This is a genomic window from Niabella digestorum (genome assembly GCF_036409055.1).
Classification (GTDB): Bacteria; Bacteroidota; Bacteroidia; order Chitinophagales; family Chitinophagaceae; genus Niabella; species Niabella composti.
The window spans coordinates 57672-115342 of sequence record NZ_JAZGLY010000009.1 but is presented as its reverse complement, the minus strand read 5'-3'; the positions used below and the strand labels follow the sequence as shown (position 1 = coordinate 115342).

The 57671-nt window shown below is 40.8% G+C and carries 35 protein-coding genes and 1 pseudogene (2 of these 36 cut by a window edge); 18 read left to right on the top strand and 18 right to left on the bottom strand.

Annotated features, from left to right (window positions below; translation table 11 throughout):
• A protein-coding gene (locus V2H41_RS13285) for a M3 family oligoendopeptidase (protein ID WP_330975653.1) crosses the window boundary here: on the bottom strand, nucleotides 1–108 show its 5' end (the start). Its footprint begins 1605 nt before the window's first position; the window shows 108 of its 1713 coding nt (coding positions 1–108); its start codon is at nucleotides 106–108; its stop codon lies beyond the left edge, outside the window.
• A 97-nt stretch (nucleotides 109–205) separates the two neighbouring features.
• Nucleotides 206–808, bottom strand: a complete 603-nt coding sequence (locus tag V2H41_RS13280) for a DUF5606 family protein (protein WP_330975652.1) — start codon at nucleotides 806–808, stop codon at nucleotides 206–208.
• 212 nt (nucleotides 809–1020) lie between these two features.
• On the opposite strand from V2H41_RS13280, the gene V2H41_RS13275 reads away from it, so the two are divergent.
• The 5 genes from V2H41_RS13275 (at nucleotide 1021) to V2H41_RS13255 (ending at nucleotide 5874) form a co-directional block, all read left to right on the top strand.
• Nucleotides 1021–3924 carry a TonB-dependent receptor gene (locus V2H41_RS13275; protein ID WP_330975651.1) on the top strand — a complete coding sequence of 968 codons (2904 nt, stop codon included), beginning with the start codon at nucleotides 1021–1023 and terminating at the stop codon, nucleotides 3922–3924.
• A gap of 62 nt (nucleotides 3925–3986) precedes the next feature.
• Nucleotides 3987–4550 (top strand): RNA polymerase sigma factor, encoded by a 564-nt coding sequence (locus V2H41_RS13270; protein ID WP_330975650.1) that lies wholly within the window; start codon nucleotides 3987–3989, stop codon nucleotides 4548–4550.
• 39 nt (nucleotides 4551–4589) lie between these two features.
• Nucleotides 4590–4919, top strand: coding sequence for a hypothetical protein (locus V2H41_RS13265; RefSeq protein ID WP_330975649.1), 330 nt, complete (start codon nucleotides 4590–4592; stop codon nucleotides 4917–4919).
• Entirely contained in the window at nucleotides 4919–5419 is a 501-nt protein-coding gene (locus V2H41_RS13260; RefSeq protein ID WP_330975648.1) for a hypothetical protein, read from the top strand. Before V2H41_RS13265 ends, V2H41_RS13260 begins: the two co-directional genes overlap by 1 nt.
• Nucleotides 5420–5466: 47 nt before the next feature.
• Nucleotides 5467–5874, top strand: coding sequence for a hypothetical protein (locus tag V2H41_RS13255; RefSeq protein ID WP_330975647.1), 408 nt, complete (start codon nucleotides 5467–5469; stop codon nucleotides 5872–5874).
• A 2-nt stretch (nucleotides 5875–5876) separates the two neighbouring features.
• Here V2H41_RS13255 and V2H41_RS13250 read toward each other — a convergent pair whose 3' ends face one another.
• The 14 genes from V2H41_RS13250 to V2H41_RS13185 all read right to left on the bottom strand — a co-directional run bounded on the left by V2H41_RS13250 (nucleotide 5877) and on the right by V2H41_RS13185 (nucleotide 34217).
• Nucleotides 5877–7040 (bottom strand): hypothetical protein, encoded by a 1164-nt coding sequence (locus V2H41_RS13250; protein WP_330975646.1) that lies wholly within the window; start codon nucleotides 7038–7040, stop codon nucleotides 5877–5879.
• A 234-nt stretch (nucleotides 7041–7274) separates the two neighbouring features.
• Entirely contained in the window at nucleotides 7275–9215 is a 1941-nt protein-coding gene (locus V2H41_RS13245) for a glycoside hydrolase family 97 protein (RefSeq protein WP_330975645.1), read from the bottom strand.
• Nucleotides 9216–9254: 39 nt separating this feature from the next.
• Nucleotides 9255–10622, bottom strand: a complete 1368-nt coding sequence (locus tag V2H41_RS13240; protein ID WP_330975644.1) for a glycoside hydrolase family 43 protein — start codon at nucleotides 10620–10622, stop codon at nucleotides 9255–9257.
• A gap of 169 nt (nucleotides 10623–10791) precedes the next feature.
• Nucleotides 10792–12552 carry a glycoside hydrolase family 43 protein gene (locus tag V2H41_RS13235; RefSeq protein ID WP_330975643.1) on the bottom strand — a complete coding sequence of 587 codons (1761 nt, stop codon included), beginning with the start codon at nucleotides 12550–12552 and terminating at the stop codon, nucleotides 10792–10794.
• Nucleotides 12553–12590: 38 nt separating this feature from the next.
• The gene (locus V2H41_RS13230; protein ID WP_330975642.1) at nucleotides 12591–14975 is read right to left on the bottom strand and encodes a glycoside hydrolase family 127 protein; all 2385 of its coding nucleotides are present in this window, start codon (nucleotides 14973–14975) and stop codon (nucleotides 12591–12593) included.
• A 16-nt stretch (nucleotides 14976–14991) separates the two neighbouring features.
• The gene (locus V2H41_RS13225; protein WP_330975641.1) at nucleotides 14992–16638 is read right to left on the bottom strand and encodes a glycoside hydrolase; all 1647 of its coding nucleotides are present in this window, start codon (nucleotides 16636–16638) and stop codon (nucleotides 14992–14994) included.
• A gap of 29 nt (nucleotides 16639–16667) precedes the next feature.
• Nucleotides 16668–18647 (bottom strand): alpha/beta hydrolase-fold protein, encoded by a 1980-nt coding sequence (locus V2H41_RS13220; protein ID WP_330975640.1) that lies wholly within the window; start codon nucleotides 18645–18647, stop codon nucleotides 16668–16670.
• Nucleotides 18648–18835: 188 nt separating this feature from the next.
• Entirely contained in the window at nucleotides 18836–20554 is a 1719-nt protein-coding gene (locus tag V2H41_RS13215) for an endo-1,4-beta-xylanase (protein ID WP_330975639.1), read from the bottom strand.
• A 23-nt stretch (nucleotides 20555–20577) separates the two neighbouring features.
• Nucleotides 20578–21555 (bottom strand): DUF5627 domain-containing protein, encoded by a 978-nt coding sequence (locus V2H41_RS13210; protein ID WP_330975638.1) that lies wholly within the window; start codon nucleotides 21553–21555, stop codon nucleotides 20578–20580.
• Nucleotides 21556–21587: 32 nt separating this feature from the next.
• Nucleotides 21588–23357 (bottom strand): RagB/SusD family nutrient uptake outer membrane protein, encoded by a 1770-nt coding sequence (locus tag V2H41_RS13205; protein WP_330975637.1) that lies wholly within the window; start codon nucleotides 23355–23357, stop codon nucleotides 21588–21590.
• A 26-nt stretch (nucleotides 23358–23383) separates the two neighbouring features.
• Nucleotides 23384–26215, bottom strand: coding sequence for a SusC/RagA family TonB-linked outer membrane protein (locus tag V2H41_RS13200; RefSeq protein ID WP_330975636.1), 2832 nt, complete (start codon nucleotides 26213–26215; stop codon nucleotides 23384–23386).
• 21 nt (nucleotides 26216–26236) lie between these two features.
• Entirely contained in the window at nucleotides 26237–28120 is a 1884-nt protein-coding gene (locus V2H41_RS13195; protein ID WP_330975635.1) for a RagB/SusD family nutrient uptake outer membrane protein, read from the bottom strand.
• Nucleotides 28121–28132: 12 nt separating this feature from the next.
• Nucleotides 28133–31291 (bottom strand): SusC/RagA family TonB-linked outer membrane protein, encoded by a 3159-nt coding sequence (locus V2H41_RS13190; protein WP_330975634.1) that lies wholly within the window; start codon nucleotides 31289–31291, stop codon nucleotides 28133–28135.
• 457 nt (nucleotides 31292–31748) lie between these two features.
• Nucleotides 31749–34217, bottom strand: coding sequence for a glycoside hydrolase family 95 protein (locus tag V2H41_RS13185; RefSeq protein ID WP_330975633.1), 2469 nt, complete (start codon nucleotides 34215–34217; stop codon nucleotides 31749–31751).
• Nucleotides 34218–34449: 232 nt separating this feature from the next.
• Here V2H41_RS13185 and xylA point away from each other — a divergent pair, with 232 nt between their 5' ends.
• The 6 genes and pseudogenes from xylA to V2H41_RS13155 all read left to right on the top strand — a co-directional run bounded on the left by xylA (nucleotide 34450) and on the right by V2H41_RS13155 (nucleotide 40824).
• On the top strand, nucleotides 34450–35778 hold the full coding sequence (gene xylA / locus V2H41_RS13180; protein WP_330975632.1) for a xylose isomerase: 1329 nt from the start codon (nucleotides 34450–34452) through the stop codon (nucleotides 35776–35778).
• Nucleotides 35779–35921: 143 nt separating this feature from the next.
• On the top strand, nucleotides 35922–37412 hold the full coding sequence (locus V2H41_RS13175) for a xylulokinase (RefSeq protein ID WP_330975631.1): 1491 nt from the start codon (nucleotides 35922–35924) through the stop codon (nucleotides 37410–37412).
• Between the two features lie 517 nt (nucleotides 37413–37929).
• On the top strand, nucleotides 37930–38172 hold the full coding sequence (locus V2H41_RS13170) for a hypothetical protein (RefSeq protein ID WP_330975630.1): 243 nt from the start codon (nucleotides 37930–37932) through the stop codon (nucleotides 38170–38172).
• A 51-nt stretch (nucleotides 38173–38223) separates the two neighbouring features.
• Nucleotides 38224–39282, top strand: a complete 1059-nt coding sequence (locus tag V2H41_RS13165; RefSeq protein ID WP_419784744.1) for a sodium:solute symporter family transporter — start codon at nucleotides 38224–38226, stop codon at nucleotides 39280–39282.
• The gene (locus V2H41_RS13160; protein ID WP_330975628.1) at nucleotides 39269–39820 is read left to right on the top strand and encodes a hypothetical protein; all 552 of its coding nucleotides are present in this window, start codon (nucleotides 39269–39271) and stop codon (nucleotides 39818–39820) included. The genes V2H41_RS13165 and V2H41_RS13160 overlap by 14 nt, the downstream gene beginning before the upstream one ends.
• Before the next feature lie 69 nt (nucleotides 39821–39889).
• Nucleotides 39890–40824: pseudogene (locus V2H41_RS13155) on the top strand (DUF4434 domain-containing protein).
• A 112-nt stretch (nucleotides 40825–40936) separates the two neighbouring features.
• Here V2H41_RS13155 and V2H41_RS13150 read toward each other — a convergent pair.
• Nucleotides 40937–42898 (bottom strand): RagB/SusD family nutrient uptake outer membrane protein, encoded by a 1962-nt coding sequence (locus V2H41_RS13150; RefSeq protein ID WP_330975627.1) that lies wholly within the window; start codon nucleotides 42896–42898, stop codon nucleotides 40937–40939.
• 12 nt (nucleotides 42899–42910) lie between these two features.
• Nucleotides 42911–46015 carry a SusC/RagA family TonB-linked outer membrane protein gene (locus V2H41_RS13145; protein ID WP_330975626.1) on the bottom strand — a complete coding sequence of 1035 codons (3105 nt, stop codon included), beginning with the start codon at nucleotides 46013–46015 and terminating at the stop codon, nucleotides 42911–42913.
• A gap of 319 nt (nucleotides 46016–46334) precedes the next feature.
• On the opposite strand from V2H41_RS13145, the gene V2H41_RS13140 reads away from it, so the two are divergent.
• The 7 genes in view from V2H41_RS13140 to V2H41_RS13110 are tightly spaced (at most 41 nt apart) and all read left to right on the top strand, a layout consistent with a single transcriptional unit that may run on beyond the window.
• The gene (locus V2H41_RS13140; RefSeq protein WP_330975625.1) at nucleotides 46335–47381 is read left to right on the top strand and encodes a LacI family DNA-binding transcriptional regulator; all 1047 of its coding nucleotides are present in this window, start codon (nucleotides 46335–46337) and stop codon (nucleotides 47379–47381) included.
• Between the two features lie 41 nt (nucleotides 47382–47422).
• The gene (locus tag V2H41_RS13135) at nucleotides 47423–49645 is read left to right on the top strand and encodes an alpha-glucuronidase family glycosyl hydrolase (protein WP_330975624.1); all 2223 of its coding nucleotides are present in this window, start codon (nucleotides 47423–47425) and stop codon (nucleotides 49643–49645) included.
• Between the two features lie 9 nt (nucleotides 49646–49654).
• The gene (locus V2H41_RS13130; protein WP_330975623.1) at nucleotides 49655–52249 is read left to right on the top strand and encodes a glycosyl hydrolase 115 family protein; all 2595 of its coding nucleotides are present in this window, start codon (nucleotides 49655–49657) and stop codon (nucleotides 52247–52249) included.
• Between the two features lie 4 nt (nucleotides 52250–52253).
• Nucleotides 52254–53378 (top strand): endo-1,4-beta-xylanase, encoded by a 1125-nt coding sequence (locus tag V2H41_RS13125; RefSeq protein ID WP_330975622.1) that lies wholly within the window; start codon nucleotides 52254–52256, stop codon nucleotides 53376–53378.
• 22 nt (nucleotides 53379–53400) lie between these two features.
• Nucleotides 53401–54816: an MFS transporter gene (locus V2H41_RS13120; protein ID WP_330975621.1), complete on the top strand. Its 1416-nt coding sequence runs from the start codon at nucleotides 53401–53403 to the stop codon at nucleotides 54814–54816.
• 17 nt (nucleotides 54817–54833) lie between these two features.
• Nucleotides 54834–55880 carry a glycoside hydrolase family 43 protein gene (locus tag V2H41_RS13115; protein WP_330975620.1) on the top strand — a complete coding sequence of 349 codons (1047 nt, stop codon included), beginning with the start codon at nucleotides 54834–54836 and terminating at the stop codon, nucleotides 55878–55880.
• A 37-nt stretch (nucleotides 55881–55917) separates the two neighbouring features.
• Nucleotides 55918–57671 carry the 5' portion of a glycoside hydrolase family 3 C-terminal domain-containing protein gene (locus V2H41_RS13110; protein ID WP_330975619.1) on the top strand. 862 nt of this gene lie beyond the right edge of the window, so only the first 1754 of its 2616 coding nucleotides appear in the window; it begins with the start codon at nucleotides 55918–55920; its stop codon lies off the right edge, out of view.

The following is a 57671-nucleotide window of genomic DNA, read 5'->3' as shown; positions in this document are numbered from 1 at the left end:
AGGCCGCTCCAGAAGTTCTTTAAAATAGGGTTCAAGCGCATTCCAGTCAGTAATGCTGAAATCCGCTGGTAAAAAATGTCTTGGAATAGGCTGTATATCTGCTGTCATAATTTAATTAGAGTTTCTTTACAAAGAAAGTCTGTAATCGGAAAGATGAAGCTCGTTCCTCACTACAGACTTTCGACTTATCGCACTATAAAAAATACTATTCAGATTTTTTCTTAGCTGCTGCTTTCTTCTTAGCAGGTGCTTTTTTAGGAGCCGCGCTTTTTTCATCTGCATCGGAAGCTTCTGCCGCTTTTTTTGCAGCCGCTTTTTTGGGTGCTGCTTTTTTCTTTTCTTTTACCGGTTCTTCAGCCGCTTTTGTTTCGGCAGCTGCCGCCTGAGATGCCTCTTCTTGGGGTTCCTCAGCTGATTCATCCAACTGGGTGAGTTTTATTTCTACATTATTGCTTTTCAAGATATCGAACCACTTTACAATTTTCTTCATGTCGCTGTTGTAAACGCGGTCGAAATCCATATCGGGATACACTTTTTCAAAGTAAGCACGGAGTGCTTTGGCATCTTTTACATCAGGCAAGGGACTTCCGTCCTTTTCCATTGCGTTAAACACTTCTACCAAATTCACATTCTCCCCTTTAGTATAGATTTCAATACTCTCCAAGTGTGAAAACTGGTGAATACGGGCAGATGCAAACTTGGTAGTCTTGTCCTGTAAAGAGCGTACAATAGCTCCGTCCTGTTTACTACTTATCAACTCATACAGGCCTGGTAACCCTGTAACCGCAACTAACTTGTTATACTCCATAATTAAAATAAAACGTTGAATGGCGCAAGATAAATATTTATTGCATTATGGCCGATATTTTAATTTTTATCTTCTACCTTGAGCCAGAATATATTAAAATCTTACATAATAATTAAAAATTGTATTTTAACAGTTTATATTGCATTTTATGACAGAAAAACGAAAGTTTACGTGGATTTCATCGTCCAACTGAGCTAATAATAATTTTTTTTATGAGGATTCTTGGACTTATATCTTCTTTATTGTTTTTTGTAACGATTTGCCAGGCACAGACCATTAAAGGAACACTTATGGACCCGGTAGAAGGGGTCGTTGTAAGAAATGCAACCGTAAAACTGCTTAACCCATTGGATAGCAATACTATAAAAAGTACGCTTTCCGACACTTCCGGAACTTTTATTTTCAACAATATTGAAAAAGGAAATTATTTACTGCACGCTACATCGGTAGGTTTTGAACCGCTTTTTATGTCGCTGGCATTAACGGACGAAAAACCGGCTCTCGATTTAGACGACGTATATATACCCAAGAAAACTACCACCTTAGAAGGTGTTGTAGTGGTAGCTTCGGCACCCGCCGTATCTCAGAAAGGAGATACTACACAATTCAGCGCCAGTCATTTTAAGGTAAACCCCGATGCGACAGTAGAAGACCTGATTAAAAAAATGCCGGGAATTACCGTAGACCGAAGCGGGAATGTAACAGCACAAGGAGAACAGGTAAGAAAAGTAACTGTAGACGGAAAGGAATTCTTCGGTGACGATGCCACAATGGCTCTAAGAAATCTTCCTGCAGAAGTGATTGACAAAATTCAGGTGTTTGACAGACTGAGCGACCAAGCCCAGCTTACCGGCTTTGATGACGGTAACTCAATGAGAGCCATTAACATAGTTACCAAAGGTGGCGTCAGCAACAATGGGCAGTTTGGTCGTATTTATGCCGGTTATGGTACCGACCAACGTTACCAGGCAGGAGGTAATGTAAGCTTCTTTAACGGAGATCGCCGTATCTCTCTGGTAGGTAATTTCAACAATGTGAACCAACAAAACTTTGCCACACAGGATTTGCTGGGCGTTACGAGTAGTGGGCGTGGTGGAGGCTTTGGAGGCGGTCGAGGAGGTGGAGGCTTTGGAGGTGGCTTCGGTGGATTTGGTAGCGCCGGCAATTTTATGGTAGGCGTACAACCAGGCATCAATAAAACCAACGCCTTTGGTATTAACTATGGCGATAAATGGGGCAAAAAAATTGATGTGTCTGCCAGCTATTTCTTCAACAATAGTAATACCCTGAATGAATCTTCTACATTTGGACAAACTACTATCAGCCCCGACTCTGTACTATATACCGGTAACAAATATATTAGTAATGCCAATAATAATAACCACCGGTTTAACATGCGATTGGAATATAAAATAGACTCCAACAATACTATTTTTATTATTCCGTCTCTCAACTTTCAAAACAACAACTCGGCTTCTGAAAACTCTAGCTACTCTTATTATGATCAGACCGACTCTATTAATAACGCGGCCGGAAGAAACAGCTCTCACCGCAACGGGTACAATATCAATAATAATATTATGTACCGAAGAGCGTTTGCTAAAAGAGGCCGTACTTTGGCTGTAAGCTTACAAACTTCTTGGAACAAAAACGATGGGTACTCATACAACTATAACCAACTAAGATATTATCAGCCTGTATTAACTGACTCGCTACTGGACCAATATCGCTACAATAATACAAATGGTTCGAGAATTTCAGGGAGAATCTCCTATACCGAACCCGTAGGTAAAGAAGGACAGTTTGAGTTTCAGGTAGAACGTCAGGTACAGAAAAATAATGCAGATCAGCGTACTTATGATTTCGATGGTACTGCATACACCATTTTCCAGCCAGAATTTTCCAACGAGTTTGACAATACCATTTCCACCAACAGAGGAGAACTCAACTATCGTTTAGGACGTAGTAGAGATAATCAAATATCTGTGGGAGTTGAATTCCAAAATTCGAAACTGGAGAGCGATCGCATATTTCCTACAGCCACCTCTGTAAATCAAGAATTTAATGCAATATTGCCCAATATGCGGCTGATGAAAAAGGTAGGAGCCAACAGTAATATTAGAATTTTCTATCGAGCTAGAACCGACTTCCCATCCATTTCACAATTACAGGATGTAGTAACCATTTCCAGCTCCAACCTGAATGTAAGTACTGGAAACCCCGCCTTGAAACAATCGTATACACATTTCGGTTCTTTCAGGTATTCCTATACAAACAGAAGAACCAATAATAGCTTCTTCGCCAATATATTCGGGCAAATTACCAATAACTACATCACTACCGCTACTTATATTCCTAGAGCAGACTCTGTAATTCAGGATGGAATTGTAGTGAAACGAGGATCGCAGTTCTCAAAACCAATAAACCTTAACGGTTATAAGCAGATAAGCTCCTATTTTGTATATAGTTTCCCTATATCTGCTTTAAAATCCAATATCAATCTTAATGCAGGCGTTAATTATACTGACCGTCCGGGACTGATTAACTATTTGGAAACTAAAACCACCACTACCGCTATAAATGGAGGGGCTGTGTGGAGCAGTAATATCAGTGAGTACATAGACTTTAATCTTTCGTACAATGCCAATTTCAATAACACTAAAAGTACTGCCAATAATACCAACAACCGTTATGTGAATCAGCAGGGTGGTGTATTCGTAAACCTACTGAGCAAAAACGGCTGGTTTATTCAAAATGATGTAAACTATCAAAGTTATACCGGTCTTTCTCAAGGCTTGAATCAGTCGTTTTGGCTGTGGAATGCAGCAGTGGGTAAGAAATTCCTGAAAAATAACGCCGCAGAGTTGAAACTTTCAGTATTCGATCTTCTCAAACAAAATCAGAGCATATCAAGAACCATCAATGCTAACTATATCGAGGATGCCCAAAGCAGGGTACTGCAACAGTATTTTATGCTTACCTTTACGTATAGTTTAAGAAATTTTGGAAAAGGAAGATCTTCTTCCAACAATACTATGGGAGACAGATCGGACTGGAGACAAGGACCTCCGCCCGGAATGATGCCCGGAGGGATGAGACATGGACCAATGTTTTAAGGGTTAACTGATTAAAAGGTTAAAAAAATGTAGTAATATCGCTGCCAAATAATCAAAACTTGGTGAGCGAACAAATACTAGTTGAGGAGCTTAAGCGAGGAAGCAATGAGGCTTTTAAGACTATTGTAGACACTTACCAAGATATGATCTACAATACCTGCCTTAGCATCGTGAAAAATGAAGAAGATGCCGAAGATTTAGCTCAGGAGGTATTTGTACAGGTATACCAATCCATACATACCTTCAAGGGAGAGTCGAAGCTCTCCACCTGGTTATATAGGATTGCTACCACAAAATCGCTGGATCACGAACGTAAGAAAAAGAGAAAAAAACGGTTTGGATTTATAAAAAGTATTTTCGGAGAAGATGCACAAGTAGAGGTAAACCCTCCGGATTTCAATCATCCGGGCATATTGCTTGACAAAAAAGAAAAGGCCACAGCATTGTTCAAAGCCGTAGATAAATTGCCTGAAAATCAGCGAATTGCGTTTATACTAAGTAAAATTGAAGGATTAAGTTATCAGGAAATCAGTGAAGTAATGGAAACAACCGTTTCGGCAGTAGAATCGCTGCTTCACCGTGCCAAAAACAATCTAAGAAAGATATTAGAAAACAGTAACCAGTGATAACAGACAGAAAATATTAAAAACGACGTCAAATATCGTATGAAAACATCAGAAATAGAAGAAATATTAAACAGCTTTGACGGCATTACGCGTGCAAAAGCCAAACCCTTTATGTATACAAGGGTTATGGCTCGGCTTCAGGAGGAAAACAGTTTCTGGAGCAGGACAACACGTATTTTAAGTAGGCCGGCCATCGCATTTATTAGTTTAGTTATTATTGTTCTGATTAATGTTTTTTCTATTATCAAAGCCAACAGTATTGTAAACGAGCAGGAGGAGATAACATCATTTGTACATAATACTTCCGCCGTCGAGGTACTACAAAATGATAATTTTATATTAGCAGTAAACGACGTTAATACGTATTAATGAATAACAATCGTTCAAAAAATAAGGTACTTGTTTTTATCATCTTACTGCTCCTGATTACCAATTTTGCAGTACTAGGGTACTTTTTATTCTTCAGAACTGGCAAAGCCCCTGAAAAGAATAAGTTCAGAGACTTTACCGCAGTCCTGCAAAAAGAAGTAGGTTTTAATGATCAGCAAGTGGCTCAGTTTAATGAATTAAAGAAGGGAAACTGGCAGCAAGCTTTGGATAAAATGCAGGAAATCATACAAATTAAGAACACCATTTTTGAACTTTCCAAGCAGGACAATACTCCCGACTCGATAATTGAAAGGCTGGCCGATTCCATCGGCACACTACAAAGAGAAGTGGAAATCAATGTCTACAAACATGTAGTTGCCACCCGAAAAATTTGTACTGCTGACCAAGTACCTGCTTATGACTCATTAATTAAAAGGATTATAAACAGAGGCCGCATGGGAAGACCCAGTGAAGCACCACATCGGAAATCAGAAAAATAACAATGCAACCTTTGGGAGATTTTTTCTTCTTACAATAAAGGCTTAAGATGAAAAGCAAAGCATTTATTCCGGTATTGGTTCTGATATTCACTATTTGGGGAACAACTGCATTTGCTCAGAAAAATAATGATAGCAAGAAAATCAAAGAGAAGGTAGATAAAACCCTCACTCAATTGGACGAACACCTGAAGCTAGAAAAGTCTAAGCGTAATGCAGTAGAGGGTATTTTTACAGAATTTTACACCAAACAGCAGCAACTCAAGAATAATATACAGGGACCGGCATCCGGATTAGGACAGGGTTTAACCAGCCAAAATTTTCAAAGCATTCGTAAACAAAACGAAACCCTAGTGAATCAAAGAGATGCACAATTGAAAAAAGAGCTCTCCGAAGGTCAATATAAAAAATGGAAGACCGAAGTAGAGCCTACTTTACGTTTTGGCCGGAAAAAATAAATCTAACGTATTTGCAGCAAATGCAGGATATCAGTTCCAACTAAACTTTCGTGCTCTTGTACAATCGCAAGGCGCTGGCTATCTTTTGCCCATACTATTGTATAAATTTCTCTCTCCGGGATATTAATTTTTGCTCGTCGCATCGTTATGAGGTTCAACAAAAAAGCCTCTTTCCCTTCTGTTATATACACCATATATGTTCCATTGGGACTTAAATAACTTTTTACATAATTATGCTGTAATAGAGTGCGGCGTATTAGTCGATTATCTTTATAAGTCTGTACATACACGGTGTCTTCGGGCAGTAGGAGCTCGTCATCAAGAAATATAATTTCATTTTTATCGTTAAACCCAATTTTATTATCCAAAAGCGTGAACCTCCGAATACCAAAGTCTTGCAAAGTATCCTTCTCTGTCAATAGCAGATGTAAATACTCGTTGGCCATGCCTCTCCCTGTATCTGTAGGGCTGTACAAAGTATAAGCGAGTTGATTGTTGATAAGATAAGCTTCACCCATTAACTCATATAACCGATATTTAATACCGGGCAGACGAATAATGGATGTTTTTTTAGTTTGTAGATCTACCTGGTTGAAAGAAATGCCCGCTCCATAAGGACCATTGACTTTTGTGCCTATTTTATAAACCACTTTCATTGAATCGAGGAAGAAAGGGTCCATTAAGTAATTATTGCTCAACGGCTTGGCTACTGCTTCTGCATGCTGTGCGGATTTATCAAAGACTTTAATTTCATTGCCCTGGTATGCTTCGGCATATAAAGGGTCGCCTTTCTTCAAAGTTTTTACCTGATAAGCATAGGCAATTTTTTTATCATCCTTTGAATATGCAGGATCCCATCCGTAATCTATTAATGTTAGTTTTTTGTTTTTATCCAGAATGCAGATCACGGGGTCGTAGAACCGATCGGACGTGCCGGCAGATAGATAATTCTTGAACACCCCTCTAAAAAATGAAGATGCTTGCACAGTACTATCTTTTCCACTTAACCGGCGTACAAAAGCCACTTCAGCATTGGAATGCGCAATTGTCGGATTCAAAATATAATAGCCTTGCTGATACCATTGCCACAGGATTTCGACTCTTGGTGTTTGCGCCTGCACAGATACCGACCACAACAACGCCAACACATAAACGTAAAATTTCATCGTAAATATTTGCAATTCAGTATTAAAAACGAAAAAACAGGGAAAATATTATCCTCCTTTTATTATAAAGACGTTTTTATGCCATTCAACGTTTAATATGAATTGACTTTTAACATTTAAGGCACTTATAAGATATAATAAACATAAAAAGCCGCCCCTTATGGGGCGACTTAAACGTAGCATCAAACATTTGCTACCAATAGCTATGCATCACAAAAAATCCTAAAGCGTTATTTATCGGATCACAAAGCCACCCTTAGGTTGTATTTCTATTTTCACCTGACCGTTTTTTCCTACAGTAAGTGGTTTTATGAATGTGTTGCCATCCCTGTCGTCATTTATAATAGTGTATTTACCATTAGGTGTTAATGGCAACTGCAGCGTGAGGGTTTTAGTTTGCTCCTCGGCATTTACACCGGCTATATACCATTTGTTTTTATGACGACGAGCAATTACCACATATTTTCCGGGATAACCATCTAGATATAACGTTTCATCCCAAGTAGTAGGCACTTCCTTCATAAAATCGATTTCGAAGGACGGTACATCGGTAAGATTATTAGGTGTAAGTCCAAAATTTTGTACAGGATTCTGAAACAACACTGCAGTTGCAAGTTGAAAGCCATCGGTGGTAAGACGTTTGTTGCGATTTTTATTTTCTCTTACTAAATATTTGTTCAGCAACACTCCGCCATACTCCATGCTACCCACCGTATTTCTGATAAACGGATGCAGCGTAGCAAAGAAAGCTTCAGCTTCTCTCACCCCTTGTGAGAAGATGAGCATTTCAGAAGCGATTACGGCTTCGCTGCCCACATAGTTGGGAAACATTCTCTCCCATCCGCGAGGCAGTGTACATCCGTGGAAAATAATCATCAGCCCATAATCATTAGCATCGGAAAGAATATCTTCATAAAGCCGCATGGTTTCCTGCTTATCGCCTCCGAAGAAGTCAACCTTCAACCCTTTCACACCTACCTCACGAAGCCATTGCATTTCTTGCTTTCTTTCTATAGATGTATTCATTCTGTTTCTTGGTCCTTGTGGAGCGTCATTAAAAGCACCGTTAGAATTATACCAGAGAAATACACCTACATTTTTAGAACGAGCATAATTGATCAACTCTTTCATTTTTTCCTTGCCCAAATTCGTATCCCATAAAGCATCAATCAATATATACTCATAGCCCAGTGCTGCGGCAAGGTCGATATATTTTACCTGGTCCTCATAATTCATACTGTTATCCTGCCATACGATCCAGCTCCAGGTAGAGCGGCCATACTCGTATTTACGTGATGGTTCATAAAGTGGATCTACTACATCAAAAGGAATAGTGGTTTCTACAATAGGCTTCAGATTGGCTCCTACCGTAATGGTACGCCAAGGTGTAACACCGGGTAGCCCTACTGCAGCTCCTGTGGATCCGAATCCGTTGTTCTGACGCATATCAGGGAAAGCGACGGTATATACGGTATCCTCTGTAGGATCGCTAAGATGAGAGGCACAATACAAGCTGCGTACTCCGGTTTCAGAAACCAGCACCCAGCCATCGTTTCCTATCTTAAATAAGGCAGGAAAAACATACCCCTGATTATTGCGTGTCTTTTTACCTAATGGAGCATCCGCTTCATAACCGCTTTCGTAGCTAGGTGCTGTTCTTGCAAATCCCGTCATAGGAGACATCATGGATGAAAGAAAACTTGTTGCATAAGAAGGGAATTTAAAGCCTGTAGCTTCTTTTTCTACCACACAGCTCCTGCGTTCACCCCATGTAGGCAGTTCATAACGGAAAGCAATATCATTATTGCTCACTTGAAATCTTACAGAAATTTGATGGCCTTTAGCATTTTCGAAAGTACATGTGAGTACATTGGCCTGATAATCTATCTCAGATTTTTTGATTTTATCCTGATGATATTTTTTCGATACAACATCCTCCTTCTGGCTTACCCATTTCATATTGGTTGAAAAATCTCCTTCATTGGTAATTAAACCCAGAGGAGATGGCTGCAGCATCTGCTTATCATTATAAAAAACACTATACACAGGCTTTCCCTCTACTACAGCTACTTCAACCTTTAGCCGTTTATCGGGACTGAGCACTGCAGATGATTGTGCAATGCAAGTAGTTAGAAACAATAAAAAAGATGTAGAGAATACTATTTTTTTAAACATGGGTGCTTTGTTATTTTATCAGTAAACACTAAATATTTTTTATTCAGATACCATCCACCAATCAAAATAGGCAATACGACCTCTTTTATTTTCACCACGGAATACAAAATAAACATCGTGTATGCCACTTACTTTATCTAGATTGGTCGAAAGTACCCGCCAACGATCATCACCTCCTGTGTAAGGAATATCGAGACTCGCAAGCAATGTTCCATCCACACTTCCCAGTCGTACCTCCATTTTAACACCTCCATTATGAGTGCTACCTACTCTTGCAGTAAACTTTGACGCTCCTTTTCTGAAATCCACTTCGCGCACTTTGATATATGCCCCATCTCTCATAGCGTTGACAAAAACACCTACTACATCGTTTTGAGTGGCCTTGATGCCTTCAGAGAAAGCGATGGTTTCTGCTTCTGTTTTCTGGAAAGGATTTAGCGGCTTTAAAGCCTTTTTAATACCTTCTGTCATGCGCATGGGCTTAATGGTGCCGTCTTTGTTGAACGCTACTTCTTCCACAGCTACGGAACGATTGAAACCTCCACCACCCGGCAATGCTCCATTATGATAGAAAAAGTAGGTTTTGCCCTTATAGTCTACAATGCCTGGATGATTGGTAAAACTTCTTCCTTCGGTAGGCATTAAGGTCCCTTGATACTTCCAAGGGCCTATAGGAGTATTACTCGTAGAATAGCCGATATGTTCCGGAATAGGACCGCCGGCCCAAAGGAGATAGTATAAATCGTTTCGTTTGTACAGCCACGGACCTTCTTCGTATAGAGTCGGACGATCTTTTACATTTCCGTCGCGTTTACCGAAAGCTGCTTCCACCATAGGAACTTTCACAATCTCTCCCGAGTAAGAGATCATATCCTCATTGAGCTTTACATAATAGCAAAACGGATTGCCCCAATAGAGGTAAGCTTGTCCATCATCATCAATAAAAACAGTAGGATCGATATCGCCCCATTCGCTCTGTACTAAAGGCTTTCCTAACGGATCATAGAATGGTCCATAAGGACTATCGGATACTGCTACCCCTATTGCAGAACGATTGCTTCTGCGATCTTTAACCGGAGCATAGAGATAAAACTTTCCATTGCGTTGTACAACCTGTATAGCCCAGGCGTCTCCAATTCCCCATTCAAATGTTTTATAACTAGCAATAACACCATGATCCGTCCAGTTCACCATATCCTCTGTAGTATATAGCTTCCAGTTATCCATCACAAACCAACTGGAGCTGTCTTCATCATGACTGGTATAGAGGTATAATTTATCCTGATATACCAGAGGTGCCGGATCGGCTGTATAGTTAGTTTGCACAATAGGGTTCTGCGCAAAAGACAGCTTTATCGAAAAGAATGCCAGAGCACACAGCGTCTTTTTAAAAAAACGATACTTCATACTGCAAATAAGTTTTCCGTCAGAGATTTCTTAACAAAAGATTTTTCATCCAATAAAACGGGGCTATCGCTGCGTCTAACTATAAGGGAGTTACATATCAGACGGCACCTAATAGCCCCGAATTATGATAATGTATTTATAAACTCAAGCTTAACCGTATTCCAATAAACTATGGAAGTATATCGTTGCCGCTTGTTGCGTATAAGCCAATCAGGTTTCCAGTAAAGCCTCCGGCGACATTAGTGGAAAGAATATCTCCTGATACGGTTCCTCCCAAATTCTGGAATGCGCCACCATTAACTGAATAATTGAATTTATAATCATCATGATCTGCTACAATCTGCAATTGCACCGGGTTTTTAACATCAATAGGTGCACTTGCAATAATGGTAGTTTGCGGAGCGTTGCCCGGACGTGGAGGTCCTTTTCTTTCTGTTCTTGCCAAAACAATATAATTTTCATTTCCTTTCTTAGTTATACCAAATACATAGTTGAAAGCTTCACTCTGGTAACATACCAAACCTGCCAGATCTTTTTCTGACTGTGGAGCGTACTTCAGTGTAGTGGTAACTTCAAAGCTGTTGTGTTGCTGTCTGTGGAATAATGCAGAAACAGGTTTTTGTGCTTTGATATTATTTTCAAAAGGATTAATTACCAATCCTCCCTGAGGGGCAATAGAGATAAAATTCTCACGCGGACCCCTCATGGCAATCCATCTATAGTCAAGATTAATATTTTTGAAGTGCTCCTCGATAGTAAAGTTGCCGTTGGGGAAATAACCGTCTTTACCGTTCAGATTCTTTACGCCGGCAGGAGTGGGCAATTTAGGTTTCAATGGAATTAAACCGTTTTCAAACACTGGAAATGTTCCACTCCAATCTACTGGTAAAACAAAAGTTTCTCTACCTGTATTTACACGTCCTTTATTGTTAGGACGGATCGCCAAGAATACACCATAATATTTTCCATCAGGACCTTCTACCAAATCAGCATGACCGGCCCATTCTACGCGATTCTTACGATCTTTACCCAGATAGCGTTGTGTGAGAATAGGATTATTAGGCGCCGGTTTATAGGGTCCTTTAGGATGATCGCTGATAAATATCACTTCACTGTGCCAATCAGCAGTACCACCTTCAGCACACATCAGATAATATTTTCCATTTTTCTTATAAATGTGCGGTGCTTCGATCCAAATAGGTTTCTGACTAAGATCCACTCCACCGTCCACAATAATTTTATCTGTACCTGGAATCACATCATCTTTTTCTACATCATACTCCCAAATTTTAATCACACGGTGACCGTTATACAACTCTTTCCCGGGATCAGGTGCATCATTATGTACTACGTAAGCTTTTCCATCATCATCAAAAAACAGAGAAGGGTCGATACCATTAAAGTTCAGTTTAATAACGTCGCCCCATCCCTTAAAGGGATCTTTTGTTTTTACTACCATATTGCCGATACCTCCGGCGATCTGAGTAGTAATCATATAAAAAGTTTCGTTATGCGGATTATAGGTGATCGCTGGTGCATAAATACCGGAAGACACCCCTGCGGTTTCAACCTTCAGTTGAGAAGGTCTATCCAACACATGACCAATTTGTTTCCAGTTAACCAGATCTTTTGAATGGAAAATAGGCACCCCTGGAAACATAGAGAAAGATGAAACAACTAGGAAATAGTCATCGCCTCTTCTCACGATGCTTGGGTCGGGATAGCATCCTTGTAAGATAGGGGTATAAAACTCATCCTCTTTCAAAGGATTTTCATTATAAACAGCATCGTTGCCCTTATAGACAAACTGTGTAAACACAGGAACATTGCCGGGTGTTGTTGCCTTCTTTTTAGACTTCTGCGCAACCACATTCAGGCACGCGGCAAACATCATCAACATCCAGAAGGTAAATTGTTTTGTGTATTTCATCGTTAATTATCAGTTTTTGTATTTTATTATAATGAGGTTTATTGATTTTTTAATAATCGTATGTAATATACAGGGCTTACTGCACCTCCTTGTGTAGCCTGAAACTTCACCCTTATTTGCTCTTTGCCTTGAAGTATTCTTTCAGGAATTTTGTATTCTATATCAAAGAAGCGCGATTGATTCCAGCGGCCTGTATTATTCTCGCTTATCAGTTTTTCATCATCGATGTAGATATCGAACTTTTTAGTTCCCCACTCAGCTCCCCAGTAACGAACCTGAAGACTCAGAGACGTATTTTTATTGGTGCGTAACAGATAGCTAAAATATCCTCCCTCTGCAGCTTCTCGGAAAGACTTATCCTGATTATGCCCTCTTCTGGATCTTTCAGATTGCATAAAGTGATCGGCCTCAGGTTGCTGTTCGCCGGGTATTACAAAATCTACCGTACGTTTTTCTAGCTCGAGCATGGCTTTCTCCGCCGCAGCTAGTGAATCGAGATATCCGCGATACGCTTTTTCACTCAACGTCATCCAGTACATTATATATCGTGCATCATGCACTTCAAAAAACGGCTGCAGTTCCAACGAAGCTGCATTGATTATTTTTATTCCGTTCAATGTAAAATGAAGGGGTTTATCCTTTACTGGTTTTAAAGCCCTAATTAGCTCCGATTCCGACTCTGCAATAAGAATGGGCGCCTCATCTATAGGCAATTTTTTTCCGTGTGCGATATGCCCCCATCTACTGTCATCTGCTATAAGTCCGGCCAGATCTTCAGTTCCTGTTTTTGCAGCTAAAACAATCGGCCCATGCATAAGGGCTACATATTGTTTTACATTAGGGAGATACTCTACCCTTGTTTGCATAGGGAGACTGATTTCAATCACATCGCCTTTCTTCCATTTTCTATTAATCATTGCATACGATGATGGCAATAATGTGTGGGAGATGCTTTTACCATTCACTTTTATTTTAAAACCACCCTTCTTAATCCACGAAGGGTAGCGAATTAATAAAGGAAATGTAGCATCTCCCTTCATAACAGTTAGTATTGATCGCTCTTCATAAGGAAACTTTGTCGTCTGCTGTAGTACAACACCTTTCTGTTTCCAGCTCAAAGTTGAAGATGTAAAGAGATTGACATATAATGAATCCCCATGATGCGCATATATAAACTGTGCATATTTACCGTGGTTTTCCATGCCTGTGCCCACACAACACCACATTGCTGCATTAGGTGCTGAATACACTCGGTAACTTCTAGGACGTACCGGAGTGAAATAAACATACCCTCCATGTTGCGGATGCTGGGTAGACAAAATATGATTATATAATGCACGCTCGTAATAATCCATATAGTTGGCTTGAGGATGCACGCGGAACAGCGTCTCTGTAAGTTTTAGCATGTTGTGCGTATTACAGGACTCTGGCCCTTCTACATCCGTAATAAAATCATAGCAAGCCTGAACACTGGGGAAAAACTCTCTACGGCTATTGCCTCCAAACGCTAGCGTACGGTTTCCTGTAACGGTTTCCCAGAAGAACTTACCGGCAGTAAAGTATGTAGCATCTTTATCTAGCTCGCCAATTCGTGCAAAGCCTACAGCTTTGGGAACCTGAGTATTGGCATGTTTATTATCCAGATTATCGATTTGCTTGGACAAAGGATTAAGCAATTCTTTATGAGAAAATCTTTTTGCCGCTATCAGATATTTCTTATCACCACTGATTTGATAAGCATCTGCAAAGGTTTCATTGATACCTCCATGCTCATTGCCCAACATGTTTTCCATCTGCTCATCGGATAATTTTTCAGTGAGACTTATTGCCCAGTCGCAAAATCGCAGAAACATGTTTTTAGCTTTTTCGTTGCCGGTGTACAACCAGGCATCACGTAAGCCGGCATACATTTTATGCACATTATACCAAGGTACCCACCATTTCCAGATGACGCTGATATCACCTTTTTTAATTTTAGGCCATAAATCATTACCGTTAGGTACGCCTCCTACATAATCTACAGCCCAATCGGGATGTAATTTTCCATTAGCCTCCTGGCACTCCTGCAGCTCAGATAACATATAATCCATTCTTTCCTTCAATGTCACATTTCCTGTTGCTGCATAATGAATGGCCAACGCAGAGAGATAATGTCCACCCACATGCCCATCCAGTCCGTCCCAGTTTTTATAGCTCTCAGCTTTGGGGGTTAAGCCGGCTTCTTTTCTGTATGGTGCCAGAAGACGATCTACATCATACTGTAATAAAGTAGATACATTAAGGTCCTGAGCATGTTTGAACGGACCATCCAAAAGCTTCACATCGGTTAAAGGGAAGGCATTAGGATACAAGCCCGTTTGCCCATACCCGCATAATACACTTAAAGAACACCAAATACCCAATATATATCTTATAATACGCATATTCATTAAACAAAATTTATTTTAAAATTACTTTAACTGATAGGATGCTCAAAGGTTCTGCTGTAATACGAACAGCTCTCCTGTCATTACTCAATACACAATCTATAGGCTGCATACTCACGGAATTCGTTGTAATGACGCTCGATGCAGAATCAATATCTGAAGGGATGCCCAATTCCAGAATTCTCGAACTATTGGAACGGTTAATTAAAACGATGGTAATATCCTTATTTCCAGCATAAGCCGTAACCAGAAAATCATCAGAAGACAAATTATTTCCCAAAGTAGCTTCAATACGAGTGCGTCCTGTAGCATATTTAGCATAATGCGAAACGATATAACCGCGCTTTGTAATTTCACCGTTGGCTACAGTATACCATTGTGCCGGGTTATTAGGATCGCGGTTTTCACCAATCAGGGAATAGTAACGCTTCAGATACCAGTATATGTAAGCATTCATATTTGCCTTCATGCAGTTATGAATTTCAACTGCCAAATTAGATTTGAGAGAAGGCTCCCAAGCCCAATCTATTCCATTAGTCGTTTCATTAAAGAGATGCTCCGTCATCCACACTTCTTTATTGTGCTGACGAGCTAGCGGATAATCAGCGCTTGTTGTGGAAAAATTAAAACCATAAAGGTGGGTACCTACTATATCAAACTGATTCACCGCAACTGGATCGTTCAAGATAGGGTCGGTGTATGCTTTGTTGAATTGTACCGTTTCGCCTACAATCAACTTTGCCCCCACCGATCGACCATGACCTTTTACAAAATCCAGCATTTGTTGAGGAGTGTAGGAACAACCATCATAGCTTACTTTCCAGTCGGGCTCATTTTGCACTGAAACCGCATAAATATCTACACCCTGACTCTTATAATAGTCTACATAGCTTTTCAGATGATTTGCAAACGCTGCATAGTTTTCTGGCAATAAATATTCTCCATTCTCATTACTATTCGTGTTCACTGATTTTAATGCAGGTGGTGGCGTCCAAGGTGTTCCGAAAAGAATAGCCCCATGCTCTTGGGCGCGCTTTGCAACTTCTACCTCGTATGACCAAGAAGATGAGTTAGGATAAATCATTAATCGGCCGATATTCAGCCCTAAACCTTCACTACCGTATAGTTTATCAATATCCTCAACGGTGAGTTTGGTGCTTCCTGTCCAAGTACAGTTTATCATACCTCCGAAGCCCGTTACTTTCTGATAACGCATGGAAGGATCGATAGCGATACGGTCACTACCGGAGAGCGGTTTTTGAGTTATTGTCATTCGATGCTCTTGTCCGGTAGTAAGGCTTTTGATGATAATCTCTTCCTCTCTGGTGTTATCACTGAGATTGGGTTTCAATAACACTCTTACATCACTTACCACTCTTTCGTTTTGTTCATCACCTCCTTGTTCCGGGGTAAAACCAGTTACAAATCCATCCTGCTTATGAATCAGCGTCCATTTACTTTTGGACCATTTTACTTTTATGCTTACGCTAACATCATTAGCTTCTGCAATAGCTGAGCTCTTCTCAAACTCCGCATAAATTTCATTATTGATACCCACATCACTACTTTTCTTACATCCTGTAAGAATAAAGGCCCAACAGATAATGGCAAGTATCATTTGGGGAAAGTGACATGGATTGGTATGTAGAAGTTTCTGCATACGGCTAATGAATATTTGGGGTTATTAAATTATTTTTTGAATAACAATGGGGCCAGCTGATATAAGCTTCTTCTCCAAGTCAAGAATTCATGTGCTGTATTAGGAGAAACATAGTCTACGGCATTAAAACCGGCTTTCCTCAATGCCTCGGCAGCATTTTTTACTCCATCAGGATTTTCTTTACTACCGCAGCTTAGAAATATCAGCTTCACCTTTGATTTGTCCTTAATATCTTCTGGAGCATATGTACCACCACTTAATAAACCATAGTAAGCAAATACATCTGGATTGCGTAGTGTAATTTGTTTTGTTTCCATACCTCCCATTGAAAGTCCGGCCATTGCTCGATTTTCACGATTAGGAATGGTGCGGAAATGTTTATCTACGTAGGGAATGAGTTCTTTAATCAACACGGTTTCGAATGAATCAATCTTAAAGTCGCGAATGCGTCCCCATCTTATTTCATTTGTCATTCCGTAAGTCATTACGATAATGAATGGATTGATTTTTCCTTCGGCAATGAGGTTGTCCATAATTAGATTAGCTCTTCCCTGATTGCTCCAAGCGGTTTCGTCTTCACCCCATCCATGTTGCAAGTATAATACGGGATAACGCTTCTGAGGATTCTGTGTATAATCAGGTGGCAGATAAACAAAAGCTCTACGTGATGTACCTGTACTGGGCGAAGGGAACAGCACTTGTGTTACCATACCATGAGGCACATCTTTCAATGCATAAAAATCTTGGTCGGGTGCAGGAATTTCTATACCGCTCTCCCAACGTGTAGAACCATAAAAGTTTAATGCACCCGGATCGTTAAAGATGCCGCCATCAACAGTTAAATGATAATAGTGAAATCCTTCATCCAAGGGTCCTTCAGTAGTTCCTTCCCAATATCCGTCTTCGGTCTTTTTAAGTTGTGTGCCGCCTCTGCCACCCAGTCCCAAACTCACACTTACACTTTGCGCCTCAGGTGCATGAATTCTGAAACGGGCATAACCTTGAGAATTTACCTGAGGATATAATTGCCCGGGCTGATTTAATACAGAGGGTTTAAAGTCATCCTTTATGGCCGGAGCGGCAGAGCGTCTTGGAGGTCTGTTGGTAACATCAGTAGACACTTTGGGAGGAACAGACATTTTCAGATATTCTCCGAAAGTAGATGTATCAACAGGCTTGAAAATAAGCTGTGAGAACATATATAAGCCGTTCTTCCACACTTTAAAATCATGACCTCCCGGTTCAATAAAGTAGATATGAGGAACTTGATTCTCGGTGAGATAATCGTGCGTACGTTTGCTAAAGCCTATCAAACCATCATTATCACCACAAGAGATAAACAACAGCTTCAAGGTTTTTTTAAGTGCACTGGGGTCAGGGACTAACTCCTTAGGAGCTTTTGTATTGGGAGCTGCAGAGAAAGCACCTACCCATGCAAATACATCCTGATTGCCTAACCCAAAATTCAGCGACTGACCTCCACCCATGGAAAGTCCAGCAATAGCGCGATGCTCGCGATCTTGATATACAGGAAAGTTTTTTTGTATGTAGGGGATTAGATCGTTTAATAAATCTTTTTCAAATGTGGCAAAAGCAGCCACTTTTTCGGGCTCCATTACATTGCCACCGGCCCGGTCGTCTTTCATGGCTCGGCCATTGGGCATTACCACAATCATCGGTGCAATCTTACCATCAGCATATAAGTTATCTAAAATCACCTGGGGTTTTGCACCATTCAACCATTCGCGCTCATCGCCACCAATACCATGCAGAAGATATAAAACTGGGTATTTTTTATTTTTAGAAAAATCCGGCGGGGTATAAATTACCGCTTTTCGATTGACACCAACGGTGCGGGAAAAATATGTTATAGTATCAATCTTCCCTTTTTTGATGCCTTCTCTTGTTTCATCAAATCCTTGTGGTGCAGGTTGCACAACCTGCTGAGCTCCTACTTTACCGTATTGTAAGAGCAGGACGATAAACAGGAATTGCAATAGTTTTTTCATATAGTATATTTTTAAGAAATTTTCCATTCATCGAAATACCGGAAACCGATCTTTCAATACCCTTACAACAAGTTGTGTCCAAGGCTGCATGGTTATGGCGATTCCCATTGAAGTACCCGTGTTTTTATAATAAGATGCGTTATCCCCGAAATAATAAAACCTCATACGAGGCTTTATTATTTTCTGTATCACTTTCCTTTGTTGGCTTCAAGGGCTTCAACAACTCCGGCATATGCTTTTTTACGTAGATACTGTGTCGTCCACAACCCTACCGGCTCTCCAGGCCTCCAGTTTGAAGATGTGGCTCGGTCCATCGGGCTTTTGAAAATAATACCTGCCCGCTGTGCTGGAGGAATGAGGCGGTAGTAGGCATCTACAAACCATTTATACATCTCGGCCTGACTCTCGTAAAGATCATTGTTAGCAAGGCTTACCGTTACACCCACACCAATATCCAGAGCCGAAATCTTTATAAGTTTTCCGGTTCCAGCTAAAGCAGACAGCATCGCCTCTACCTGTGATTTATTAGTATTAAGATCTAATGCCAATTCCGTTGCAATACCATCAACCTGAGCGCCTTTGCTTTCGGTATAGGTAATAAAATCTTTCAGTCCTTGAATTTTTGCAGTATTGCCTATCAAATTTGTTTCTGTTATAAATAGCTTTACATTGTTGCCATAATATTGTCTGAACAGATTGATAGCAATAGCTGCATAGTCTTTTCCAAGATAATCCTGCCAGTAGAAAGTATTAGCCGGTACGGTAGTACCTACACCTGTACGAATTTCTGACGGATTATTATCATCCATGGGCTGATATACTACACTCCAAGAAGATGCACCTCCATTAGCAGCTTCTGCAACAGCCTTAAGCCATTTATCCAATTCGCCACGAATAATGGCAGCTTTTTCTTCCGGAGTTTTCACAATAGTTTCACCGGGTATATTCCAGTTCATGGTAATGTTATCCAGCAAATAATCTGCCGCACCTGTTCCGGAACCTAATGTCAATACAAACGTATTTGCTTCTTTTAAAGATTCTGGCAAATTCAAATTAGCCAGTGATAATGTAATTAAACCACGTCCCCATACATCAGCAGGAAAGCCAAATGATGATGGGCTTGCATACCCTACAGTACCAACATTGCCTAAACTTGAACTGATAGCCATCTGCATACCAAATCCGTAATAACCACAGCAGGTTCCTCCTTTAAAATCCACTTGCACTGTAGTATAGTGTTTTAACTGACGTCCTTCGGGGAGTGTTATCTGAAATTGCGGATAAGCGGTACCGGTAGTTCTTACTACTCGCAGCACCTTACCACTTTTACCATCCGGATCATTTATTACGTAAGCTTCCACGTCGCTGGTAGTAGTAGGATAAGTATCCCCCAAATTATTATTTTCAAAATCAACCACTACATCAGAACCTGATTCTCCAGGTAATACAATATCTGCAATGAGGGAATTCAGATAAGCGGATCTTTGGTTTTGATGCCACACCAGATGCCCCACGTAAGCGTCTGTTCCCGTCGTATCATTGGCAGCTAATGCGCTCTCCAAATCAGTTAGTACTATCGAACCATCTGCCTGAACACTATTCAGGTGACTGAGTACAGAACCCAACCCTAACTGATCAAATTGTTTTTGCACCAATCTGTACAGCAGACTATTGTTCCTAATATCGTTCAACGAAATCTCTGCTCCTAATGTAAAAGAGGGCTGATTGGAATAAGTAACATAACTCTTCAGCTCTCCCAAAGCATCTAACGCTTCTTGATCCAATATGCTTTGGGGTTTATCTACAAGAAACTCGCGGTTCTCAAATTTAGCACAACCGGTTATCAGCAGCACAAACACTACTAAAAGAACCAATCCATTAAATCCTTTATGTGTATTGGTATTCATATTTCTACTTGTTATTATAATAGTTATTGAACGATTGGGGTAAAGTATTCAGGTGCTACAGCTCTGTCGCGCATTACCAGCGTATCTTTAGTTGTAGCAGTTAACTGACTCATAGAAATATTATAATTCAGATATAATACATCTCTGTCTTGATTTCCCCAGCTATTCTTATCACCACGCTTTACAAAAGATCCTGTACCGGAAGCAGTAACACCTGCAGTACCGGAAGTAATGGTACAATTGCCATTGTCGTCGAAGTTGAGAAGCAGCGTTACAGTTATATTAACACCATTCTTATCCTTGAGAGGTACGGGAAACTCTAGTTGAGAAAGAGAACGGGTTGTGAGCTTATTCACTTCGTCTCGCTCTCTGTATTCAGCACGTCTGGTAATAGTTACAGGAGTGGTTTCTCCCTGATAGGTAACCTCATCTTGCCCTCTTCTTAAATAATTACCATGCCAGGTATTCACATATTTTACTACGTACAAAACAAAATCCTTACCTGCCAGTATGGAATCTGCATTTTGCACAGATACCATTTTTAGCGGGATCGCATAGGTATTTACGAGAGAAAGCGGATCGGCAAAGAATGCATCAGTAAGCTGCACCTGAACACCCCCCAAGATATTGCCGGGATGAATATTAATTGTATTTGATGCCATCGTATAATAATTAGATGGCATAGGCAATATTTTGGCACCTGTGTTAGAGAAGTATAAGCGATCCAGCAAACTGTTATCTACTTGTACACCAATCGCAACATTCTTCTTGTTATCCCGTGTACCGGCCAGCGTGGCTTTAATTTCCACTTTCTTTTCGTTATCCAATGAGTTGTCCACAAAAAGATCCTCTCCCAACTCCAGCGTTCTTACCGGATACTGTGTACCAAAGTATACAGTCTGGTAGTCAAAATCAGGGTGTGTGATGTCTTTGTTTTTAGTACAGTTACTAAAAACCAACCCCACCATCAATAACCAAATTAATTTTTTAGTAGTTGTCATCGTTGAACGATAATTTATGTACATGAATATTTTTAATTCCAACCTTTGTTCTGTAGCAGATTAGTAAACTTCAGAACTTCTGAATACGGTATAGGCCCGTAGCGCATGAAATCCTGATAAGATCTGTTTTCAACAACAAACGGAGTATATACTGCGCCATTTACATCCATACCACGTGCAGCTTCATTCAAAGGAGCATTCCAACGTCTTAAATCCCAGAAACGGAAACTCTCAAAGCATAATTCTAAGCGGCGTTCATTACGTATCAGTTGGCGCATTTTATCTTTATCTGTCTTACACTCTTCCAAATAAGGATCGCCATTATTTACACCCACACCTGCTCTTCTGCGAATGGCTTTAATTACATCATAAGCCGAGTAAGCATGACCTCCTGTACCGGTAGGGCCCCAAGCCTCATTTGCAGCTTCGGCGTATATGAGGAACATTTCGGTGTATCTGATTCTGGGCGTATAGTGTGTTTTACCAGTGGTTGAAGAGGGGTTTGCATTCACATCCATACGCAGTCTTTTCTTCATGTAATAACCGGTACGGGTTGAAGTGTTTCTTCTGTTAATACCATCATCGGTACCGGATGAGCTACCTGTAAGGATGACAGAATTAGAAACACCAGCAACTGAACCGTTATAGATAATGTAATGACTTAAACGTGGATCACGGTTGGCATACGGGTTAGAAGGATCGTAACCACTACCCGGATCAGAAATAGGATATCCGTTAGCCATCGGAAACGCATCTACCAAGTTCTGAGTAGGATTCATACTACCTGAACCAAAAAGAGAAGGCGGAAAATGTTCTCTTTCCATATCCACATTATTGGTAGCAATATTTGCTCTCCAGATTATCTCAGGAGGATTGTTGCCTTCGCTCAGATTATCAATTTCTGATGCATTAGCATAATAGGTAACCCCTGTTGACGCCAATCCGGAAACACCACCTTTATAATCAATCACAGCTGCAGCATAATTAGCTGCATCGGCCCATGTGTTTGTATTTTCCGAAGCCTGAAAAGCGGGACTAGCAGCAAGCAGTGCTGTGCGGGCACGGAAAGACTTTGCAATTAATCCATTGAATAGCTGTCTTGCATACACACCCATCACACGGTTATAGGTTTCCACGTTTTGAGTAATATGCTGAAAGCGAGCAGGGATCTGACTTGGATTACTAATATTGTTATACTCTACAGGAAGATAAGCCTCTGCGCTATCCAGGTCTCTGTAAATTTGCTTTACACACTCATCAAAGCTGGCACGAGGTAAATTGAAATCAGAATTGATAGTTTGGTAGCTAGTAATAATAGGTACACCCAGTAATCTACCATCTTCTGTAAAGCCTGCATGGTTGCGAAGTAGGAAGTACATGTATAAAGCACGTAATCCATACGCCTCACCCCGCATGCGCAGATTGAATAGTTGAGCGGCGGCTTGATCTTCTGCCCATTTTACCTTATCTACATTTTCCAGGAATAGATTAAGATACTGAATGGCTCCGAATGCACTCTGCCAAAGGTTAAATGGGTTATTGGAGGATGTCCACGAGCCGGTAGCCACCTGCAGATAACTATTGGAAAGCTGATTGGTTACCGCATCGTCGGTAGCATAATCGCTATTATCGTAATAAGAGGGAATTGAGCGATAAGCGTTTACCAGAAAACCTTGAGCATATGCCGCATCGGTATACATCTGATCAATGGTTTTTAGGTTCTCAGGATCGGGTTCGAACAGCTTTTTACAACCCGATGCCATGATTAAAACTCCCGCTATGATGAGTATCTTGATTTTCATAATTCAAATTCGTTTAACATTTCTAATTAGAAAGTAGCTTTAAACCCTAAGTTGTAGAACCTATATTGAGGAGCTGAACCAATATTCATTTCCATCATCTTTCTTTCCTTCGAAATCACCAACAGGTTATCTCCATGTACATACACACTCAATCCTTTTACAAATGAGTTGTTGAATGTTCCGAAGTCATATGTAAGCTGTACACGGTTCAAATTAAATCTGTTGTTCTTATACATCCAGTAGGTGGAGTTTTGGAAATTATTACTGTTGTTAGTGGTGGTAAGACGAGGATAAGTACCTTCCTTAACCAGTTCCCATTCTCCGCCTGCATTCTGCTCAATAATACTGCGACCTAATACCACCTCGGAATACTTATCATTACCCCTTACCCAGTAATAGGAAGTATTTTTAAATCCAATGGCACCGGACTGTCCACTACCCAATGCAAATAGGGTAAGTCTTCTCCATTTTAAAGTAAGATTGATACCATATGTGAAAGGAGATACAGCCCATCCGTTTTTACCCAGGTTTACCTGGTCTCTGGTATCCACAACACCATCTCCGTTTACATCTTTATATTTTATATCACCTGGTTTCACATCACCAAATGTTTGTTTCGCGTGGTTGTCAATATCAGCTTGGTTTTTAAACAACCCTTCGGCAATATATCCCCAGTAAGCATCCAGTGGTTTACCGGTTCTATTCTGATAAGCATCGGCATATACCTCATCTCTTTTGATTGCCTTAGAATTATAGAACATGCCCGCAAAACCTAAAGAGTAATACACCTCTCCTATTCTGTTATTGAAGTTGATTGTATAATCAACTCCGGTTCTTCTGTCGTTGTTATAGTTTAGGTAAGGTAAGAATGAAAAGTCCCAGTTAGAGAAATAAGAGGGGAAGATAGTAGATGAACCTTGTGTCAGCAAACCGTTAGTGTTCTGCAAGAAATAGTTTGCATCTACAGTAAGCAGGTTTTTGAATAGTGCCATATTCAGTCCTACTCTGAATTCATTTCTTTTTATAAAATCCAATCCCAAGTTTTCTCCCTGAACCGATCCGGTAGTCCATCCACCTGCAACACCATCACGCCAGGTATACCAACCCGCATCATCCTTAAAGTATCCCTGATACATATAATAATTCGCTATATCGATATCCTGTTTCAGAGATGCGTAGGATGCCACCAATTTCAGATCGTCGACAAAAGATAAACTGTTTTGGAAGAAGTCTTCGTCACTGATGCGCCACCCCAATGTGACAGTAGGCGAGAAGCCCAACCTGTTGCCAGGAGCTAATTTTGCAGAATGCACTAATGCGCCTGTAAAATCAAAGTAGTATCTATGTTTATAGTTATACCCTACTTGCAAACCAGCATTGGCATTTCTTATAGGCTGATAAGTACTGCTACCATGGTTTTCATCAGCAGTAATATAAGATGTATAACCCCAACCTATAAGAGAAGCCGCAACATTGTGCACATTAGAAAAAGTATTTTTATAATCAAACTGAGCTCTTAAGCTATTAGTTTGTGTATATCTGGTTTCACCAATAAATTCGTTAGTAGAGTTCTGATCATTATTGTACTTAACTAAGTTGGTGATCATTTCTACACCATCGATAGTATTCCAGGTAGGCTCGTACACGGCATAGTTCTCCCGAAATCCTTCTGTATAAAGTGAGCTGTAATCCATGCTGTAAGTGGTGCTAAAGGAGAGGCCTTTCAACACAGCTCCCAAATCGGCTGTTGCTCCTACATTGAACATGAACCTGCGGTTTTTGGTTTTAATATAACCAGCCACCAGCATGTCGGCAAATGTATTAGTTTGATCAGTAGAGGTTCCTCCTAGGAGATACTTTCCATCGATAATTTTCCTGCTGCTTTGTACCATGTTCTGGATGTTTGTATTCATGGGATCCAGCATATCGATAGGAATAAAGGGAGAGAACCAGTTAGGACGCAGCGTTGCAGCCGCCCCCCAGAAGTCTCCACGTCCTGCATAACCATTAGTAATTACCGCCACCGCATCAGTATGTGCCGAAAGCCATTTGTTAAGATTCATATCCACATTGGACCTTACATTCAGCTGTATATTATGGTTATTCTTTGTATCCCCAAACTTCAGGATATCATTGTTATAAGATAGCCCAATATTGTTGTAATAGCGAGCTTTTTCATTACCGCCCGATATCTCAGCTGTAATATCTGATCTTGAATAAGCTTTGCGCAAATACTCTGAAGTGAAAAAAGAAACATCCGGATATCGGTAAGGATTTTTGCCGCTTGCAGTATTATATATAAGCTCCTGAGAGTAACGCTCTGCAATACCATCGTTTCTAGAAGCCTCATTAAATAAGGTCATATACTCTGCTGCATTCAGATAAACAGGATATGACTTCGGTGTATAAATACCTGTATTGGCCCGTACATCTATAGTAAGTGGCTTTATGGCGCCTCTTTTTGTTGTAATTAATATAACACCTTTTGCTCCGTTACTACCGTACAAAGCCACACTGCTTGCACCTTTCATTATGGTAATCTTCGATACCTCTACCAGCCTTATATCTGCTGCGCTTCTAGGAACACCATCCACCAGCACTAGAGCACCTTGCCCCCATACATTACCGGTAAACCCTCCTATAAAACTTTGCACATTATCGAGGCTGTAAACAGCATAATTTTTCTTAAGCAGTTCTTCAACATCAATGGTTGAAACTCCCCCTAACAGGTCTTCTCTTTGAACTTGCCCAAATGCAACATTCACCGTGCTATCGGAATTTACCTGCGCATGGGTGCTCACTGCACTGAATATAGATAATGCAAGCAGAGCGGAACCTATAATAGTATTTTTCTTCATTATTTATCTATATTTAAATAATTACCAACCGGGATTTTGTTTAAAACCTTCATACATATTTACGTCTGACTGAAGGAACGGGAACCAATAATGTTTGTCAGACAGCTGTCTTTCTAATAGTATTGTTTCTCTGAAATTCAATACTCTTGCATTGTGAGGATCAGCATATACTTGCTGGTTGGGCATGCCTCTGTCAAACTCAACAGCCTTCTTCAGTGTATAAGGACGTTTGGTTAATAACAACCATCTGCGTAAGTCTACAAAACGATGGCCTTCGAAAGCTAATTCCACAGCACGCTCTCTACGCAACTCTGATAAGAAGTTTTCAGTAGTATTCAGGAATTTTGAATGCACATAACCTACACCTGCTCTTTCTCTGATTTTATTTACAGCATCTACGGCCGAAAGATGATAACCAGCAGCCTTGCTTTGTGGAGTACCATAACCTACCGCAGTGGCTTCTGCATACATTAAATAAACATCGGCTAGACGCATAAAGCTTAATACAAAAACATTGTTTTCATTGTAACCTTCCCAGTCGTTCAGAAGCTTAGATGTAAACTTGGAGTTCATATAACCGGTTCGTACGGCTTTATTACTGTTTGCTGTACGATATAAACCACCGGTAAACAGACTTGCATATTGTCTATACTCATCATTACCTACTAAACCACCATTACTTACACATTTCTCCCCATCCACCATGATATCGTGATAGAATCTAGGATCTCTTCCCTTCCATGGATACTCAGGGTCATAACCTGACTCAGGATCTGGAGACTCAGGATCCACAATTGGCAAGCCATTCGCCATACCGTAATAGTCGACATAGTTTGCGGTGGGATATACTTTAATACCTGAACCATTAATAGTCATGGGTCTGAAATCGTTCACCTGATTCCAACGCCAGCGACCTCCACTTTCAGCCAAGTTCTCAACAAATATGGCCTCTTTTAATCCGGGTAATCTTCCGCTTTGATTAAAGGTGTAGAATAATTGTGTGTATTGAGAGAAGTTGGCCAACTCATAACGATTGGTGCTCTCTGTGAGCTGCAGCGCTTGAGCAAATGCATCAGCAGCCTTTTTACAATACTCTATATTATACGATTCAGAACCGGTAGACTCTTTGTTCATTAATGGACTTCCAGCCCACAAATAGTTTTTACCTAAGTAAGCCAGTGCCATGATTTTATTAGGACGGAAATTATTGTTACCTAATGTCTGTCTTCCTCTATCAGTTTGATCCCAGTCTACAGGCAACAAATCCGCTGCTGTACGGAAGTCTGCAGCAGCTTTTTCCGCTGTTTCATGATAATTAAGGCGGGGCAATGTCAAAGGTTTATCAGTAGGAAGTGCTTCATCCACGTAAGGCAATCCTCCCCAATATTGCATAATCATGAAATGGAACCAACCTCTGAAGAAATATAACTGACCCGCAATAAGATTTTTTTCTTCTTGAGTAGCATCAGTTAGTTTATCCAGATTAGCAATACCCACATTTGCTTTCCTGATGGCATACCAGGATAAACCCCACATTTTGTTTTTCTCAAATCTGTTGTTAGAAACCGGATCGCCACCTGTTTTAAAATAACTGTAATAACGGGTTTGCCATCCCCAATAATCACCTTGGTCAACCGCTTCAGCAAAAAGACGAGTTTCACCAAGTTCCCATAGCTCTTCCTCACCAAAGTTCCAGTTGTTATGATAGTCAGCGGAACTTACTAAGGGAATACAGTTATACAATTCTTCTACAAAACCTTGAAAGTTCACAAAGTTTTTGAATGGTTCAGTTTCATCAATGTCACTCTGGGGTGCTTTATCAAGATATTTTGTACATGCATTAAAGCTCACTGTAATTACGAAAGCACAAACCACCAGATATAATGTCGATAAATATTGTTTCATATATCAGTTCGTTTATAGGGTTATATCTATACCAAAATTGAAGCGTCGCAGAGTCGGGTAAGCACCAAAGCTGGAGCTACCACTGAAGTTGGATTCACGATCATCCGGCATCTTAGTCCAAAGAAACAGATTGCTACCGTTCAAATAAATTTTACATTTCTGTACGCCCAATCTGTTAATTGCCTTACCACTAATAGTATATCCTATCTCTGCATTCTTAAGCCTTAAATAAGAACCATCATACAGATATCTTGTTCCTACTGCTTCGCCACCTAAGATGGTAGACCAGCGAGGATAAGGAATATCACCTCCCCTTTGCACTGTCCAGTAAGTACCTTCTACATAGGCTACGTTAGAAGTAGAGTGGAATGTGGGGAATGCTACTTCACGTGTAACATTGTTCACACCATAAAACTGAAGGAACAGATTCCAGCCTTTCCAGTCTATACCCAATGAAGGGCTATAGGTATTTTGTGGATTTGATGGATACATATATGGCGCTCTGTCGTAATCATCAATAACACCATCGCCATTAAAGTCGATAATATTGAAATCACCTGGTAGTTTATTATTGTTGTTTGAAGTACGAGGAGTACTTGCATATACATCATCCCAAGATGTGAGGAATCCATAATCAAGAAATGCTCTTGTTTGTCCGATAGGATATCCTTCGGTTTTTTGATAAGCAGGTAATAATTGTGGTGAATCTCTAAATATTACTTTGTTCTTTGCGTGAGTAAAGTTGGCATTCACCCATGCTCTTAGTCCGTTAGCAAAGGAATGCGTTAATCTGATTTCAAACTCGTAACCGTTAGCTTTTACACGACCCAGATTAGCGCTGGGAGCAGTCACACCGAAATAAGAAGGAATAGCACGAGAATTTCCGCCGATGATAATATCCCTTCTGTCATCAGAGAAGTAGTCAAAACTACCTGATATCTTACCACGCAAGAAGCTATAATCCACACCTATATTGCGTTTTTCCACTGTTTCCCATGAGATGAAAGGATTACCAAGTGTACTGATGCGATAAAAAGTGTAGGGAGTGTTTGATGGTACCGGACCCATTACGGCATTACCGCCGTAAGTCCACTGATCGGTATACAACCATCTTCCGCTTACATTATCATCCCCTATCAAACCCCACGAACCTCTTATTTTAAATGTATTCAGAAATTCTACATTCTCCATGAATTTTTCGTTGGTCAACATCCATCCCAGAGAGAGCGAAGGGAAGAATGCAAAGCGATAATCCGGACCGAATTTTTCAGAACCGTTATACGCGCCGTTTGCTTCGAAGAAGTATCTGCTGGCATAGTTATAAGTAACTCTAAACACCCAGTCTTCTCTGTAGTGGAAAAACTCACTACCGGTCGCATATTTTTCTCTTTGTACCAATCCCATAGCACCTACATCATGCACTCCGAACTTTCTGGCATAGTTAATTCTTGCAGAGTAGTTGATACGTCTGTAGGTAGCGCCCATATTCATTCTTCCGGATTCGCTAGACCATTTCACACCATCCGTAAAGTCAAGCTGTGTACCACTATTGATCTGCTGCTCATACATTATAGTTCCGGTTTCGGGATCTACCCATTTGCGCTGCGCATTATTATATAAGTCATTAATACCTCTTCCTACTTCCTGGAATATGTTATCCATGGACAGGTTACCTCTAATACTGAGACCTTTGGTGATCATGGATAAATCTTGCGTCAAAATAAAGTCTGTAGTAAGTTGTGTTCGAGTTCTTTTCTCCACTCCCGACATAGCAAGGAGGTATACCGAGTTAGGAACATCGGCATTTCTTGGAGCATACCAACCCCAAGTACCGTCGGAATATATCGGCCACATGGCATCTGGTGAGGTACGATAGGCTGATGCCCAGAAAGTAGCATCGCCGTCGGATGCGTTCCAAGGCACTTTTCTTACACCATTTGAACCAAATAGTTTGGTTGAAAATTTGGTAGTCTTGGTAAGATTAAAGTCTAAGTTACTACGCGCGTTCAAACGTGTATAACCGTATCCAGCATTATAACCTCTACCGTTCTGAAATGTTTTGAACAAGTCTCCTTCGTATACAAAGTCTACTCCTGCAAAGTATGTTACAAAGTTGGTACCACCGGAAACGTTTGCGCTAGTATTATTAGACCAAGCAACATCCTTGAACAAGGCATCCACCCAGTCAACATTGGGATATCTGTCTCTTTCTTCGGGAGTTGCGGGATTACGATATTTATCTAATATAGCGTAAGGCTTATAAGCTGTCCATCCTCCGGGTACCAGCCCCAGTTCACGCTCAATTACCTGATTTTTCAGAGATAAGGCGTCATAAGAATCATATTTCTCCGGTAGTTTTGAAGCCATTTTGGCTGTCATGTTGGAGCGAATCTCAATATTCGCCTTTCCTTTTGCACCTTGCTTGGTAGTAATAAGTATTACACCATTTGCACCTTTTACCCCAAATACAGCCGTGGCGGACGCATCCTTTAATACCGACACAGTTTGCACCGATGCGATGTCGATAGAGCTAATAGATCTTTCCACACCATCTACAAGTATCAAGGGAGCACTGTTATTCCAAGAAGTCTGTGCACGAATCAGAATCTGAGGATCTTCTGCACCAGGCATACCGGTAGAAGATATAGTAACAACACCAGGCAGGTTACCTGTAAGGGCCATACCCAAGTTGGTCACCCCACCTGCTCGCTGTAAAACCTCTCCGGTGGTTTGTGTAATAGCACCTACTACACTTTCTTTCTTTTGTTCACCATAACCCACTACCACTACATTTTCCATAGCCTGCGGGTTAATTCTCAAACGAACCACCAGATTGGAAAACTCTTCCTTCTTAACATTTAGGAGCAGTGGCTCATAACCTACGTTGGTAATCATCAGCTTCGGATTGTCGCTTTTAACTTGTATTCTAAAAGTTCCATCCTGCAGGCTAATGGTGTAAGCGTTAGTTCCATCCTCAGTAATACTGGCTCCAGAAATAGGCTCATTGTTTTCGGACAAAACCCTACCAGTAATAATCATAGAGTCCTGAGCAAAAACTGTAATGCCCCAAAACATAAACAGCATTATCAGCGTCATCATTTTTTTATAAAATGATGCATGGGTTCCGAATAATGAACCACTTCTATTACAGATAGCGTGACTTCTTTCCATATCGATTGATGTATAACATTTTATTATGTTGACATGTACCCTTCAGGCAAAGCATAGCACCTTGAGGCATATAACTTATATTGAGCAAAATGATGGAAGATTCTAGTTATGGTATCGAATTTTCAGCAGTCTTTTCATCTCAAACAATCATTTTTTAGATTCAATGGCACACGCTTCATTCAGACAAGCTTAGCAAACAATCTCTCCCAACAAAACTCAATCGAAACGCAACTATTGGTTTTAAGTTTTGAACAAACTAATCGTTTAAGAAGATATTCCCTTCTTCTTAACGCTAAGTTAATATTTCATTTTTGAATATTGCAACAGATTTCTAAACTTTTTTTTAATTTATTTTAAAATAATATATTACTATATGATTTTTAATATTTTATATCAGAATTTTGGATTAAACCGATTGCTAATTTTTTTTCAAAAAAACCCTTTTTATTTGTCAATTTTACAATTTTTCGACTTCAAAAACATAAAATTTACCCTTACGAGTAGGTATGTCGTAGAGGTAATAATCCCCCCTTTTTTCTGGTATGGTCAACTGGGCTTTATCACTAATTATAGGCTTAGGCACTTCGGGGGTTTTATAAAAAGGATTCAGATTGGGACCTTTAGCAGTAGCCAGCTTTTTACCATTAGCCAGTCTTATTGCATTGGGAAGCTTCAAGCGTAATTGCCCTCCCAAATGTGATTTAACCTTCAAGCGTATAACCCGCCCATCCTGCCATTCCATTTCAACAATTTCAAAGCCTCCTCTGGCACGTAATCCGCTTACAGAGCCCTTAGCTTTCCACACATCCGGAAGTGCCGGCAATACATGCACACATCCATCATCGCTTTGCAGCAACATCTCTGCGATACCCGAGGTACAGCCAAAATTGCCATCGATCTGAAAAGGCGGATGTGCATCAAAAAGATTATTATAGGTACCTCCACCTCCTCGATTTGCTCCCACTGGTGATAATTGGTTTTGAATTAGTTTATAAGCATGATTACCATCGAGCATTTTAGCCCACCAGTTTACTTTCCATCCCATACTCCAGCCCGTAGAGATATCACCTCTGTGTATAAGCGTGGTGCGTGCTGCGCTGAATAATTCCGGAGTCCTGGTTGCAGATATCTGATTAGACGGAAATAGTCCGTACAAATGCGAGATATGCCGATGCTTATCGTTAGGATCATCCACATCATCCAGCCACTCCTGCAGTTGACCGTGCTTGCCGATATGCATAGGAGCCAACCGAGATCTTAGATCGCGCAGACTATCCGCAAACAGTTTGTCTACTTGCAAAATGCTAGCAGCATCAATAACTGATGAAAATACATCGAATATTATCTGATTGGTCATCGTAACTCCTGCATGAATGGAAGAACCCTGATGTGCTGCCGGAGCGTTTTCGGGAGACTGATCCGGACAAATCACTAACCATTTGTATTGAGGATGCGCTATCAACATATCTACATAAAACAGCGCTGCCCCTTTTAATATAGGATATACAGATTTAAGAAATTTCTTATCACCACCGTAGAGATAATGCTCCCACAGGTGCTGGCTTAACCAACCGCCCCCATTTACCCAAGCCCCCCAGAATGCGCCATCTACAGCTCCGGTAGCACGCCACAAATCTGTATTATGATGTGCCATCCAACCTCTTGCGCCATACATATCACGGGCAGTTTGCTGTCCGGTTTCTGAAAGCTCTTTTACCATTTGCAACAGCGGTTCGTGTAATTCTGAAAGATTCGTACGCTCAGCCGGCCAGTAATTCATTTCAGCATTAATATTAATAGTATACTTGCTATCCCATGATGGGTATAGACGATGATTCCAGATACCTTGCAGATTGGCCGGCTGTCCGCCGGGCTGTGAACTGCTTATCAATAAATACCTTCCAAACTGAAAGTACAACGCGGCAAACTGCGGATCGTACGTATGGGCAAACTGTTCCAATCGCACATCCGTAGGAAGCTTAACAGCATCCGTAAACCCTAAGTCAAGTTTTACACGATGAAAGTAACGTTGATAGGCTTCAATATGCTCCTTCAACAATTGTTCATAGGAGCGGTTTTTTACTTGATCGAGATAGTATTGTGCTTTACTGTGCTCATCGTCCGACAAGTCTTTATAGTTTTTATAATTTGTAGCAATGGAAATATAAAATGTAACGGCATTAGCTCCGGTAAGGTTAATGGTGCTATCAGTAGCTGAATAGCGACCACCATCAGCCTTCATTTGAATGATCCCTTTGTATTTTAGCTTTCCTTCAATTTGTTCGTGTCCGATTACCGTACCGGCAAAAGTTATCTGTTGAGCATCTGCTTTTACTGTAGCCCCTGGAATAGGAGTATTATAAGCAGCTTGCAGCGATAATTGAGCCGGCTTGTCTGCTGTAATACGCACTACCACTATCTTTCGAGGCAGGGAAGCAAATACTTCGCGTTTATAGTTAACACCATTAATGTTGTAAGTAATGGTGGCTACGGCTTTATCAATATCTAGTTCGCGGTAATAATTCTTATACCCCTCATGTCCTGGAAATTGCAGCCGAAGCTCACCCGCCGGTAGAAAAATTTGCCCATGAGAAGTTTTACTGATAATAGCCCTATTAGCCAGCTGTTCAGCATCCTTGTATCTACCCTCAAATACCAGTTTCCGAATATTATCTAATTCAGTAAGCGCTTGCGGATTATCGTTGCGATAAGGACTTCCGCTCCACAAAGTATGCTCATTGAGTTGAACGATCTCTTCTTCCACATTGCCGTATACCATGGCGCCCAGCTTTCCGTTGCCTATAGGCAATGCATTTTCCCATATTTTGCCAGAAGGCTGATCATACCATAACTTTAAATAATGATCGGACTGGGCCGTACTATAAAAACATCGGCATACAATTAATAATAAAAAGAAGTATCTCATATTCATTTTTGATTAAAAAAATGTAACCTGTTTAATTCCAAGCACATTTAAACATTCAACACAAACTTCTGTATAAATTTTAAAATATCAATCATTTGAAAAAAATAAACCTAATATTATTCGTATTTTCGAGCCAAGTTTTGCAATCAAATACAACATTTTTTGCAATCGGTTACATTTTTTTTCTTAACATTGCTAAACCATAATTATTTTCAACATAAAATCAAATAAGATGAACATTCTTCTGGGCGAGAAAGAATACTTTCCGGGGGTGAAAAAAATTCAATATGAAGGCCCTGAAAGCGATAATCCGCTTGCATTTCGCTGGTATGATGAAAACAAAGTTGTAGCAGGAAAGACATTAAAAGAACATTTCAAGTTTGCTTGCGCATATTGGCATTCTTTTGTCAACGATGGAAATGATCCTTTTGGAACAGGAACTCATTTTTATGATTGGAACCAAAAATCAGACCCCATAGAGCGCGCAAAAGACAAGATGGATGCGGCTTTTGAGTTCATCACTAAAATGAACATACCTTATTACTGTTTTCATGATGTGGATGTTGTGGACCACACGAGCGACGTTAGAGAAAACGATAGAAGATTGCAGACAATGGTAGCGTACGCTAAAGAAAAACAGAAAGCTAGTGGGGTAAAGCTTCTTTGGGGAACAGCCAATGTGTTCTCTAATCCACGTTATATGAACGGAGCTTCCACCAATCCGGAGTTCAGCGTACTAGCACACGCTGCTGCACAAGTAAAAAACGCCATTGATGCAACAATTGAACTTGGTGGTGATGCTTATGTGTTTTGGGGTGGCCGCGAAGGTTATATGACTTTGCTAAACACTAACATGAAGCGTGAAAAAGAGCATCTGGCGCGCTTTTTACATACCGCTAAAGAATATGGACGCCGCAATGGTTTTAAAGGCGTGTTTCTTATCGAGCCTAAACCCATGGAGCCTACTAAACATCAATACGATTATGATACCGAAACCGTAGTGGGCTTTTTAAGACAATGGGGCTTGTTAGACGACTTTAAGGTAAATATTGAGGTAAACCATGCTACATTAGCCGGGCATACTTTCCAGCATGAATTACAAGTAGCTGCAGATAATGGTGTATTAGGTTCTCTGGATGCAAACCGAGGCGACTATCAGAACGGCTGGGATACCGATCAGTTCCCCAACAATATTTACGAACTTACAGAAGCAATGCTGATTTTCCTCGAAGCAGGTGGCCTGCAAGGTGGGGGTATTAATTTCGATGCAAAAATTAGACGTAATTCTACCGACCCATTGGATATATTCTACGCTCATATCGGAGGAATGGATACTTTCGCCCGCGCTTTGATTACAGCAGATAAAATCATCAATAATACAGATTACCTTAAACTGCGTAAAGAACGTTATGCTTCTTTCGACAGCGGAAAAGGCAAGGAATTTGAAGAAGGTAAACTGACACTGGAAGATCTGCGTCAGTACGCTATAGAAGTAGGAGAACCCCCATTAGTTAGTGGAAGACAAGAATATCTGGAAAATTTAATCAACAGATATATCTAATCTGCCGACATAACTAAAGGATTGTAACGTCTGTGCCCATCCGGTGTACAGACGTTACTTTATAATACAACAAACGTGATAACACCTATAACAATTGGGGCTATTCCCACAATCGTGATATTTCAAACCCATAACTTAAAACTATGTTGCTACTAGGCATAGATGTGGGCACCTCTTCCATAAAAGTTTCGGTAGTAGATGCCGCAACACAACAAACGCTTGCATCAGCACAATATCCTGAAACCGAGCGTGAGATTATCTCTCTACAACAGGGCTGGGCCGAGCAATCGCCCGAACGCTGGTGGAATGATGTCAAATGCGCCATTCAAAAGCTCCACCAACAAGGTAAATACAATAAAAGCGATATTGGAGCCATTGGTATCTCGTATCAGATGCATGGCCTCGTTTTATTGGATAAAGAAAATAAAGTACTGCGCAATAGCATTATATGGTGCGACAGCCGAGCGGTACCTTACGGAGAAAAGGCATTTGAAGAATTGGGTAAAGAAAAATGTTTATCAGAACTGTTGAACTCTCCGGGTAATTTTACCGCAGCTAAACTAGCCTGGGTAAAAGAACATGAACCTTCATTGTTTGAGAAGATTCATAAAATCATGCTACCTGGCGACTTTATCGCTCAAAGACTTACAGGACAAAGCACTACTACTCCCTCGGCTTTATCCGAAGGCATTTTTTGGAATTTCAAAACACATGCCCTTTCGGAAGCGGTAATGCAATATTTCGGATTTGATAACCACATCATCCCTGAAATAAAAAATGTATTTGCAGAACACGGGCAGTTGTGCCCATCCGTAGCAGATGAATTATCCTTAGAACCAGGCATTCCCGTGTCTTACAAAGCCGGTGACCAGCCTAACAATGCGTTATCCTTGAACGTACTCGAACCTGGCGAAGTAGCAGCAACGGCAGGAACATCGGGCGTGATTTACGGCATCAGCGACCAGCTTACGTACGATTTGGAAAGTCGCATCAATAGCTTTGCTCACGTAAATTATACAGATACGCTTAACCGCATCGGCGTATTGCTTTGTATAAACGGAACAGGCATACTTAACCGATGGGTAAAAAATTTGGTAGGCAATCTTTCTTACCCCGATATGAATGAAATGGCGGCCTCCGTAAAACCGGGCAGCAACGGCTTATTTGTATTGCCATTTGGTAACGGGGCCGAACGCATGCTGAACAATAAAATCATCGGTACTCATTTTTATCATATCGATTTAAACAAGCATACACAGGCACACGTTATTCGTGCAGCACAGGAAGGTATTGCCTTTTCTTTCCGATACGGACTGGACATTATGCGTAGCAACGGTATGACACCTTCTGTAATACGTGCCAGCAGAGCCAACATGTTTTTAAGTCCTGTATTTACAGAAGCGTTTGTAAATGCTACCAATATTCCTGTGGAACTGTACGACTGCGATGGTAGCGTAGGTGCCGCTATTGGTGCAGGAATAGGCGTTGGATATTTCAAAAATACTGCAGAAGCCTTTAAAAATCAACAAGTGCTACAAGTAATTCAGCCTACTCAAACTGCACTTTATAATGACTTATACCAAGATTGGAAAGCCTTATTGATGCAGCGTTTGCAAACAGAGGCCGAGAAATAATTCTAAAATACAAAAACAACCATAAAAGAGGCAATCTTTCGATTGCCTCTTTTATTTGTATAATCTTGAATCAAAGGCCAATCTTATTCAAAGCTGCCGGTAAAATATTTTTCTTGATCGTAAAAGATTGCACTCCCTCCCTAACCACAATTTTTAAAACTAAATGAATTAATCTCTTCTCCGGTTTTTTCCTCCATTGCTTCAATTAAGTCACCGACACATCATCATGATAACTGTTCGAATAATATGCGCGGTAAACATGGTATGTGGATCAATGCCCCTAGTCGAACAGCCGAAAAATGCGTATTTCTCGTACTATCCAGTATATAAACGCCTTACCAAATTCTTCTACTACCACTGTTCGACATTTGATTGGGATAAAAGCTATTTTTGATGACCTGAAATTGTAGTGCAGATCTTGAAGTAATCAAAACTGTCGTACTTATAAACGGAGGGTCAGGATAATGGCGATTGCAGGTAAGACAACTCTTTATCGGCTTAATTAAAAAGTGCTTTTATGAATTTAAGTCCTCTGGACATATTGATTATTTTAGTTTATATCATAGGAATTATTTCGCTTGGTTTCTACATTTCTCGAAAAGCCTCCAAGGATCTTCAATCGTACTTCCTAGGTAGCAATAGCATGAAGTGGTACTACCTGGGTTTGAGTAATGCCTCAGGCATGTTTGACATTTCCGGCACTATGTGGACAGTAAGTATTCTTTTTATTTACGGACTAAAGAGCGCTTGGATTCCCTAGTTGTGGCCCGTTTGGAATCAGGTGTTTGTGTTCGTTTTTTTAGCAATCTGGATGCGGCGCTCCAATACCATGACCGGAGCACAATGGATTACTTATCGATTCGGTGACGGAAAAGGCGCACGTCTTTCACATATCATTGTGGTGACCTTTGCAGTTATCAGTGTTATTGGCTTTATCGCTTATTTGTTTCAGGGTATAGGAAAGTTTTGCACTTCCATTCTTCCGTGGGACTTAACGCTTACCCTAAGCGAAATGACGATTTCATCAGAAAAAATGTATGCCCTAATTATCTGCATACTAACAACACTTTATACGATTAAAGGCGGCATGTACAGCGTTGTCGCAACAGAAGTAGCTCAGTTCGTCATAATGACTATTTCGGCATTGATGGTCGCTTACATAGGATATACTTCAGTTACTTCCGATCAGATTAATGCTGTGATACCAGAGGGGTGGGCGAATCTGTGGTTTGGATGGAACTTAGAACTAGATTGGAGCGCTACTCCTTATCCGGCTGTTAACGAAAAAATAAAATCCGATGGGTTTGAGTGGTTCGGATTGCTATTCATGATGATGCTATTTAAAGGCGTATTTGCATCTCTTGCAGGACCTGTTCCAAGTTATGACATGCAAAGGGTGTTATCGACCCAGAAACCATCCGATGCAGCCAGAATGAGTGCTTTAACCATTGTGGTAATGTATATCCCCAGATACTTAATGGTTGCTGCTTTTGGAGTTATCGGCCTGGTATATCTTGGCCCAGAGTTGAACGCTATGGGGGCGAATATTGATTTTGAAAAGGTGCTTCCCCTAGCCATTTCAAAATATATCCCAATCGGATTAAAAGGATTGTTGCTTGCCGGTTTGCTAGCAGCATTTATGGGAACTTTTTCCGCATTTGTCAATGCTGCTCCGGCTTATGTAGTTAACGATATTTATAAGAAATATATCAATCCTAAAGCTTCAAACGAGAAATACATTCGTATCAGTATTTGGGCGTCCATAATTCTGGTAGCTATGGGTATTATTTTCGGATTAAATGGGGGCTCTCTCAATAAAATCACGCTATGGATTACTTCGGCCTTATATGGAGGTTATGCCGCTTGCTAATGTATTAAAATGGATTTGGTGGCGGTTCTCAGGCTATGGATACTTTTACGGAATGTTGTTTGGTTTGATCGGATCTACTATCAAACTATTCGTCTTTCCTGATATCGTCGATATCTATTTCTTTCCAATCATCTTAGTTTTTTCGACAATCGGTTGTATTATCGGTACTTATATTAAGCCATTGGAAAATAGAGAGGCAGTTAAAGAGTTTTACAAAACCACACGTCCTTGGGGATTATGGAGCCCCATACGTCGAGAAGTAATGACGGAAGATCCAAATTTCAAAATGAATCGTGATTTTAGTCGCGATACATTCAACGTACTCGTAGGGATCGTGTGGCAAATGGCTCAGGTAGTCATTCCCATCTATTTTATGATCAGAAAAAATATGGAAGCACTGATTTGGTCTCTGATATTGATTGTTTCTACTTGGATTTTGAAGAGATTTTGGTGGGATCGACTTAAAGAAGCTGATGAAGATTGGAGTGCAATATCAAGCACATCGCAACTAACAAAAGTTAAAAAAGAAATCGTGTAAGTCACAAACCCACAGAATTAATATATTATTGTCATAACCGTCACGGTCGGTATATTTAAAAAAATATTTATGAAAATTACCGGAACATTTCTTGACGAGATAAGCCACGATACCCCTCATCAAAATTGGGGTAGAGATGAGTGGGATAAGGACTTCTCCTATATGAAGCAAATTGGAATAGATACGGAGATCTTGATTCGATCGGGTTATAGAAGATTTATCACCTATCCTTCAAAATTCTTGATGGAACGACATGGATGTTACCACCCTCCCGTTGATCTTGTTGATATGTTTCTCGGTTTATCGGAAAAATATGGAATGAATTTTTACTTTGGTTTATACGACAGCGGAAAATATTGGGATACCGGAGACCTAACCGAGGAAATCGATAGCAACCGATATGTGATAGATGAAGTGTGGAACCAATACGGACATTCCCCTGCATTTAAAGGATGGTATCTCAGTATGGAAATCACAGCCGGCGTACTAAAGGCTCAATTGAAGCATTTCGAACGCTTGGAGAACAATGCAAAAGCATTAGCAATGGTTTGCCCACGCTAATATCGCCTTGGATAGATGGGAAGAAAGCGGTGCTTGCCGCGTCTTCGGCTCTAACTAGAGAAGATGCTATTTCACTGGCAGAGCATGAAAAAGAATGGAGTGAAATACTCGACGGAATCAAAGACGCAGTGGACGCTGTAGCTTTTCAAGATGGGCATATCGACTATCACGAGCTGGAAGATTTCTTCCGTGTAAATAAAGCGATGGCCGATAAATATGGCCTAAAGTGCTGGACCAATGCTGAAACTTTCGACCGAGATATGCCGATCAAGTTTTTACCAATCAAATTTGAAAAACTGCGATTAAAATTGGAAGCAGCACGTAAAGCCGGCTACGATAAGGCTATAACATTTGAGTTTTCACATTTTATGAGCCCACAATCGGCTTATCTGCAAGCAGGGCATTTGTTCAACCGATATAAAGAGTATATACAAAGCTTCTAGGATACATATTGAAGATGGATGTAAAACAAAAAATCCACTACACCCGAGAAGAATCTCAGCGTAGTGGATAGAGAGGGAGTTACTGCTTAAACGTAAGCTCTTTATACAACGATTAGTTATAACCAGGATTTTGATAACGTTGTTTATCTTCCGGAGACATTTCCATTCCATCCAGCTGTCCCTGTGGTATGGGCCTTAAGTAATGATAAGGCTGAATATTACGAGTAAATGTAACCGGAATAGTGTCTTGCTCACCTGGGCCGCAAATGGTATAGGTTGTAGCCACATCAGCCCATTTCTGAGTACGCACTAAATCGTACCAACGATATCCTTCGCCGAAATATTCGCGAGAACGTTCTTCAAGAATATAATCAATGGTAATGGTTGTGGGTGTGGCAGCTACCATGGCAGCGCTATTATCCTCAATTTTTTCAACATTACCATTGTTATGCCAGCGCCATTTACCCGCACGAGCACGAATCACATTGATCAAATCCCTTGCAGTTTTACCGGCTTGAGTGGTAGCTCCTTTTACAGCAGCTTCAGCCGCGATAAAGTACAACTCGGAGAACTTAGCGATGTTGAACGGACGAGTCAAACCAGCGTTGGGCTGTCCCAAACCACCATTGTTATCGGTACGATAAGTACCCAGCTTCCACAAGCCCGGATATCTCAGACGGCTAATTGCATTAGGTCCTATTACGAAATCGGCTCTTCCGGGCAATACACCTGCACCTACATTACTTCTGAAAACAGAATTAGAGTAATCAATAGGAGTAGCCGGTTCTTCGTCAAGGAAGGTAAGAATAGCATCTCCTGGTTGTACCGGCAGGTAATTGGCGTTATATAGCACAGGAACGTTGGTTAGACCGGTTCCTTGCAAATGCCAGTTACCGCGGTATGTGGTTACAAATGTCCCGTCATAACGAGAGTCTTTGGTTTTATCCGCAAATGTTCTTGTAAATACTTCGATGGGTGGTGCCATACGTACCCAAGGACGACCTAGGGCTTGCGCAGCTTCTCTCTGTACTGAGCTTACCGGCTGCCATGAAGTATTGGAAGTACTGCTTCGAATATTGGTATAGTTCCAAGTAAGCATCCATACAGCAAAGTTGTCAGGAGCTCCACCGCTACCGAAAGTCAGACTTCCACCGTTGTAATACTCACTATTTTCGGTATGATCGGCGTATAAGAGTATTTCATTATTGCGGTCATTGGAACCTAAATGCAAATCATAGAAAGTAGGTTGCAAACCGAAAGGACCCGGATCGTTAATCGCTTCTACCGCAACATTATAGGCCTGTTGGAAATACCATTGAGCGTCATGTCCATCCGGATCTACCCTAGGAGTTTCGGGGTAAGTAGGAATATTGTTGGGGTTTTCCAGCCACCATGCATAGGTAAGATAAGCCTTAGCCAGATACAAACGAGCTACTGTTTTAGTAACACCACCCGTTACACGTCCTACTGCCGGTAAATCTCTAACAGCATCCCTTAAATCTGGGAAAATCGCCTTAGTATACACTTCCGGAACAGTATTTCTAACAGAGGTTCTGGTAGGCGCTGTATTAAATTTCAGTTCGCCGGCACCTAAATCCAGCGGTACGCCCCCATAAGTTTGTACTAATAGGAAGTAATCGAATGCTCTGAAAAATTTAGCCTCAGCAATTAGAGCATCAGAAATACCTACCTCTGCGGCGTTTTCAATAATACCACTGGCAGTATTGATATTCGAGAAAACAGTAGACCATACAATGCTTATAGGATAACTGGTAGCTGAAACTCTACCTACATTGGTCATATCCATGTCCAAGAAGTTACCGTCAGCACTTTGGCCCCAGGTAGCTTCATCCGTACCGGTTAGACAAGAGTTATAATAATAGGCCTGACCATAAAGCCAGCGCAAGTGGGCATATAGTGAAGTAAGACCCCCCATTACCCCTTTTTCTGTTTTAAAGAAACCGGGCTCGAAAATACTGCGCGGCTGTTCTTCCAAAATCTTTGTGCATGCTGTTAAAAGTACCGACAGCAATGTCAAGGAAGCAATACACTTTTTTATATGAATCTTTTTCATAATTCTCATTTTTTAGAAAGTTAAGTTAAGACCCAGCACATAGTTTCTTGTTGCAGGACTGTTAGTTCCAATTGTCAAAATCCGTCTTGGATAAGAAGCTACAGCAGAGTTCTCGTTTCCGTAAGAGTTGGTTTCAGGATCCATTCCGGTTTCTTTGTGGAACGGAGAGAACATCACGAATGGATTTTGTACAGTAAAGTACATTCTCAGTCTCACATCTGAGTTCTTTAACACGCTGTAGTTAAAGTCATATCCCAAACTAATTGTACGGAATTTCAAGAAGCCTCCGTCAAAGTATCCCAGTGTGCTTCCATATTTCGGGTTATCACCACTTAAGATACCTCCGGGCTTAGGATATTTTGCGTTCGGATTTTCAGGAGTCCAATAATCCACTTTTACGTTGTTTCGACGTCCTGTCATCAAGTTCAGATAACCTGAAGAACCATGAAGGGTACTTACCAGAATACCGCCACTTCTGAAGAAAGCCACAGTACTTAAGTCAAATCCTTTATAAGATACGCGTGTATTAAAACCTCCCTGAAACTTAGGATCCACATCCATAATCTGACGGTCATCAGGACCAATAGGTCTAACAGGAGTACCATCAGCATTGTAATCGCCGGTATATCTTACTTTAATCATACCCACATTACCACCTGGCTCATATAGCGTCAAGTGAGGATCATCTTCTTGCCATAAACCGATTCTTTCATAATCAAAAATGGCATTAATGTTATGACCTACGAACCATGCGTTACCTTCGTCACGAGTTTGTCCGGATGCAAGTTTTACAAGTTTGTTTTTATTAGCATAGAAGTTTACTCCGGCTTCCCATGTCCAACCATTTCTATTATCCAGAATTTTTCCATTCAGACTTACTTCGATACCCTTGTTTTGAGTTTCGCCTATATTAGCAGTATAGCTGTTCACACCGGAAGTATTTGGCAGACTCACGTTTAACAAGATGTCCTTAGTATTGGTAACATAATATTCAACTGTACCGGACAAACGGTTATTAAATAAAGAGAAGTCCAAACCATAGTTCCAGGTGAGCGAGTACTCCCATCCCAGATTCGGGTTGGGAAGGATAGAAACATAGTATCCCACAGCATAAGTATCAGGGCCGAAGTTATACGGACGTGTTGCCAAACGTCCCAGTGTTGCATAAGGAGCAATAGACTGATTGGAAGTTTGTCCGTAACCCAAACGCAACTTTAAGTTATTAATAGCCGATACATTCTGCATGAAGGATTCATTAGAAATATTCCAACCCACAGATACGGCAGGATAAGTATGCCATTTTTTGCCAGGTGCCAGACGAGAAGAACCATCTGAACGCAGGGTTGCAGAAATCATGTAACGATTATCGTAGGAGTACATTACACGACCCATGTACGAAAGCAATCCCCATTGTTGGTAATCCTGTCCGTCAGGGCTTACAGTAATTTCTCCTGTTGCATGACCTAGATTAAAATAACGGAAAGCATCTGCCGGAATATCTCTAGCCGACATAGATGAGCGGTCATAAGTACTTTGCTCTGCAGAGTACAAAGCCACCACATTTAAGTTGTGCTTACCCGCGAAAGTGCGGTCATATGAGAGAATATTTTCAATAGTCCAGTGATAGGTTTTGGAGTTACTGATACCCGCGCTGGAGGGAGTGGTGGGATTAGCACTGTTTATACCTTCGCCGGTATAGTCACCGGTATGTGTGTGCATATAATCCAATCCCAGATTAGTGCGAAATTTCAATCCAGTCACCCAAGGAATACGTACCTCACCATAGATAGCATTATAGGTTGCAAACCCTTTGTTTTCACTTAACCACTGGTCACGAAGTCCTTCTACCACTCCTCTGGTAGTTACGAAATGCTCATCCAGAGGCATTCTTACCGTTCTCTTTAAAGATCCATCCTCGTTGTAAGGATTGGCTATAGGTGTGGTTGATAATGTTGTATAAAGACCTAACTGATTACCTTCGCTACGATTGTGATTACTGTTGGAAGTAAACCCTACTCTGAAATATTTTCCGATCTGTTGATCTATTGTTGCACGTAAAGAATAACGCTTATATTGTTGAGTAGGTATCACTCCTTGGTTTTGATAATATCCCAATCCAAAGTTGTAACTACCGGTGGAAGTTCCTCCACTAAGATTTACATCATGACTGGTAATATAACCTGTCCTGTACAGCAGATCCTGCCAGTCCACATCTACATCATCAGCCTCATCCACACCATTCGTATATAAACCCGCAGCCTTTCGAAGTGCAACGAACTCCGGACCGTTCATCATGGGAAACTTAGCAAAAACTGTTTGCGCTGCATGATAAGCAGAATAAGTCACTCTGGCTTTAGCGCCCCTGTCTCCTTTATTCGTTGTAATTAATATCACACCGTTGGCACCACGAGATCCATAGATAGCAGTAGCCGAAGCATCTTTCAAGATATCAATACTTTTTACATCATTAGGATTGATGTCGGCTATAGAACCTGCAAAAGGAATTCCATCCAACACAATCAAAGGATCGTTGCTAGCATTCAATGAACGAGTACCCCTGATACGAATTTGCATGGTAGCGCCCGGTCTACTGGAAGTCTGAGACAACTCAATACCCGGCAAACGTCCTTGTAAAGATTGGGAAATGTTAGCCGCTGGCACTTCGGTTAAGGCCTTACCACTAATTGAGGCAACAGAACCTGTTACGGCTTCTTTACGTTGATTACCGTAACCAATCACCACTACAGCATCCTCATCAGATGCTGTTTTCACAAGTATAAAATCAATAACCGACTGGTTATTAATTTCTTTTTCCTGTGTTGCATAACCCACAGAAGATGCCACCAGCACAGCATTGGCCGGAGCACTAATTTCAAAATATCCCTGAGAATTGGCTATAGTTCCGGTATTGGTTCCTTTTACTTGTATCGACGCCCGGGGTATTGCCTGCCCCTGTTCATCAGTTACCCTACCGGTCAACTTTATGACTCTTTGTGCAAAAGCTTCATTGAATCCAAAAAGACATATGAAGGTCAATAAGCACGACAGTAGCCGCATACGATGCCCCCGCCTTTGGCTTGCAGATAGCATCTGAGAAATGTCAAGCAATCTTTGCATAGCTATGGTTTTAAATGTTAGTTAAACGATTTCATAAAAATCCTTTATAGAGGGTGTTAGCTCTTTAAAAATCCATATTTTTTAACGTCAAAAGCGACCGATAAACAAAAATTCCCTAATTTACTGTATCCATAGTTCCAATTCGCAAAGACACCAATGCATCAGGCTAAAACACAGGCTAGATATGGCTTTCACAATCTTAGCAAGCAGCGAAAAACACTTTTTTCACGCTATCGTCTATGCGAATTTAAGAACTTTTTCAATAAATGTAACCGATTACAAAAAAACTTTTATTTTTACCTAAAATTAAAATTGCCATATGGCGAAAGAAAAAGAGAAAGAAAAGGAGAAAGACGTCACCATCTACGACCTTGCTAACGAATTAAATATTTCAGTAGCAACGGTGAGTCGCGCGCTTAAAAACGACCCCGTGGTGAGCAAAAAAACCCGCAAAAAAATTTTTGAGCTGGCCGAAAAAAGAGGGTATAGAACAAATCCTTTTGCCCGTAACCTGAGAAGCGGCGAAACCAAAACCATAGCGTTTATGGTTCACGAGCTGAACAGTACGTTTATTAACTCCGTGTTGTCGGGTGTGGAAAAAATCGTTACTGAAGCCGGTTATGATTTGATTATTGCCCACTCTTCCGAAAGCTTTGCTAAGGAAGCAGCCAATGCTAAAAACCTTTTTGATAAGCGCGTAGACGGCGTTATTGCGTCGCTTTCCTTTGACACCAAAAACCTTGACCACTTCAAGCCATTCTTCGATAGAAATGTACCGGTAGTGTTCTTTGACCGTGTAGAAAAAGGCAAAGGCAATACGGTGGTGGTTATAGACAACTATAAGTGCGGATACGAAGCTACTCAGCACCTTATTGAACAAGGTTGCAAACGCATAGCACATATTACCGCTAGTTTATCACGTAATGTATACTCCGATAGGTATAGAGGATATAAGGATGCACTTTACGATAATAATATTGAACCCGATGAATCGCTGGTATTCATTGGAGACCTGAGCGAGGAAACCGGTGCCGATGCTGCAAAGAAATTCCTAAACATGTCCGAAAGACCTGACGGCGCCTTTATTACTAACGATTTTGTAGCAGCTTCATTTATTAAAAAAATTAAAGAAGCGGGATTAAGAGTGCCAGAAGACGTTGCGGTAGTAGGATTCAACAACGATGCGATCGGCCATCTGATTGAGCCCACCCTCACTACCGTGAACTACCCGGGTATTGAAATGGGTGAAGTTGCCGGACGCACACTTATTAATCATCTCAAAGGAGTAAGCGATTTAAGTAAGATTAATACCATCATCATTAATTCGGAATTAATCATTCGCGAATCCTCCGTGAGAAAAAAATAAGAAAAAATAAATTTTGCCATATCTAGCCCTTGTTGTTTGCAATGAAAAAGACATTGTTTGTACTATTATTATCGCTGCTTGTCGTAACTGCATATGTACATGCAGAAAACGGATATGATTTATGGTTGCGTTATAAAAAAATTGAAGACCCCACATATCTGAATCTTTACAGAAAAAGTATCGCAGGCATTCATATCAATGCCATATCTCCTACCTTACTTGTGGCCAAAAAGGAATTGGAGATGGGGTTATCAGGTTTGTTGGGTGCTCCTATTAAAGAAGTGGGAGCGCAAACAGATAATGCACTCATTGCAGGCACTCCATCTAGTTCTCCAGTCATCAAATCATTTCTTGAAAAAGAAAAAATTAAAACAGGACAAGAAGGTTTTGCCATCTATTCCCAAACAATCAATAATAAAAAACTCATCCTTATAGCTGCAGAAACTGATCTCGGAGTATTGTATGGTGTTTTTCATTTTTTAAAATTGTTACAATCGCACCAATCTATTCAATCTTTATCAACCATCAGTATTCCAAAAATTCAGCGTCGCATCTTAAATCATTGGGATAATCTCAATAGGAGTGTGGAACGCGGATATGCCGGTATCTCTATCTGGAATTGGCATACACTACCTGATTATATCGATAAACGTTATATAGATTACGCACGTGCCAATGCATCCATAGGTATTAACGGAACGGTGCTCACCAACGTAAATGCAAGCTCATTAGTACTTACCGATCCTTACTTGGAAAAAGTAAAAGCTTTGGCCGATGTATTCCGCCCTTATGGAATACGAGTATATCTTACCGCAAAATTTAGTGCTCCTGTCGAAATCGGACGCTTGAAAACCGCCGATCCGTTAAACCCCGAAGTAATCGAATGGTGGAAGCATTTATGTGATAAGATTTACAAAATGATTCCCGACTTCGGTGGTTTTCTAATTAAAGCCAATTCAGAAGGACAGCCAGGTCCGCAAGGATATGGTAGAACGCATGCTGACGGAGCAAATATGTTCGCCGATATATTAGCCCCCCATGGCGGTATCGTAATGTGGCGTGCTTTTGTGTATGATGCAAGAGTTCAGAGAAGAGGCGAACACTTTGAAGAAGGTAAAAAAGATGTAGCCGGCGAATCGATTGCTTCTGCAGACAGATTTAAGCAGGCTTATTTGGAGTTCAAACCTCTTGATGGTAAGTTCAAAGAGAACGTTCTCATACAAGTAAAAAATGGGCCCATCGACTTCCAACCTAGAGAACCATTTTCTCCTTTGTTTGGTGCAATGCCCAATACGCAATTGATGGCCGAATTTCAGATAACTCAAGAATATCTGGGACAAGCCACACATCTGGTATACCAAGCTCCGCTATACAAAGAATGTCTGGACGCAGATACCTATGCGTACGGGCGTGGTTCTACTGTAGCTAAAATAACTGACGGGTCTTTAAAAAAACATAAAATAAGTGCTATTGCAGGTGTAGCCAATATTGGCAACGATATCAACTGGACGGGACATTTGTTCGGCCAAGCCAACTGGTATGCATTTGGACGTTTGGCATGGGATCACACACTATCTTCAGAAACTATTGCTGAAGAGTGGATTCGTCAGACGTTTGGCAACAATCCCAAAGTTCTTCAGCCTATCCAGCAAATCATGATGGCTTCACGAGAAGCTGCTGTAAACTATATGACCCCGCTGGGGTTGCATCACATTATGGGTACCGGCCACCATTACGGCCCTGCGCCCTGGGTGGAAAATGCCGGCCGCGCCGATTGGAATCCTGTGTACTATCACAAAGCCGACAAAAAAGGTTTAGGATTCGATCGTACAGCAACCGGAAGCGATGCACTTAGTCAATATGCTCCCGAAGTGCGTAAACAATGGGAAAACATGAAAACTTGTAATATTGAATATATCCTCTGGTTTCATCACGTACCATGGAATTACACACTGAGTACAGGACGTAGTTTGTGGGACGAGCTCTGTTTCCGATACTATAGTGGAGCCGATACTGTAAAATGGATGCAAGACATATGGACTACTGTAAAAGCATACATTGATGAAGAAAGATACAATCACGTACGCCAACTTTTAAATATTCAACATAAAGAAGCCAAGTGGTGGCGCAATGCGTGTTTGTTATATTTTCAAACATTCTCAGAGCTGCCTATTCCCTCTCACTACGAGGCACCTGATAAAACTCTTGAATATTACAAGTCTTTACGTTTCCCTCATGCCCCTGGCATCAACGGTAATTTATAATTAGCGGATATGAAACAATCGTTCATTGCTATATTGATTGTATTTTTTTTCGGCACTATACATGCCCAAGACTTTATTACAGAAACCCGAAGTAATAACAGCTTTGCCATTGTATCAGACAACAAAGCTACGCCTATTTATATAGATCAAAATGCAGATACATTAATTCACATTGCAGCACACCTGTTACAAAAAGATATTGCTGCAGTGACAGGCCATCAACCACAAATTATCCATAATCTCTCCGCCGGATTGAAACAAGTGATTATTATCGGCATTGTAGATAAAGACCCGTTGCTCGTGGGTTTAGCAAAAGATAAAAAATTAAACGCCAACGCCCTAAAAGGAAAATGGGAAGCATTTCAACTACAAACCATTAAATCCCCTACAAAAGGCGTTGATAAGGCATTAATCATCACCGGTAGTGACAGGAGAGGTACTGCCTATGCTGTTTTAGAGCTTTCAAAGCAGCTGGGTGTGTCGCCTTGGTACTGGTGGGCCGATGTTCCGGTAACAAAACGACACAATACTTATTTCAAAAACGGAGTATACTTTTATGATTCTCCTTCTGTAAAATATCGAGGCATTTTCATCAATGATGAAGAACCCGCTTTTGGAGGCTGGGCTAGAGAAAAATTCGGCGGTATCAACAGTAAAATGTATGTACACATATTTGAATTACTGTTGCGCCTAAAAGGAAATTATCTATGGCCCGCTATGTGGGGTAAAGCATTTAATGAAGACGATCCGGAAAATCCCAAACTGGCACATGCTTATGGCATTGTAATGGGAACATCGCATCACGAACCTATGATGCGTGCTCAAAAGGAATGGACCACTCACAAAAAGGAGTACGGTGGTGCGTGGAATTATTACACCAATAAAGAAGGGTTACTGAAATTTTGGGAAGATGGATTTCGTCGAAACAAGGATTACGATAACATTGTAACATTGGGCATGCGTGGCGATGGCGATGAACCTATGCCAGATCTGGGCAGTATAGAAGCAAACTATCAATTGCTAGAAAGCATTATCAAAGATCAAAGAAACATTATCGAACAAATTACAGGACGACCTGCCCATGAAACACCGCAAATGTGGGCTTTATACAAAGAAGTACAGGAGTATTACGATCGAGGTATGAAAGCGCCTGACGATGTAACACTCTTACTATGCGATGATAACTGGGGAAACATACGTCGCATGCCTCCATCAAATGCGCGAAAAAGATCCGGAGGTTATGGCATATACTATCACTATGATTATGTAGGTGGTCCTCGTAATTACAAATGGATCAACACAAATAATATAGCCCGTGTATGGGAGCAAATGCATATCGCATATGAATACGGCGCAGACAAAGTTTGGATTGTAAACGTGGGCGATTTAAAACCCATGGAGCTTCCTATTTCATTCTTCTTGGACTATGCATGGGATGTAAAACGCTGGAATGCTTCCAACTTACGCAGCTATTATACATACTGGGCCGAACAGCAGTTTGGAAAAAGCTATGCAAAAGAAATTGGAGACATTATGCGTAAATACGCTTTGTATGCATCTAGAAGAAAACCCGAACTACTCAATGCCAATACTTATAGTATCCTGAATTACAACGAAGCGGAAAAAATTACTAAAGACTGGAATCAATTACTGGAAGAAGCACAAAAAATATACAATCTCATCCCTGCTACTCACAAAGATGCGTATTACCAACTGGTACTGCATCCTGTAAAAGCCTACGGCAATCTGCAGAACATGTATACAGCTCATGCATGGAATCAGTACTATGCGAAGCAAAACAATACACTGGCAAATGAATACGCCGAAAAAGTAAAACATTTTTATCAGCAGGATTCACTGATAACACTAGAATATCACAGCATCAATAATGGCAAGTGGAACCATATGATGGCTCAAAAGCACATCGGTTATACTTTCTGGCAGGAACCTAGAGTACAACGGATGCCTGAAGTGCAGTATGTAACCAATGGTACCGACAACAAGCCATATGCACCAGATGCTACTATCAAAACCGCTCGAGACTTGATTAAAGGAACTCCTGACCGCAATAGCTTTTATGAGCAAAACGGATATGTGTCCATTGCAGCAGTCCATTACTCTGCAAAAAAAGACATTGGGTCGCTATATTGGACCACTATTCCGGATATAGGTAAATGCGGCGATGGCATTACATTAAATCCTGTTACCTATCAGCATAAAAATAATCAAGCCCAAGCTGTATTAGAGTACGATATCTACACTTATAGTCAAGGAGATTTCGAAATACAAGCATGGTTTTCACCTACACTTAATTTCAATAACGAAAAGGAGGGAATGCAATTTGCCATCAGTGTAGACAACGAAACTCCTCAAACTATATCTGTAAATAAAGAAGCTGTGGATTCACGCGATTGGTCCATGTGGGTTTCCAATAATATTATCATCAAAAAAAGTAAACATCATATTAACCAACCCGGACGCCACACCGTAAAAATATTTTGTAACACACCGGGGCTCGTATTGCAAAAATTAATCGTTGACTTCGGAGGATTGCAATACAGTTACCTCGGACCTTCTGAGACTATTGTTCACAAAAAAAAATAAAAAAATGACGCAAAGAAATTGGACTCTGTTTATCATTCTTTTCGCTTTTATTGCGACTAGTTGCAGCATCAGCACTACTACAAACGCACAAAAACCTACTAGTTTAAAAGATGCTTTTAAAGACGATTTCCTTATAGGTACCGCCATGAGCGATTTTCAGGCTGCGGGAAGAGATGAAAAGGCCTTAGAGCTGATCAAACAACATTTTAACTCCATCACTCCCGAAAACTTAATGAAGGCTGAAAGGCTGATGACAGGCTGGAAGCAATATGATTTTTCACTGGCTGATAAAATGGTCGCTTTTGCACAAGAAAACAACATAAAAATAAATGGTCACACTTTTATTTGGCATAGCCAAATGCCGGCATTTATGCGTGGCATCAGAAATCCAGATTCAGTACGTGCATATTTTGAAGATATCATTCAAACAGTAGGAAGTAGATATGATGGTAAAGTTGATTCTTGGGATGTAGTAAATGAGGCCTTGAACGAAGACGGAACATTAAGACAGTCTACTTTTCTGAGAGCATTAGGAGAAGATTATATTGTAGAAGCATTTCGCCTGGCACAAAAAGCTACTCCTAATTCCAAACTATATTATAACGATTACAACATCGAGCAACCTAAAAAACGCGCAGGCGCTATTGCCATCATCAAAAAAATACAAGAAGCCGGCGTACGCATTGACGGCGTAGGTATTCAGGGACACTGGCATTTAGGTAAAGTACCTTTCAAAGACATTGAAGAGAGCATTAAAGAGTTTAGTGCTTTGGGTATTAAAGTAATGTTTACAGAGCTGGACATCAGCGTACTGCCCAGCCCATGGGATAACACATCTGCAGAAGTGAGCCTCCATGCTGCTGAAAATCCTAAAATGAATCCATACGTTAATGGCTTGCCAGACTCTGTATCTCAGCAACTCGCAAAAGATTACGAAGAGCTTTTCAAACTCTTCTTAAAATACAAAGATCATATCTCTCGTATAACCTTCTGGGGAGTAAACGATGGGCAATCTTGGTTAAATGGATGGCCTATTAGAGGCAGAACCAACTATCCACTGCTGTTCGATAGACAGTATCAACCGAAAGCAGCATATTATAGCATAATGGCACTAAAAACCGGTAAATAATCAGCCTCACAAACCATAATGTATGAATACTTCAGCACAAACAATAACCGAAGCAAAAGGCTTTTATAAGCTCACATGGCTGCAACGCATCGGCTTCGGATCGGGAGATCTGGCGCAGAATCTGATCTACCAAACTGTAGCTCAATATCTGCTCATCTTCTATACCAACGTATACGGCTTACCCGCTGCAACTGCAGCAGTAATGTTCCTGATTGTACGGCTGATAGATGTGGCGTGGGATCCGCTCGTTGGTGCTTTTGTAGATAAACGCAACCCAAAATTGGGTAAATATCGTAGCTATCTCATTCTGGGAGGCATACCGCTTACAGGCTTTGCTATTTTGTGTTTTTGGAATGGGTTCTCCGGATCATTAGTATATGCCTATATTACCTATGTAGGTCTATCGATGTGTTACACGTTAATTAATGTACCCTATGGTGCATTAAACGCATCGCTCACACGTGATACGGATGAGATTACCAAACTTACATCAGTGCGAATGTTCTTAGCAAACCTTGGTGGACTAGCTGTTGCTTACGGTATACCTATTTTGGTAAAGACATTCTCTCCCGATGGAAAAATCAATTCGCCTTTATCCGCCAATGCATGGTTCATTACAATGACCCTATATGCCATTGTAGGATTGGCATTGCTGATATTCTGCTATACACAAACAAAAGAACGCGTGGTAATGAGCGAAGCAGATACCGAACATGTTCGTGTATCTGATTTATGGAATGAGTTTCGTCACAATAAACCCTTGCGTGTACTAGCATTCTTTTTTATTACTGCTTTTGCTATGATGGCAATAAGCAACACTGCCGGATCTTATTACATGATCTATAATGTGCAGGCGCCTGATATGCTTCCGTATTTTGCAGCACTAGGCTCTATCCCTGCATTTATTTTTATGCCGATGGTGCCTGCCATTAAAAGGCAAATAGGAAAGAAGAAGATGTTTTACGTATTTCTTTCCGTAGCCATCGTAGGTATGGCCATGTTATACATCATCTCCGTAGTACCGGCATTAAAAGAACAAGTATGGATTGTACTACTGGCTCAGTTTATTAAGTCTACTGGAGTTATTGTAGCTACAGGTTATATGTGGGCGCTAGTGCCTGAAGTAATTTCTTATGGTGAGTACACTACCGGAAAAAGAATTTCAGGAATTGTAAATGCACTTACCGGAATATTCTTCAAAGCTGGGATGGCGCTAGGCGGAGTAGTACCCGGTTTTGTACTGGCTCTAGTACACTTCGACGAAAAGAATGCGGTATCACAAACTCCATTAGCCCAACAGGGAATATTGTGGTTGGTAGCTGTAATTCCGGCTATGTTGTTATTACTGGGCATGTATATCATTTCTAAATACGAGCTAGAAGATGATGTGATCGATAAAATCAATATGGAAATAGAGCAAAGACATCGCAATCAATAATTGTTAAAACATCGAATATGTCAGAACCCAAAATAGATGCTGCAAAGCTGGCTACATTAAACAGCAATGCTATATCGCAGCCATTAGTAAAGCATATTTACACTGCCGACCCCTCGGCACATGTGTTTAATGGAAAAATTTACATTTATCCATCGCACGATATAGACGCAGGGGAGGCATTTGATGATCTAGGCAGTCATTTTGATATGCAAGACTATCATGTGTTCTCTATGGAGAGCCCGGAGAGTGAGGTTGTAGATCATGGTGTAGCCTTAAGTGTAACAGATGTTCCGTGGGCGCAAAAACAAATGTGGGCTCCTGATGCTAATGAAAAAGATGGGAAATACTACCTGTACTTCCCTGCTAAAGATTACGAAGGAATTTTTAGAATTGGAGTAGCAGTAAGCGATAGTCCCACAGGACCTTTCAAACCTCAACCAGAAGCTATTAAAAACAGCTTCTCCATCGACCCCTGTGCATTCAAGGATGATGATGGCAGCTATTATCTGTATTTTGGAGGAATTTGGGGCGGACAATTGCAACGCTGGCGCACCGGCACTTTCAATGCGGAACAACCCGAAAGCCCATATGCTTTCCTTCCGGAAGATAATGAACCGGCATTGTGTGCCAAAGTAGCCAGACTTAGAGATGATCTTCTGGAATTTGATGAAGTACCAAGAGATGTTGTGATTGTAGATGAAAACGGAAAACCGCTGCTGCAAGGAGATACATCCCGAAGATTTTTTGAAGCACCTTGGCTTCACAAGTACAATGGGAAATACTATTTCTCTTACTCTACAGGAGATACACATCTAATATGCTATGCTATCGGCGACAATCCTTACGGACCATTTACCTATGCAGGAGTGATTTTAAATCCTGTAGTAGGATGGACTACGCATCACTCTATCTGCGAATTTAATGGTGAGTGGTATTTGTTTTATCATGATAGTATTTTAAGCGAAGGCATCACACACCTAAGAAATATAAAAATGACCAAACTGGAATACGACGAGAACGGATTTATTAAAACCCTCAATCCTTATGGTGAAGTGACGCCCTAGTCTCAACTTCTGTTTACAACATTAATGCTTTATCGTTATGCTCAAAAAATTTATCATAGCCGTATTGTTGTTTACAACACTTAAAGGTTATGCTCAGGATTATAAGCAATTCCCTATGTGGAACGCTAACCTGCCTTTCGAACAACGTGTGGAAGATTTGGTAAGCAGGTTAACGCTCGAGGAAAAAGTGCAGCAAATGATGCACCATGCTCCGGCAATTCCACGATTGGGCATTCCGGCCTACGACTGGTGGAATGAAGTATTGCACGGAGTGGCAAGAACGACTTACAGAACAACTGTATATCCGCAGGCTATTGCTATGGCAGCCACATGGGATACGGCTTCGCTGAAGTTGATGGCCGTGCAAAGCGCTCTTGAAGGAAGAGCTATTTTCAATGCAGCCATTGAAGATGGAAAAGAGGGAGAGCGTTATCACGGTCTTACCTACTGGACACCCAATATCAATATCTTCAGAGATCCGCGTTGGGGAAGAGGTCAAGAAACATATGGAGAGGATCCATTTTTAACAGCTATGCTGGGTAAAGTGTTTACACAAGGCTTGCAAGGCAATCATCCCAAATATTTATTGGCCGCAGCTTGCGCGAAACACTTTGCAGTACACAGCGGTCCAGAACCAATAAGACATTCTTTTAATGCAGAAGTAAGTGACTTTGATTTATGGGATACTTATCTTCCGGCATTTAAAGAGCTCATCACCAAAACCAATATTGCCGGAGTTATGTGCGCTTACAATGCGCTTAGAAAAAAACCATGTTGTGGCAATAGCGAATTAATGGTGGATATATTGCGTCGTCAATGGAAATTTACCGGTTATGTTACTTCAGACTGCTGGGGATTGGATGATTTCTTCAAATATCATAAAACTCATAAAACCGCAGAGGATGCAGCCATTGATGCCGTAATCAATAGTACCGATTTGGAATGCGGACAAAATGTTTACATAAAGCTTACCGAAGCCGTAAAGGCAGGCAGAATGTCCGAGTCGCAAATAGATCAGTCTGTAAAGCGTCTGTTCATGATCCGCATGAAACTGGGCATGTTCGATCCGCCTTCAATGGTTCCTTTTGCGCAGGTTCCCCGATCTATGCTAGAACATGAGCGGCATCAGGCACATGCACTAAAAATGGCTCGACAGTCTCTCGTTCTATTAAAAAACGATAATAACACGTTGCCGTTGAGCAAGAACATCAAAAAGATTGCGGTATTAGGACCCAATGCTGATAATCGCATTGCTGTATTGGGCAACTACAATGGCATTCCTTCCAAAATAACTACCGTACTGGATGGCATTAAAGAAAAATTAGGGCCAAATGTTGAAGTAGTATATGAACAAGCCATTCACTTTACTACAGACACCCTATTCCAAATGACAGAAAATGTTGCCAACTTCAGAATTGACAACAAAACCGGATTTAAAGCTGAGTATTTCGACAATAGAGAACTGAAAGGTACACCCATTGTGCGTTATGAATCCATACCGGATCACTTCTGGCAAGAAGGTGCAGAAGTAGTAGAAGGTATCAAAGGCAATAATTTCTCTGCACGCTATACTTCTTACTTCACAGCAGATAGAGACGGAGAAATCTACTTTGAGCTGGAAGGAGATGATGGCTATCGTTTTTATGTAGACGATAAGCTGGTGGTAGATGCATGGGAGCGTAACAGATGGGGTGCAAGACTATATAAATTGAATTTGAAAAAAGGCACCACCTATAAATTGGTCTTGGAATTCTGGCAGGGCGGCTATCAGGCTAAAATAAGATTAACTCC

What these genes read in the sequence shown, in the direction of transcription:
- V2H41_RS13280 (WP_330975652.1), bottom strand. Translation starts at nt 808, where the DNA reads ATGGAGTATAACAAGTTAGTTGCGGTTACAGGGTTACCAGGCCTGTAT.
- V2H41_RS13275 (WP_330975651.1), top strand. Translation starts at nt 1,021, where the DNA reads ATGAGGATTCTTGGACTTATATCTTCTTTATTGTTTTTTGTAACGATT.
- V2H41_RS13265 (WP_330975649.1), top strand. Translation starts at nt 4,590, where the DNA reads ATGAAAACATCAGAAATAGAAGAAATATTAAACAGCTTTGACGGCATT.
- V2H41_RS13260 (WP_330975648.1), top strand. Translation starts at nt 4,919, where the DNA reads ATGAATAACAATCGTTCAAAAAATAAGGTACTTGTTTTTATCATCTTA.
- V2H41_RS13255 (WP_330975647.1), top strand. Translation starts at nt 5,467, where the DNA reads ATGAAAAGCAAAGCATTTATTCCGGTATTGGTTCTGATATTCACTATT.
- V2H41_RS13250 (WP_330975646.1), bottom strand. Translation starts at nt 7,040, where the DNA reads ATGAAATTTTACGTTTATGTGTTGGCGTTGTTGTGGTCGGTATCTGTG.
- V2H41_RS13245 (WP_330975645.1), bottom strand. Translation starts at nt 9,215, where the DNA reads ATGTTTAAAAAAATAGTATTCTCTACATCTTTTTTATTGTTTCTAACT.
- V2H41_RS13240 (WP_330975644.1), bottom strand. Translation starts at nt 10,622, where the DNA reads ATGAAGTATCGTTTTTTTAAAAAGACGCTGTGTGCTCTGGCATTCTTT.
- V2H41_RS13235 (WP_330975643.1), bottom strand. Translation starts at nt 12,552, where the DNA reads ATGAAATACACAAAACAATTTACCTTCTGGATGTTGATGATGTTTGCC.
- V2H41_RS13230 (WP_330975642.1), bottom strand. Translation starts at nt 14,975, where the DNA reads ATGCGTATTATAAGATATATATTGGGTATTTGGTGTTCTTTAAGTGTA.
- V2H41_RS13225 (WP_330975641.1), bottom strand. Translation starts at nt 16,638, where the DNA reads ATGCAGAAACTTCTACATACCAATCCATGTCACTTTCCCCAAATGATA.
- V2H41_RS13220 (WP_330975640.1), bottom strand. Translation starts at nt 18,647, where the DNA reads ATGAAAAAACTATTGCAATTCCTGTTTATCGTCCTGCTCTTACAATAC.
- V2H41_RS13215 (WP_330975639.1), bottom strand. Translation starts at nt 20,554, where the DNA reads ATGAATACCAATACACATAAAGGATTTAATGGATTGGTTCTTTTAGTA.
- V2H41_RS13210 (WP_330975638.1), bottom strand. Translation starts at nt 21,555, where the DNA reads ATGACAACTACTAAAAAATTAATTTGGTTATTGATGGTGGGGTTGGTT.
- V2H41_RS13205 (WP_330975637.1), bottom strand. Translation starts at nt 23,357, where the DNA reads ATGAAAATCAAGATACTCATCATAGCGGGAGTTTTAATCATGGCATCG.
- V2H41_RS13200 (WP_330975636.1), bottom strand. Translation starts at nt 26,215, where the DNA reads ATGAAGAAAAATACTATTATAGGTTCCGCTCTGCTTGCATTATCTATA.
- V2H41_RS13195 (WP_330975635.1), bottom strand. Translation starts at nt 28,120, where the DNA reads ATGAAACAATATTTATCGACATTATATCTGGTGGTTTGTGCTTTCGTA.
- V2H41_RS13190 (WP_330975634.1), bottom strand. Translation starts at nt 31,291, where the DNA reads ATGGAAAGAAGTCACGCTATCTGTAATAGAAGTGGTTCATTATTCGGA.
- V2H41_RS13185 (WP_330975633.1), bottom strand. Translation starts at nt 34,217, where the DNA reads ATGAGATACTTCTTTTTATTATTAATTGTATGCCGATGTTTTTATAGT.
- xylA (WP_330975632.1), top strand. Translation starts at nt 34,450, where the DNA reads ATGAACATTCTTCTGGGCGAGAAAGAATACTTTCCGGGGGTGAAAAAA.
- V2H41_RS13175 (WP_330975631.1), top strand. Translation starts at nt 35,922, where the DNA reads ATGTTGCTACTAGGCATAGATGTGGGCACCTCTTCCATAAAAGTTTCG.
- V2H41_RS13170 (WP_330975630.1), top strand. Translation starts at nt 37,930, where the DNA reads ATGAATTTAAGTCCTCTGGACATATTGATTATTTTAGTTTATATCATA.
- V2H41_RS13165 (WP_419784744.1), top strand. Translation starts at nt 38,224, where the DNA reads ATGCGGCGCTCCAATACCATGACCGGAGCACAATGGATTACTTATCGA.
- V2H41_RS13160 (WP_330975628.1), top strand. Translation starts at nt 39,269, where the DNA reads ATGCCGCTTGCTAATGTATTAAAATGGATTTGGTGGCGGTTCTCAGGC.
- V2H41_RS13150 (WP_330975627.1), bottom strand. Translation starts at nt 42,898, where the DNA reads ATGAAAAAGATTCATATAAAAAAGTGTATTGCTTCCTTGACATTGCTG.
- V2H41_RS13145 (WP_330975626.1), bottom strand. Translation starts at nt 46,015, where the DNA reads ATGCAAAGATTGCTTGACATTTCTCAGATGCTATCTGCAAGCCAAAGG.
- V2H41_RS13140 (WP_330975625.1), top strand. Translation starts at nt 46,335, where the DNA reads ATGGCGAAAGAAAAAGAGAAAGAAAAGGAGAAAGACGTCACCATCTAC.
- V2H41_RS13135 (WP_330975624.1), top strand. Translation starts at nt 47,423, where the DNA reads ATGAAAAAGACATTGTTTGTACTATTATTATCGCTGCTTGTCGTAACT.
- V2H41_RS13130 (WP_330975623.1), top strand. Translation starts at nt 49,655, where the DNA reads ATGAAACAATCGTTCATTGCTATATTGATTGTATTTTTTTTCGGCACT.
- V2H41_RS13125 (WP_330975622.1), top strand. Translation starts at nt 52,254, where the DNA reads ATGACGCAAAGAAATTGGACTCTGTTTATCATTCTTTTCGCTTTTATT.
- V2H41_RS13120 (WP_330975621.1), top strand. Translation starts at nt 53,401, where the DNA reads ATGAATACTTCAGCACAAACAATAACCGAAGCAAAAGGCTTTTATAAG.
- V2H41_RS13115 (WP_330975620.1), top strand. Translation starts at nt 54,834, where the DNA reads ATGTCAGAACCCAAAATAGATGCTGCAAAGCTGGCTACATTAAACAGC.